This window comes from Teichococcus wenyumeiae (assembly GCF_003696345.1).
Taxonomy (GTDB): Bacteria; Pseudomonadota; Alphaproteobacteria; order Acetobacterales; family Acetobacteraceae; genus Pseudoroseomonas; species Pseudoroseomonas wenyumeiae.
Window position 1 is genome coordinate 278,569 of sequence record NZ_RFLX01000002.1, and the last position, 55,081, is coordinate 333,649.

At 70.6% G+C, this 55,081-nt stretch carries 54 protein-coding genes and 2 tRNA genes (2 of these 56 running past the window's edge); 23 read left to right on the plus strand and 33 right to left on the minus strand.

Annotated features, from left to right (window positions below; all coding sequences use genetic code 11):
* The 3 genes from EBE87_RS04275 to EBE87_RS04285 all read right to left on the minus strand — a co-directional run.
* Positions 1 to 473, minus strand: the 5' portion of a protein-coding gene (locus EBE87_RS04275; RefSeq protein ID WP_122139896.1) for a DUF2059 domain-containing protein. It extends 40 nt beyond the left edge of the window; only the first 473 of its 513 coding nucleotides appear in the window; the start codon lies at positions 471 to 473; the stop codon falls past the left edge of the window.
* Positions 473 to 1,915, minus strand: a complete 1,443-nt coding sequence (locus tag EBE87_RS04280) for an NAD(P)-dependent oxidoreductase (protein WP_120639458.1) — start codon at positions 1,913 to 1,915, stop codon at positions 473 to 475. The genes EBE87_RS04275 and EBE87_RS04280 overlap by 1 nt, the downstream gene beginning before the upstream one ends.
* Positions 1,916 to 2,136: 221 nt before the next feature.
* Positions 2,137 to 3,105, minus strand: coding sequence for a complex I NDUFA9 subunit family protein (locus EBE87_RS04285; protein ID WP_120639459.1), 969 nt, complete (start codon positions 3,103 to 3,105; stop codon positions 2,137 to 2,139).
* Positions 3,106 to 3,285: 180 nt separating this feature from the next.
* Here EBE87_RS04285 and EBE87_RS04290 point away from each other — a divergent pair, with 180 nt between their 5' ends.
* Positions 3,286 to 3,858 (plus strand): DUF1013 domain-containing protein, encoded by a 573-nt coding sequence (locus EBE87_RS04290; RefSeq protein WP_120639460.1) that lies wholly within the window; start codon positions 3,286 to 3,288, stop codon positions 3,856 to 3,858.
* Positions 3,859 to 3,929: 71 nt separating this feature from the next.
* Here the strand turns inward: EBE87_RS04290 and EBE87_RS04295 are convergent, their stop codons facing one another.
* Positions 3,930 to 4,106: a YdcH family protein gene (locus EBE87_RS04295; protein ID WP_408887695.1), complete on the minus strand. Its 177-nt coding sequence runs from the start codon at positions 4,104 to 4,106 to the stop codon at positions 3,930 to 3,932.
* A gap of 225 nt (positions 4,107 to 4,331) precedes the next feature.
* On the opposite strand from EBE87_RS04295, the gene EBE87_RS04300 reads away from it, so the two are divergent.
* From EBE87_RS04300 to EBE87_RS04315, 4 genes are all read left to right on the plus strand, one after another.
* Complete coding sequence (locus EBE87_RS04300; RefSeq protein WP_120639461.1) at positions 4,332 to 4,532, plus strand: YdcH family protein; 201 nt, start codon at positions 4,332 to 4,334, stop codon at positions 4,530 to 4,532.
* A 171-nt stretch (positions 4,533 to 4,703) separates the two neighbouring features.
* Positions 4,704 to 5,159 carry a 5-(carboxyamino)imidazole ribonucleotide mutase gene (gene purE, locus EBE87_RS04305; protein WP_120639470.1) on the plus strand — a complete coding sequence of 152 codons (456 nt, stop codon included), beginning with the start codon at positions 4,704 to 4,706 and terminating at the stop codon, positions 5,157 to 5,159.
* A complete protein-coding gene (locus EBE87_RS04310) occupies positions 5,156 to 6,277 on the plus strand; it encodes a 5-(carboxyamino)imidazole ribonucleotide synthase (RefSeq protein ID WP_120639462.1) in 1,122 nt (373 codons plus the stop codon). Before purE ends, EBE87_RS04310 begins: the two co-directional genes overlap by 4 nt.
* A gap of 169 nt (positions 6,278 to 6,446) precedes the next feature.
* Positions 6,447 to 7,571, plus strand: coding sequence for an OmpA family protein (locus EBE87_RS04315; protein WP_120639463.1), 1,125 nt, complete (start codon positions 6,447 to 6,449; stop codon positions 7,569 to 7,571).
* A 167-nt stretch (positions 7,572 to 7,738) separates the two neighbouring features.
* On the opposite strand, the gene EBE87_RS04320 is transcribed toward EBE87_RS04315, so the two are convergent.
* From EBE87_RS04320 to def, 3 genes are all read right to left on the minus strand, one after another.
* Positions 7,739 to 8,284 carry a hypothetical protein gene (locus EBE87_RS04320; protein ID WP_120639464.1) on the minus strand — a complete coding sequence of 182 codons (546 nt, stop codon included), beginning with the start codon at positions 8,282 to 8,284 and terminating at the stop codon, positions 7,739 to 7,741.
* Positions 8,285 to 8,437: 153 nt separating this feature from the next.
* Positions 8,438 to 9,022, minus strand: a complete 585-nt coding sequence (locus EBE87_RS04325) for a COQ9 family protein (protein WP_120639465.1) — start codon at positions 9,020 to 9,022, stop codon at positions 8,438 to 8,440.
* Positions 9,019 to 9,567 carry a peptide deformylase gene (def, locus tag EBE87_RS04330; RefSeq protein ID WP_120639466.1) on the minus strand — a complete coding sequence of 183 codons (549 nt, stop codon included), beginning with the start codon at positions 9,565 to 9,567 and terminating at the stop codon, positions 9,019 to 9,021. The genes EBE87_RS04325 and def overlap by 4 nt, the downstream gene beginning before the upstream one ends.
* 224 nt (positions 9,568 to 9,791) lie before the next feature.
* Between def and rpsU the strand changes: the two genes are divergently transcribed.
* From rpsU to EBE87_RS04345, 3 genes are all read left to right on the plus strand, one after another.
* Entirely contained in the window at positions 9,792 to 9,995 is a 204-nt protein-coding gene (gene rpsU / locus EBE87_RS04335; RefSeq protein ID WP_007006360.1) for a 30S ribosomal protein S21, read from the plus strand.
* Between the two features lie 218 nt (positions 9,996 to 10,213).
* A complete protein-coding gene (locus EBE87_RS04340) occupies positions 10,214 to 11,368 on the plus strand; it encodes an efflux RND transporter periplasmic adaptor subunit (RefSeq protein ID WP_120639467.1) in 1,155 nt (384 codons plus the stop codon).
* 12 nt (positions 11,369 to 11,380) lie between these two features.
* Positions 11,381 to 14,470 carry an efflux RND transporter permease subunit gene (locus EBE87_RS04345; protein ID WP_120639468.1) on the plus strand — a complete coding sequence of 1,030 codons (3,090 nt, stop codon included), beginning with the start codon at positions 11,381 to 11,383 and terminating at the stop codon, positions 14,468 to 14,470.
* Positions 14,471 to 14,619: 149 nt separating this feature from the next.
* Here the strand turns inward: EBE87_RS04345 and EBE87_RS04350 are convergent, their stop codons facing one another.
* Complete coding sequence (locus tag EBE87_RS04350; RefSeq protein ID WP_233553316.1) at positions 14,620 to 15,996, minus strand: MFS transporter; 1,377 nt, start codon at positions 15,994 to 15,996, stop codon at positions 14,620 to 14,622.
* A 120-nt stretch (positions 15,997 to 16,116) separates the two neighbouring features.
* Positions 16,117 to 17,526 (minus strand): AMP-binding protein, encoded by a 1,410-nt coding sequence (locus tag EBE87_RS04355; RefSeq protein WP_122139897.1) that lies wholly within the window; start codon positions 17,524 to 17,526, stop codon positions 16,117 to 16,119.
* Between the two features lie 239 nt (positions 17,527 to 17,765).
* On the opposite strand from EBE87_RS04355, the gene ggt reads away from it, so the two are divergent.
* On the plus strand, positions 17,766 to 19,454 hold the full coding sequence (ggt, locus tag EBE87_RS04360; RefSeq protein ID WP_120641070.1) for a gamma-glutamyltransferase: 1,689 nt from the start codon (positions 17,766 to 17,768) through the stop codon (positions 19,452 to 19,454).
* Between the two features lie 76 nt (positions 19,455 to 19,530).
* Here the strand turns inward: ggt and EBE87_RS04365 are convergent, their stop codons facing one another.
* The 12 genes from EBE87_RS04365 to EBE87_RS04420 form a co-directional block, all read right to left on the minus strand.
* Positions 19,531 to 19,770: a hypothetical protein gene (locus EBE87_RS04365; protein WP_120641068.1), complete on the minus strand. Its 240-nt coding sequence runs from the start codon at positions 19,768 to 19,770 to the stop codon at positions 19,531 to 19,533.
* A gap of 107 nt (positions 19,771 to 19,877) precedes the next feature.
* A complete protein-coding gene (locus tag EBE87_RS04370; RefSeq protein WP_120641069.1) occupies positions 19,878 to 20,291 on the minus strand; it encodes a flagellar biosynthesis repressor FlbT in 414 nt (137 codons plus the stop codon).
* 210 nt (positions 20,292 to 20,501) lie between these two features.
* Positions 20,502 to 21,698 (minus strand): tetratricopeptide repeat protein, encoded by a 1,197-nt coding sequence (locus EBE87_RS04375; RefSeq protein ID WP_122139898.1) that lies wholly within the window; start codon positions 21,696 to 21,698, stop codon positions 20,502 to 20,504.
* A gap of 6 nt (positions 21,699 to 21,704) precedes the next feature.
* Positions 21,705 to 23,375 carry a formate--tetrahydrofolate ligase gene (locus EBE87_RS04380; RefSeq protein WP_120640831.1) on the minus strand — a complete coding sequence of 557 codons (1,671 nt, stop codon included), beginning with the start codon at positions 23,373 to 23,375 and terminating at the stop codon, positions 21,705 to 21,707.
* Positions 23,376 to 23,445: 70 nt separating this feature from the next.
* Positions 23,446 to 24,060: a hypothetical protein gene (locus EBE87_RS04385; RefSeq protein WP_120640832.1), complete on the minus strand. Its 615-nt coding sequence runs from the start codon at positions 24,058 to 24,060 to the stop codon at positions 23,446 to 23,448.
* Positions 24,061 to 24,207: 147 nt separating this feature from the next.
* On the minus strand, positions 24,208 to 24,834 hold the full coding sequence (locus EBE87_RS04390; RefSeq protein ID WP_120640833.1) for an ABC-type transport auxiliary lipoprotein family protein: 627 nt from the start codon (positions 24,832 to 24,834) through the stop codon (positions 24,208 to 24,210).
* A gap of 16 nt (positions 24,835 to 24,850) precedes the next feature.
* Complete coding sequence (locus EBE87_RS04395) at positions 24,851 to 25,870, minus strand: MlaD family protein (protein WP_120640834.1); 1,020 nt, start codon at positions 25,868 to 25,870, stop codon at positions 24,851 to 24,853.
* A 4-nt stretch (positions 25,871 to 25,874) separates the two neighbouring features.
* A complete protein-coding gene (locus EBE87_RS04400) occupies positions 25,875 to 26,666 on the minus strand; it encodes an ABC transporter ATP-binding protein (protein WP_120640835.1) in 792 nt (263 codons plus the stop codon).
* On the minus strand, positions 26,666 to 27,757 hold the full coding sequence (locus EBE87_RS04405) for an ABC transporter permease (RefSeq protein ID WP_122139899.1): 1,092 nt from the start codon (positions 27,755 to 27,757) through the stop codon (positions 26,666 to 26,668). Before EBE87_RS04405 ends, EBE87_RS04400 begins: the two co-directional genes overlap by 1 nt.
* A complete protein-coding gene (locus EBE87_RS04410) occupies positions 27,747 to 29,114 on the minus strand; it encodes a flavin monoamine oxidase family protein (RefSeq protein ID WP_122139900.1) in 1,368 nt (455 codons plus the stop codon). Before EBE87_RS04410 ends, EBE87_RS04405 begins: the two co-directional genes overlap by 11 nt.
* 2 nt (positions 29,115 to 29,116) lie before the next feature.
* Positions 29,117 to 29,575, minus strand: a complete 459-nt coding sequence (locus tag EBE87_RS04415) for a YccF domain-containing protein (protein WP_120640263.1) — start codon at positions 29,573 to 29,575, stop codon at positions 29,117 to 29,119.
* Positions 29,576 to 29,695: 120 nt separating this feature from the next.
* A complete protein-coding gene (locus EBE87_RS04420) occupies positions 29,696 to 30,865 on the minus strand; it encodes a patatin-like phospholipase family protein (protein WP_120640264.1) in 1,170 nt (389 codons plus the stop codon).
* 206 nt (positions 30,866 to 31,071) lie between these two features.
* Between EBE87_RS04420 and EBE87_RS04425 the strand changes: the two genes are divergently transcribed.
* The 5 genes from EBE87_RS04425 (at position 31,072) to EBE87_RS04445 (ending at position 36,850) form a co-directional block, all read left to right on the plus strand.
* Positions 31,072 to 31,662 (plus strand): biliverdin-producing heme oxygenase, encoded by a 591-nt coding sequence (locus EBE87_RS04425; RefSeq protein WP_120640265.1) that lies wholly within the window; start codon positions 31,072 to 31,074, stop codon positions 31,660 to 31,662.
* Positions 31,655 to 34,231, plus strand: coding sequence for an HWE histidine kinase domain-containing protein (locus EBE87_RS04430; protein ID WP_120640266.1), 2,577 nt, complete (start codon positions 31,655 to 31,657; stop codon positions 34,229 to 34,231). Before EBE87_RS04425 ends, EBE87_RS04430 begins: the two co-directional genes overlap by 8 nt.
* Before the next feature lie 118 nt (positions 34,232 to 34,349).
* Positions 34,350 to 35,351 (plus strand): Tim44 domain-containing protein, encoded by a 1,002-nt coding sequence (locus tag EBE87_RS04435; RefSeq protein WP_120640267.1) that lies wholly within the window; start codon positions 34,350 to 34,352, stop codon positions 35,349 to 35,351.
* Between the two features lie 144 nt (positions 35,352 to 35,495).
* On the plus strand, positions 35,496 to 35,879 hold the full coding sequence (locus EBE87_RS04440) for a hypothetical protein (RefSeq protein WP_147426179.1): 384 nt from the start codon (positions 35,496 to 35,498) through the stop codon (positions 35,877 to 35,879).
* Between the two features lie 11 nt (positions 35,880 to 35,890).
* A complete protein-coding gene (locus tag EBE87_RS04445) occupies positions 35,891 to 36,850 on the plus strand; it encodes a diacylglycerol/lipid kinase family protein (RefSeq protein ID WP_120640269.1) in 960 nt (319 codons plus the stop codon).
* Position 36,851: 1 nt separating this feature from the next.
* Here EBE87_RS04445 and EBE87_RS04450 read toward each other — a convergent pair whose 3' ends face one another.
* From EBE87_RS04450 to EBE87_RS04485, 8 genes are all read right to left on the minus strand, one after another.
* On the minus strand, positions 36,852 to 37,295 hold the full coding sequence (locus EBE87_RS04450; RefSeq protein ID WP_120640270.1) for a DUF1810 domain-containing protein: 444 nt from the start codon (positions 37,293 to 37,295) through the stop codon (positions 36,852 to 36,854).
* Positions 37,296 to 37,297: 2 nt separating this feature from the next.
* The gene (locus EBE87_RS04455; protein WP_120640271.1) at positions 37,298 to 37,492 is read right to left on the minus strand and encodes a hypothetical protein; all 195 of its coding nucleotides are present in this window, start codon (positions 37,490 to 37,492) and stop codon (positions 37,298 to 37,300) included.
* 53 nt (positions 37,493 to 37,545) lie between these two features.
* On the minus strand, positions 37,546 to 38,886 hold the full coding sequence (gene glcF / locus EBE87_RS04460) for a glycolate oxidase subunit GlcF (RefSeq protein ID WP_120640272.1): 1,341 nt from the start codon (positions 38,884 to 38,886) through the stop codon (positions 37,546 to 37,548).
* Between the two features lie 242 nt (positions 38,887 to 39,128).
* Complete coding sequence (locus EBE87_RS04465) at positions 39,129 to 40,331, minus strand: FAD-binding protein (RefSeq protein WP_233560030.1); 1,203 nt, start codon at positions 40,329 to 40,331, stop codon at positions 39,129 to 39,131.
* A complete protein-coding gene (locus EBE87_RS04470; RefSeq protein WP_120639960.1) occupies positions 40,328 to 41,779 on the minus strand; it encodes an FAD-linked oxidase C-terminal domain-containing protein in 1,452 nt (483 codons plus the stop codon). The genes EBE87_RS04465 and EBE87_RS04470 overlap by 4 nt, the downstream gene beginning before the upstream one ends.
* A gap of 147 nt (positions 41,780 to 41,926) precedes the next feature.
* Positions 41,927 to 42,052 carry a type B 50S ribosomal protein L36 gene (gene ykgO, locus EBE87_RS04475; RefSeq protein ID WP_120639961.1) on the minus strand — a complete coding sequence of 42 codons (126 nt, stop codon included), beginning with the start codon at positions 42,050 to 42,052 and terminating at the stop codon, positions 41,927 to 41,929.
* 28 nt (positions 42,053 to 42,080) lie between these two features.
* On the minus strand, positions 42,081 to 42,344 hold the full coding sequence (locus EBE87_RS04480; protein WP_120639962.1) for a hypothetical protein: 264 nt from the start codon (positions 42,342 to 42,344) through the stop codon (positions 42,081 to 42,083).
* A gap of 48 nt (positions 42,345 to 42,392) precedes the next feature.
* Entirely contained in the window at positions 42,393 to 43,343 is a 951-nt protein-coding gene (locus tag EBE87_RS04485; RefSeq protein ID WP_120639963.1) for a hydrogen peroxide-inducible genes activator, read from the minus strand.
* 132 nt (positions 43,344 to 43,475) lie between these two features.
* On the opposite strand from EBE87_RS04485, the gene EBE87_RS04490 reads away from it, so the two are divergent.
* Positions 43,476 to 44,048 (plus strand): peroxiredoxin, encoded by a 573-nt coding sequence (locus EBE87_RS04490; RefSeq protein ID WP_120639964.1) that lies wholly within the window; start codon positions 43,476 to 43,478, stop codon positions 44,046 to 44,048.
* A gap of 255 nt (positions 44,049 to 44,303) precedes the next feature.
* Positions 44,304 to 44,834 (plus strand): carboxymuconolactone decarboxylase family protein, encoded by a 531-nt coding sequence (locus EBE87_RS04495; protein ID WP_120639965.1) that lies wholly within the window; start codon positions 44,304 to 44,306, stop codon positions 44,832 to 44,834.
* Positions 44,835 to 45,143: 309 nt separating this feature from the next.
* On the opposite strand, the gene EBE87_RS04500 is transcribed toward EBE87_RS04495, so the two are convergent.
* Both EBE87_RS04500 and EBE87_RS04505 read right to left on the minus strand, forming a co-directional pair.
* The gene (locus EBE87_RS04500) at positions 45,144 to 45,713 is read right to left on the minus strand and encodes a DinB family protein (RefSeq protein ID WP_120639966.1); all 570 of its coding nucleotides are present in this window, start codon (positions 45,711 to 45,713) and stop codon (positions 45,144 to 45,146) included.
* 28 nt (positions 45,714 to 45,741) lie between these two features.
* Positions 45,742 to 46,632, minus strand: coding sequence for an N-formylglutamate amidohydrolase (locus tag EBE87_RS04505; protein ID WP_233553360.1), 891 nt, complete (start codon positions 46,630 to 46,632; stop codon positions 45,742 to 45,744).
* Positions 46,633 to 46,740: 108 nt separating this feature from the next.
* Between EBE87_RS04505 and EBE87_RS04510 the strand changes: the two genes are divergently transcribed.
* Positions 46,741 to 46,815 (plus strand) — tRNA-Val (locus tag EBE87_RS04510).
* Between the two features lie 72 nt (positions 46,816 to 46,887).
* On the opposite strand, the gene EBE87_RS04515 is transcribed toward EBE87_RS04510, so the two are convergent.
* A complete protein-coding gene (locus tag EBE87_RS04515) occupies positions 46,888 to 47,940 on the minus strand; it encodes an Ldh family oxidoreductase (protein ID WP_233553361.1) in 1,053 nt (350 codons plus the stop codon).
* Between the two features lie 77 nt (positions 47,941 to 48,017).
* Positions 48,018 to 48,707 (minus strand): lipoyl(octanoyl) transferase LipB, encoded by a 690-nt coding sequence (gene lipB / locus EBE87_RS04520; RefSeq protein WP_120639968.1) that lies wholly within the window; start codon positions 48,705 to 48,707, stop codon positions 48,018 to 48,020.
* A gap of 71 nt (positions 48,708 to 48,778) precedes the next feature.
* Between lipB and EBE87_RS04525 the strand changes: the two genes are divergently transcribed.
* The 6 genes from EBE87_RS04525 to EBE87_RS04550 form a co-directional block, all read left to right on the plus strand.
* A tRNA-Leu gene (locus EBE87_RS04525) sits at positions 48,779 to 48,861 on the plus strand.
* Positions 48,862 to 48,922: 61 nt separating this feature from the next.
* Positions 48,923 to 51,202 carry an NADP-dependent malic enzyme gene (locus EBE87_RS04530; protein WP_120639969.1) on the plus strand — a complete coding sequence of 760 codons (2,280 nt, stop codon included), beginning with the start codon at positions 48,923 to 48,925 and terminating at the stop codon, positions 51,200 to 51,202.
* Positions 51,203 to 51,335: 133 nt separating this feature from the next.
* Positions 51,336 to 52,049 carry a vWA domain-containing protein gene (locus tag EBE87_RS04535; RefSeq protein ID WP_122139901.1) on the plus strand — a complete coding sequence of 238 codons (714 nt, stop codon included), beginning with the start codon at positions 51,336 to 51,338 and terminating at the stop codon, positions 52,047 to 52,049.
* Complete coding sequence (locus tag EBE87_RS04540; RefSeq protein WP_120640091.1) at positions 52,046 to 52,726, plus strand: J domain-containing protein; 681 nt, start codon at positions 52,046 to 52,048, stop codon at positions 52,724 to 52,726. The genes EBE87_RS04535 and EBE87_RS04540 overlap by 4 nt, the downstream gene beginning before the upstream one ends.
* A 178-nt stretch (positions 52,727 to 52,904) precedes the next feature.
* Positions 52,905 to 53,774, plus strand: a complete 870-nt coding sequence (gene galU, locus EBE87_RS04545; protein ID WP_120640090.1) for a UTP--glucose-1-phosphate uridylyltransferase GalU — start codon at positions 52,905 to 52,907, stop codon at positions 53,772 to 53,774.
* Positions 53,775 to 53,786: 12 nt separating this feature from the next.
* Positions 53,787 to 55,081: the 5' portion of a UDP-glucose dehydrogenase family protein gene (locus tag EBE87_RS04550; protein WP_120640089.1), read on the plus strand. Its footprint extends 10 nt past the window's final position; the window shows 1,295 of its 1,305 coding nt (coding positions 1–1,295); it begins with the start codon at positions 53,787 to 53,789; its stop codon lies beyond the right edge, outside the window.

Here is a 55,081-nt window from a genome sequence, read left to right on the forward strand (position 1 = left end):
TTGGCAAGCGCGCTCATGCCGACATCCTGGCCCCATTTCATGCCAAAGGCGGCGGCACCGGCGGCCACCGCCGGCGTCACGGCCTGCAGGCGCCGGCCAAGCGGCGTCTCGTAGAAGGCCTTCAGCTCGCGCAGCTCCGCCGCCGTCATCTGGCTGGCCCAGAGCTCGGTCGTGAAATCGGTCATCTCGGGCAGGCGGGCGCGGAACTCGGGCATCAGCACCTCGTCCACGATCTGCTGCACCTCGGCGGCGGGCTTGCCGCTGGCCTGCGCCAGCGCCGCCACGATCTGCTGCGAGACCATGCTCATGACCTGCTCGGCCTGCTTGGCGGAATCCAGCGCCACCAGCAGGTCCCGCGCGGCGGCGCGGCTCTCGGCCGTGGCGCCCGGCGCGGCGGGCGGGGCCTGCTGCGCCAGCACAGGCGCGGCGGCCAGCAGCGAGGCGCCCAGCAGGGCGATGCGAAGCGCGCGCATCACTCGGCCGCCAGGGCCGGCGTCACCGCCTTGGCCAGCACGTATTTCTCGATCTGGTCGGCGGCATCGCGGCCGTCGCGGATGCCCCAGACCACCAGGGAGGCGCCGCGCACGATGTCGCCGGCAGCGAAGACGCCGGGCAGCTTGGTCATCATGCTGCGGCGGTCCACCTGCACCGTGCCCCAGCGGGAGACCGCGAGCTCCGGCGCACCAAACATCGCGGGCAGGTCCTCAGGGTCGAAGCCCAGGGCCTTGATCACCAGGTCGGCGGGCTCGGTGAACTCGCTGCCGGCGATCCGCTCCACCTGCTGGCGGCCGGTGGCATCGGGCAGGCCCAGATGCATCTTCACCGCGCGCACGCCGGTGACGGCGCCGTTCTCGCCCACGAAGCCCTCGGGCGCGGAGAGCCAGGAGAAGGTCACGCCCTCCTCCTCCGCGTTCTTCACCTCGCGCATCGAGCCGGGCATGTTGGCCTTGTCGCGGCGGTAGAGGCAGGTGACGCTGGCCGCGCCCTGGCGGATGGCGGTGCGCACGCAGTCCATGGCGGTGTCGCCGCCGCCGATCACGACCACCCGCTTGCCCGCCGCGTTCAGCGCGCCGCTGGCGAAGTCCGGCACATCGTCGCCCAGGCCCTCGCGGTTGGAGGCGGTGAGGTATTCCAGCGCCGGCACGATGCCGGAGAGATCGGCCCCCTCGCCGCCGATGTCGCGCGCCTTGTAGACGCCGGTGGCGATCAGCACGGCGTCGTGCTTCGCGCGCAGCTCATCGAGCGTGACGTCGCGGCCGATGGCGCAGTTGAGCACGAAGTTGATACCGCCGGCGGCGAACTGCTCGGCGCGGCGGAGCACCACTTCCTTCTCCAGCTTGAAGTTGGGGATGCCGTAGATCATCAGCCCGCCGACGCGGTCATAACGGTCATAGACCGTGACCTGCCAGCCGCGCTTGCGCAGCTGCTCCGCCGCCGCCAGGCCCGCGGGCCCCGCGCCGATGATGCCGACGGAATGCGCCAGCTCCCGCGAGGGCGTCGGCGGCTTGACCCAGCCCATCTCCCAGGCGGTGTCGTTGATGTAGCGCTCCACCGCGCCGATGGTGACGCTCTCGAAGCCCTTCTCGATCACGCAATTGCCTTCACAGAGCCGGTCCTGCGGGCAGACGCGGCCGCAGATCTCGGGGAAGGTATTGGTGGCGGCGTTGACCTCATGCGCTTCCTGCAGCCGGCCCTCGGCCGTCAGCTTCAGCCAGTCCGGGATGTTCTGGTTCAGCGGGCAATGCACGGAGCAGAAGGGCACGCCGCACTGGGAGCAGCGGCTGGCCTGCTCGCTGGCGCGCTCCGCGCTGAAGCGCTGGTAGATCTCGCCGAAATCGGTGCGTCGCTCGGCCGCGTCGCGCTTGTCCGGCGTCTGTTGGGACAGGCGCACGAATTGCAGCATGCGTTCGGCCATGGCGAAGGGCTCCCCGGGCAGGAAGAAAAAAACAGGCGTGTTGTTTAATCAGGCGCCGGGTGAGCTTGGCTGGCAGGCCGCGCAGGCACCGGCGGGCGGGCGTTCACCGTCCTGAGAGCAGGATAAGCACGCCCGCACAGCAGGTGCCAGCACATTTTGGCCATTTAGACAGTCATGCTGACCTAAAAAATCCGTTGCCGTGCAAGGTTACGCAGAAGGCGTCACCTGATCTTACGATAAATGTCCGAAGCGGACTTAAGGTCCATGCCCTGGTGCTGTCCCCCGTGCCGGAAGCGGGACAGATATTCGGGCACCACCGATTCCATCGCCTTGGGCGTGATGCCCAGCGCCGCCAGCCCATCCGCGCCGGGGGATACCACATTGTCGCGCCCGAGCTGCGCCAGCTGGTCCGCCGTCAGCGGCCCGCCGGGCAGATGTGCCAGCAGCCGTGCCAGCGCGTCCGGGATCTCGACCAGCCGCCTGCGCCGGCCGGTGGCGTCCAGCACCAGCGCCATCAATTCCCGGAAGCTGGCGACGCGCGGCCCGCCCAGCTCATAGACACGGCCCTCGGTATCGTCGCGCGTCAGGCTGGCCAGCACCGCATCCGCCACGTCGCCCACATAAACCGGCTGGAATTTCGTGCCGCCCCGGATCACCGGCAGCACCGGCATCAGCCGCGCCATGGCGCCGAAGCGGTTGAAGAAGCTGTCATCCGGCCCGAAGACGATGGAAGGGCGCAGGATGGTGGCGCGCGGAAAGGCCGCCCGCAGTGCCGCCTCCCCCGCCGCCTTGCTGCGGGCGTAATCGCTGGGGCCGCTGCTATCGGCGCCGATGGCCGAGACATGCACCAGCCGCCCTACCCGGGCCATGGCCGCCACCTGGCCGATCCGCCCCGGCAGTTCCCCGTGCAGGCGCTGGAAATCGCCGCGCTTCCCCTCGGCCAGGATGCCTACGAGGTTGACCACCCAGTCGGCCTCGGCCACCGCGCGGGCCAGGGCGGCGTCCTGCCGCAGGTCGGCGGCCAGGGGCACCACCTGGCCCACCTGCCCCGCCGTCATGAGCGGCCGCATCGCCTCCGGGTTGCGGCCGACCACACGCACCACATAGTCCAGCCGCGCCAGCCGCTGCACCACCTGCCGCCCGATGAAGCCGGCCCCGCCGAACACCGTGGCGACCTTGCGTGTGATCATGCTCTGCCTCTCCTGCTGCCTTCCCAACCGTGGATATGGCGCTCAGGATTGAACGCGCCAGCCGCCCAGGCGCTGCCGAACCTTTGACCCTCCCTTCCGTGCTCTCTATATGCAGGTCCAACGTAACGTGCTTCGGGGGCGGTTCGCGCACCCGCCCACCCCGACCCGATAAGGTTTCCGATGACCCTGCCGCTGATGCCGAAGGCCACCGCCGTGTGGCTCATCGAGAAGACATCCCTGTCCTTCGAACAGATCGCCGACTTCGTCGGCATGCACCCGCTCGAGGTGCAGGCGATCGCGGATGGCGAGGTGGCACAGGGCATCGTGGGTTACGACCCCGTGCAGAACAGCCAGCTCACCCGGGAAGAGATCCAGCGCTGCGAGGCGGACAAGAACGCCCGGCTGCGGCTGATGCCCTCCGCCGTGCCGCAGCCCAAGGGCCGGGGCAAGGGCGCCCGCTATACCCCGGTGTCCAAGCGCAACGACCGCCCGGATGCCATCGCCTTCCTGCTGCGCAACTTCCCGCAGCTGACGGAAGCGCAGATCGGCAAGCTGCTGGGCACCACCAAGGACACCATCGCCAAGGTGCGGGACCGCACGCACTGGAACAGCGCCAATATCAAGCCGCGTGACCCGGTGATCCTGGGCCTCTGCTCGCAATCCGACCTGAATGCCGCCGTGATCGCCGCCGGCGGCAACCCCGCCGCCCCGCCGCCGCCCGCGCCCGAGGAGGGCGAGGAAGCCTCCTTCTGAGCCCGCGGTAGCCGGGCACAAAAAACCCCGCGGCGCCAATGGCACCGCGGGGCGTGAGGATCTTGTACGCCTTAGCGTGCGGCGCGCAGCCGCTCCATCTCCTCTTTCAGGCGCAGTTTCTCACGTTTGAGGCGCGTGATGGTCCCGGCGTCCGGGGCCGGGCGCTGCCCTTCCTGGGCAAGCTGCCGGTCCAGGCTCGCATGACGGTCCTGCAGGCTGTTGAGGCGGGGCTGGTGCGTTATGCTCACGCTTTATCCTCCACGCTGGTGATACCACTCCGCGGGGGTCTCTCCCCGCCGCCATTCTGGCAGCCGCGGGAACCAGAGGCCCCAGGGAGACGCGGCGGCGCCGCAACCCTGACCCGCGCGGGGAATCAGCCCCGCCCGCGACAGTGCGCTGTGCGACCGCGCGCCAGCATGATATGGCCTTTCCTTCCTCCGATGCGACTCCTAACCGCCGAGTAATGACGCCTGATGCTGGCCGACCGAGACAGCCTTCTCCGCCGTCTGCACGAGCTTCGCAGCGAGCATCGCGACCTGGATACCGTGGTTGCGCGGCTGGAAGACGGCCCTGTGGACCTGCTTCAGCTGCAAAGGCTGAAGAAACGTAAATTGAAGTTGAAGGACGAGATCGCCTGGCTGGAAAGCCGCCTCGTGCCCGACATCATCGCCTGAGGGTCCGACTCCGGCACGGCACGGCCGCCCCGGGGCTTATTCCCGCTGGACAATCCGGCCCGGGCGCGGCACAGCCGCCGCCCAGGCGCGGCCCGCCGCGCACCCCCTGCTGCAGGATGCCGCGTGACCGACAGCCCCACCCCCGACTCCGCGCCGCTGGTCGGCATCATCATGGGCAGCCGCTCCGACTGGGAAACCATGCGCCATGCCTCGGAGACCCTGGCCAAGCTGGGCGTCCCGCATGAATGCAAGGTGGTCTCGGCCCACCGCACGCCGCAGCGCATGTTCGACTACGCGCAGGCCGCCGCCGGTCGAGGCCTGCGCGCCATCATCGCCGGCGCCGGCGGCGCCGCCCACCTGCCGGGCATGGTCGCCGCCCTGACGCGCCTGCCGGTGCTGGGCGTGCCGGTGGAGAGCCACGCGCTGAAGGGTATGGACAGCCTGCTCTCCATCGCCCAGATGCCGGCCGGCGTGCCGGTGGGCACGCTGGCCATCGGCCGCGCCGGCGCCGTCAATGCCGCGCTGCTGGCCACCGCCATGCTGGCCACCACCGACGCCGCGCTGGCCATCCGGCTGGAGCGCTTCCGTGACGAGCAGACGGAATCCGTGGCGGAGACACCGGAATGAGCACGCCCCTCCCCCCCAACAGCACCATCGGCATCCTGGGCGGCGGCCAGCTCGGCCGCATGTCGGCGCTGGCGGCGGCCGAGCTGGGCTACCGCTGCCACATCTACGCGCCCACGAATGACGAGCCGGGCATGCTGGTCTCCGCCGCGCGCACCGTGGCGGATTACGAGGACGAGGCCGCCCTGGCCGCCTTCGCCGCCACCGTGGACGTGGTGACCTTCGAATTCGAGAATGTGCCGGCCCGGACGCTGGAGGTGCTCTCCCCCCTGGTGCCCTGCCGCCCCGGCCCCAAGGCCCTGGCGGTCTGCCAGGACCGCCTGCTGGAAAAGACCTTCTTCAGGTCGGCCGGCGTGCCGGTGGCGCCCTGGGCCGCCGTGACCACCGAGTCGGAGCTGCATGAGGCCGTGGCCCGCATCGGCCTGCCGGCGGTGCTGAAGACGACCCGCCTGGGCTATGACGGGCGCGGCCAGGCGGTGCTGCGCACGCCCGAGGACCTCGCCCCGGCCTGGGAGCGGCTGTCCCCCAAGCCGCTGATCCTGGAAGCCTTCGTGCCCTTCACCCAGGAACTCTCGGCGGTGGCCGCCCGTGGCCTGGACGGCAGCACGGCGGTCTATGACGCGGTGGAGAACCAGCACCGCCACCACATCCTCGACCTGTCCTTCGCCCCCGCCCGTGTGCCGGCCACGGTAGCCGAGGCCGCCCGCGCCCATGCCGCCCATGTCGCTTCGGCGCTGGACCTCGTGGGCGTGCTGGCCGTTGAGTTCTTCCTGCTGCCCGATGGCGGCCTGCTGGGCAACGAGATCGCCCCGCGTCCGCATAATTCCGGGCACTGGACGCAGGACGCCTGCCAGTTCAGCCAGTTCCATCAACATATCCGCGCCGTGGCCGGCCTGCCGCTGGGCGCCGTGACGCGCCATTCGGATGCCGTGATGCGCAACCTGGTGGGGCCGGAGGGCATGGCACGGCTGCCGCATCTGCATGCCGAAGGCGATGTTTCGGTGCACCTCTACGGCAAGGCGGCGGCCCGTCCGGGGCGCAAAATGGGCCATGCAAACCGCCTGTTCCCCCTGGGAACACTGGCCCGGGAAGCGGAAGCGGAGCTTCTCTCAAAGCTGTGACCAAAATGCCCCACACAGCCTGTGTCTTTCCCGCCACATCGCCTGGGAAACAGTGTGGGGCATACTGCGGCGCTTTAGAATGAATGCTAACTCTTCGTCCACGCCGCGCCGGTTCCATTCGGAAGGCTGAGCGCTGCGAACGCCTCTGGTGGATCGAGGAGAAAATACGATGAACTTCAAGAAGGCGCTTCTGGCTGCCACGGTGCTGGCTCTGCCGCTCGCCGCGCAGGCCCAGCCGATCACCGGCGTTTATGTCGGCGCCGGTGCTGGCTTCAACCAGAGCATGAACGCCGACGTCACGTCGGACCGCAACTTCGCCGCCGGCGTGACCGGCGCGCAGCGCAAGGCCAGCATCGAGTTCGATGCGGGCTTCGGCGGCGTCCTCAGCGTCGGTTACGGCTTCGGCAACGGCCTGCGCGCCGAGATCGAAGGCAACTATCGCCAGGGCGATGTGGACCAGATCAAGGCCGGCATCGGCGGCCGTCTGCCCGGCATCAGCGGCACCGTCCGCACCTACGGCGCGATGGCCAACGTCCTGTTCGACCTGCCGCTGGCCCTGCCCGTGCCCGTGACCCCGTATATCGGTGGTGGCGTCGGTTACGCCTGGACCGACTACGACAACGTCGGCAGCCGCTTCTACACCCCCGCGGGTGGCAACGGCCGCTCCTTCAACATCGACGACAAGGACGGCAACTTCGCCTTCCAGGGCATCGCCGGTGTGGCCTTCCCGATCACGGCCGTTCCCGGCCTGGCGGTGACCGCCGAATACCGCTTCTTCGGCACGCTGGACCCGAAGGTGACCGGTTCTTCCCGCGAGCTGAACGGCCCGGCGATCCGCCAGAAGTTCGAGACGGAGAACTACAACCACTCCGCCTTCGTCGGCCTGCGCTACGCCTTCAACGCGCCGCGTCCGGTTGCCCCGGCTCCGGTGGTTGAGGTCGCTCCGGCCGCCGCTCCGGCCCCGGCCCGCACCTACCTGGTGTTCTTCGACTTCGACCGCGCTGACCTGACGGACCGCGCCCGCCAGATCATCGCCGAGGCCGCCCAGAACGCCAACCGCGTGCAGGCGACGCGCATCGAAGTGGCCGGCCATGCCGACCGCTCGGGCTCGCCGCAGTACAACCAGCGCCTGTCGCAGCGCCGCGCCGACGCCGTCGCCGCCGAGCTGACCCGCCAGGGCATCCAGCGCTCCGCCATCACCGTGCAGGCCTTCGGCGAGAGCCGTCCGCTGGTCGCCACGGCCGACGGCGTGCGCGAGCCGCAGAACCGCCGCGTCGAGATCGTCCTGCGCTAATCCCGCAGGCCGATCAGCCGGGCGGTTCGCCGCCCGGCCGAGGCTGGGTTACGGAAGGGGTGCCGCAAGGCGCCCCTTTTCGTTTGGGCCCTCCGCCTAGCGCGGCATGGGCAAGAAAAAAGGGCGCCTCGCGGCGCCCTTGATCCTGGTCGGTGAAGCCGGTCCGCTCAGCGGCTGGCGGTACGCGCCCGGCTGGCGCGCCGGGCCGGAGCCGCCGCCTTGGTGCTGGCCGGCGCCGAGGCCGCCGTGGCACCGGAGCAGGTGTCCAGGCCGTAGGGGATCACCAGATTGCTCTGGGTGGAGAGCGAGGCCAGCGTCGTCAGGCTACCCTGCTGCGCCAGCGCCTGCTGGAACAGCGGCGCCACATTGGTGCAGAAGAAGGAGCCCTGGTCGATGCCGTCCTGGGACTGCGCATTGGCCAGCTGCGTGATGTAGATGTCGAGCTGCTTCTGGCCCTGCACATTGCCGTGGACGCGCTTGAAGTGCGAGGTCACGGACTTGTAGGCATCGCCCAGGTCGCGCTGATAGCGCGTCACGAAGGCATTGTACTGGTCGGTCTTGTTGCAGGCCAGGGCGGCCACCATCAGCTGGCTCTGCAGCGCGCGCACTTCCATGGCGGTGCGCTCGGTCGGCTGCAGGCAGCTATCGGCCAGCACGGGCGTGGCCACCACGGCGGCAGCGAAGCCAGCGGCCAGGATACGAACAAACTTCATCGCGACCGGAATCCCCCAAAGGTTGCGAGCGGAAGGCGGAAAGAACTCCCCCGCGCCGCTTCTACACCATCAGACCGGCTCTTGCGAAGACTTGCTGTAGCCTGCAAAGTTCCACGCACACAGTGACTTGCAGCCACTGGTCAAGATCAAGCTTCAACTTCGCGGGGCAGGCCGGCGCTGCAGGCGGGCCAGATCCGCCAGCCGCCGGTCCAGAAAGGCAAGGACCTCCTCCATGGGCGGCTCCGGCTGCCGCAGCCAGAAGGCCAGCGTCGCCACATGGATGCCCGCCAGCGTCAGCCGACGGGTATGGCGGGACAGGTCCGTGGAGGTATCGCCCGCCGCCCGCCACAGCGTATCGGCGGTGCGGCCGGCGACACGGGCGGCGATGCCGGCATTCCAGGGCAGCGCCAGCAGCCCCACGGCGCGGCGCTCGGCCTCCCGCCAGGGCTCCAGCCAGCGCAGCCGGGCGGCCAGCAGGGCGCGGATGCGTGGGCCGGTGCGCAGCGTCTCCAGCGCCCCGGCGGCCTCGATGGCCTCACGGTCCGCCAGGTCGCTGAAAGCCTCCACCATGCCGGTGGCACCGCGCGGGAAGAGCCATTCGGCCGCCTCCGCCGGTTCCCCGATATCCGCCAGCCCCGCCCGCATCGCGGCCCTGGTCCAACCCAGCGCCGGCACATGTGGCAGGGCGGCGCGCAGCGCGGCATCGCGCTCGGCGCTGCGTTCTAGCGTGGCGGTCATGTGGCGGCTTCCGGGCGGGGCTCCGCCGCGCGGCCGGTGCGGATGGCGGCCTCGCCGCCGGCGGCGCGGGCCAGTTCCTCATTGAAGCCGAAGAGGCTGAAGTCGTTCATGCGCATGGGATAGAGCACGCCGTTCAGGTGGTCGTATTCATGCTGCATCACGCGCGCCAGCATGCCCTCGGCCTCGCCTTCCACCATGTCGCCGTCCAGGTCCAGGCCCCGGAAGGACACGCGCTCGGCCCGCGGCACGGCGCCGCGCAAGCCGGGGATGGACAGGCATCCCTCCCAGCCCACGGCTTCGGCAGGGCCCAGAAGCGCGATTTCCGGATTGATCAGCGCGGCCACGTCGTCGCCGTTGCGCCAGACAAACAGGCGCAGCGGCACATAGACCTGCGGCGCCGCCAGCCCAAGCCCGCCGATATCGAGCATGGTCTCGGCCATGTCGGTGATCAGGCGGCGGATCTCCGGGTCATGCGGGTCCTTCACCTCATCCGCGCGGCGCAGCAGGACGGGGTGGCCCATGCGGGCGATCTTCAGGAGGGACATGGGGCACCATGGGGCTGAAAGGGCGGTTGCAACCTAAAGAATGGGTTTCGCTGGAATTGGTTGTGGCTGCAATGCGGGGAAGGGCTTTTCCTTCGGCCATGGCCCGTGCTAACACGGCGCGCTTGCACGGACCCGGCTTGCCCGGGCGCCCCGTGCTACGTGCATTCTTATTCATTCCGGCATTCATCGGCTGCCGGACTCAGGCAAAGAGGATACCGCACAGCGTGCAGGTCGTCGTTCGGGATAACAATATCGATCAGGCCCTGAAGGCCCTCAAGAAGAAGCTGCAGCGTGAAGGCGTCTTCCGTGAGATGAAGCTGCGCCGGCACTATGAGAAGCCGTCCGAGCGCCGCGCCCGTGAGGCCGCCGAGGCCGTCCGCCGCGCCCGCAAGGTTGAGCGCAAGCGCCTGGAGCGCGAGGGCTTCTAAGTCCCGCCGCCGGCTTGCCGGCGGAACTGACTGCCGATGACCGCGGGGCGGGCCCATGGCCCGCCAGCCGCGGTTTCGTCGCTTCTGCGTCACGTCTGTTGCGTTGGGCCCTGCTGAAGCTTCCGCTTCAGTGGGTTGCGTTTTATGCCGCCCGAAAATTGTAACACAACGTAACGTCCGCTATGCCACAACGCGAACGGGCCTTAATGCGCTAGTGCATGAAGGCACCGCGCGCGTTGTTTCCCATGCTGGCTGGCCTCGCTGCCGCTGGCCTTTTCCTGCACCCGCTTCCCCTGCTGGCCCAGCAGGGGGCACAGCAGGGCCTCCCGGTGGTCACCAGCCCCGCCCTGCGCGGCGCGGTGCCGCTGGAAATCACCGCGAATGGCAATGTGGTGGCCGAGGCCACCGTGGCGGTGCGCAGCCGTGTCGATGGCCAGATCCGCGAGGTGCATGTGCAGGAAGGCCAGCGCGTGACGCGCGGCCAGGTGCTTTTCACGCTCGATTCGCGCATGGCGGAGGCGCAGCTGGCGCAGCAGGAAGCGCAGCTGGCACGGGACCGTGCCCTGGCCACCCGCGCCCGCGCCGATGCCACCCGCTACGCCTCCCTGCGCGGCGAAGGCTTCGCCGCTACCCAGCGCTTCGAGCAGGCGGCGGCCGATGCCGCGGCCGCCGATGCCAACCTGAAGGCGACCGAGGCCCAGATGGCCCAGACGCGCCTGACCATCGACTACGCCACCATCCGCGCCGAGGCCGATGGCCGCCTGGGTGCCCTGCCGGTCGATGCGGGCAACCTGGTGCGTGGCAGCGAGGGCACGGTGCTGGCCACCATCACCCAGACCGACCCGATCCAGGTGCAGTTCTCGGTGCCCGAACGCTGGCTGCCCGAGATCATGGAAGCCATGGCCAGGGGCCAGCCCAGTGTCACCGCCCGCGCGCCGGGCGACCTCCACAAGCCGGCCGAGGGCAAGCTGGTCTTCGTGGACAGCCAGGTGGACACCACCTCCGGCACCGTTTCCCTCAAGGCGCGCTTCGCCAATCCGGAGAACCAGCTCTGGCCCGGGCAATACGTGAACGTGGTGCTGGTGCCGCGCGTGGAGGCCGATGCGCTGAGCGTGCCGGTGCAGGCGGTGCAGACCGGCGCCGATGGCCGCTTCGTTTATGTGGTGGATGCCGAGAACCATGCCCGCCGCAAGGCGGTTGAGTTGAAGCGCGTGGTGAATGGCCGCGCCGTGCTGGCCGCCGAGATCCAGGCTGGCGACAAGGTGGTGATCGAGGGGGCGCAGATCCTCTCGGACGGTGCCCGGGTCATGGAGCGCGGGCCCAACAATGCTCCCGGCGGCGGCCGTACCGCCGGAACGCGTCCGCAGAGCTGAGGCCCCCGCCCCATGCATCTCTCCGAACTCTGCATCCGCCGTCCGGTGATGACAGGGCTTCTGGCCATGGCCGCCGTGCTCGGCGGCATTGTCGCCTATTTCCAGATGCCGGTGGCGGCCATCCCTCGGGTGGATTTTCCGGTCATCTCCGTCTCCGCCACCTTTCCCGGTGCCAGTCCGGAGACCATGGCCAATTCGGTGGCGCTGCCGCTGGAGCGTGAATTCTCCACCATCGCCGGCATCGACCAGATGAGCTCGATCAGCGGCCAGGGCACCCTGCAGCTCACGCTGCAATTCGTGCTGGGCCGCAACATCGACGCGGCGGCGCTGGACGTGCAATCCGCCCTCTCCCGCGCCCAGCGGCGATTGCCATCGGAGATGACCAACCCGCCCTCCTTCCGCAAATCCAACCCGGCCGATGCGCCGGTGGTGCTGCTGAACCTGCGCGGCGGCGACGTGCCGCTCTACCGACTGAACGAGATTGCCTCGGTCATCATCTCCCCTGCCCTCTCGCGCATCCCGGGCGTGGCGCAGGTGCTGACCTTCGGTGAGCAGAAATACGCCGTGCGCGTGCAGTTGGACCCAGACCGGGTGGCCGCCATGGGCTTCGGCTTTGACGAGGCGCAGCGCGCTATCGCCGCCGCCAATGGCAATACGCCGGTCGGCACGCTGGGCGGCCCACGCCAGCAATTGACGCTGCGCGCAAACGACCAGCTCCAGGACGCCGCCGAATTCGGCAAGCTGGTGATCGGCGGCCGGCCCAATGCGCCCATCCGCGTGCAGGACGTGGCGAAGGTGGAAGACGGGGTGGAGGACAACCGCCGCGCCGCCTGGAACAACGGCTCCCGCGGCCTGACCCTGGCCGTGCAACGGCAGCCGGACGCCAATACGGTGGAGGTGGTGGATGGCGTGAAGAAGGCGCTCCCCGCCCTCGCCGCCGCCCTGCCGCCGGGCGCCGAGCTGACGGTGATGCTGGACCGCTCCGTCTCCATCCGCGACGCGGTGCATGACGTGCAGCACCACCTGATGATCGCCATCGGGCTGGTGGTGCTGGTGATCTTCCTGTTCCTGCGGAAGCTCTCGGCCACCATCATCCCCGGCATCGCGGTGCCCATCTCGCTGGCCGGCACCTTCGGCGTCATGTACGGGCTGGGCTACGGCATCGACAACATCACCATGCTGGGCCTGACCCTGGCCGTGGGCCTGGTGGTGGACGATGCCATCGTGATGCTGGAAGCCATCGTCCGGCACATGGAGGAAGGCATGAAGCCCTTCGCCGCCGCCATCCGCGGCGCGAAGGAAGTGGGCTTCACCATCATCTCCATCACCCTCTCGCTGATCGCGGTCTTCCTGCCGATCCTGCTGATGGGCGGCGTGGTGGGGCGCGTCTTCAATGCCTTCGCGGCCACGGTGTCGCTGGCCGTCATCTGCTCCTGCGTCGTCTCCCTCACCCTGACGCCGCTGATGGCCAGCCGCCTGCCCGCTCATAGCAAGCCCAGCCGCTTCGACGCCTTCCTGGAGCGCGGCTTCCGCGCGGTGGAGGGCGGCTATGGCCGGATGCTGGACCTGTCGCTGCGCTTCCGCGCGGTGGTCTGGCTGGCCTTCTTCGCCTCGGTCGGCCTGTCGGTCTGGCTGGCCGTGATCATTCCCAAGGGCTTCTTCCCGATCGAGGATACCGGCCTCATCAGCGTCTCCACCGAAGGGCCGCAGGATACCTCCTTCGAGGATATGGGCGTCCGGCAGGCGCGCGTGGCCGAGATCCTCAACCGCCATCCGGCGGTGGAGATGGTGAATTCATCGCTCGGCGTCGGCGGCGGCACACAGGCCATCAACCAGGGCCGCATGTTCGTGCAGCTCAAGCCACGCGCCGAGCGCGGGCCGGTGGTGGAAGTGCTGCAGGAACTGCGCCGGCAGACCGCCGGGCAACCGGGCATGCGCGTCTTCCTCAACCCGATCCAGAACCTGAACTTCGGCGCCCGCCAGTCCCGCACCCTGTACCAGTACACGCTGCAAGGGCTGCGGCAGGACGAGCTCTACGACTGGTCCCAGCGGCTGGAAGGCGCGCTGCGCAAGCTGCCGCAGCTTCAGGACGTGAACACCGACCTGCAGCTCCATGCGCCCATCATGTCCGTGAACGTGGACCGCGACCGCGCGGCCTCGCTCGGCGTCTCGGTGGATCAGGTGCGGCAGGCGCTCTACTCGGCCTTCGGCGCGCGGCAGATCTCCACCATCTTCGGCGCTTCGGACAGCTATTCCGTTATCCTGGAAGCCCTGCCGCGCGACCAGCAGGATGAGAGCGGGCTGTCCAAGATCTATCTCCGCTCCAATACCGGGCGGCTGGTGCCGCTGGCAGGCATCGCGACGCTTTCCCGCACCGTGGGGCCGCTGACGGTGGCGCATCAGGGCCAGCTTCCGGCGGTGACCATCGGCTTCAACACCGCCCCCGGCGTGGCGCTGGGCGATGCCACCAATGCCATTGCCGCGATGGAGAAGGAGATGGGCCTGCCGCCCACCATCGTCTCCGGCTATGCCGGCACGGCGCAGATCTTCCAGCAGGCCCTGGCCGGCCAGGGCGCGCTGCTGATCGCGGCCATCCTGATCATGTATGTGGTGCTGGGCGTGCTCTACGAATCGCTGGTGCATCCGCTCACCATCCTCTCCGGCCTGCCGGCGGCGGCGGTGGGGGCGCTGGCCACGCTCTGGCTCTTCGACCTCGACCTTTCGGTGATCGCCGTCATCGGTGTGCTGCTGCTGATCGGGCTGGTGAAAAAGAACGCCATCATGGTGGTGGACGTGGCGATCGAGCGGATGAAGGCGGGCGACGACCCGCGCACCGCCGTCCACTATGCCTCCATTGTCCGCTTCCGCCCGATCATGATGACGACACTGGCCGCCGCCGCCGGCATCGTGCCCATCGCCGCCGGCTGGGGCACGGCGGCCGAGTTGCGCCAGCCGCTGGGCCTGGCGGTGCTGGGCGGCCTCGCGGTGTCCCAGGCGCTGACGCTCTTCGTCACGCCGGTGCTCTTCCTGTTCTTCGAGGGCCTGTCCCGCCGCTTCACCCGCCGCAGCCCGGCGGAGGAGGCGATGGCGCCGGCCGAGTAATCTCCCGATACGGGCGGAGGCTCTCGCCCCGCCTCCTGGCCACGCGATATCGGGGCTGCCTGCTGAAGCGGGCAGCCCCGGATGCGTCAGGGGAACTGCTTTCGGCCTGCCCTCATGGCCCCTGGCGGCGCGGCGGCCGTGCCGACTGGTCAGCTACGCCGGCGGCCGGCCACCACGCCCTCGCCCGCCTCGGGCGGCAGGCGCATGGACATGGGGCCGGAGATCAGCATCAGCAGCCCGCCCAGCAGGAAGCCCACGGAGAAATCCGCCATGGTGACGGCCGGGCGCCCGGCCACGGCCACGCTGACCTGCAGTGCCGCCGCCGCCAGCGCCACGCCCACCGCGCCGGGCAGTTGCTGCGCCGTGCCGTAGAAGCTGGTGGCCGCGGAAAGCTTGGGCTGCGGCACGTCGGCATAGGCCAGCGTATTGGTGGTGGTGAAATGCAGGGAGCGGAACAGCCCGCCCACCAGCAGCACGCTGAAGATCACCGGGATGGGCCAGCCCGGCCGGAAGGCGGCGCAGGCCATCACCATCAGGCCGGCGATCACCGCGTTCCAGACCAGCACGTTGCGGAAGCCGACCCAGCGCAGCGCCGTCTGCGCCATCGGCTTCATCGCGAAGGCGCCGAGCGCGGTGGCGAAGCTGATCATGCCGCTCTGCGCCGCGCTGGCGCCGAAGCCCAGTTGCAGCGACAGCGGCACCAGAAAGGGCACCATGCTGGCGCCGACGCGGAACACCGTGCCGGCGATCACGGTGACGCTGAAGGCCGGGATGGCGAACAGGGAGAAATCCAGCGCCGGGTTGCGCACTCGCAGGCAATGCCGCACCGCCAGCGTCGTCAGCACCACGCCCAGCCCCAGCATGCCCAGCGCCACCCAGTTGGGCACCAGCCCGCGCCCCAACGTCTCGAAAGCGAACATCAGGGCGGCCAGGGCGCCGCCCACCAGGGCCAGCCCCGGCACATCTGGCGGCGGCGGGATGATGCGGGGCAGCGGCGGAATGATGCGCCAGACCAGCAGCAGCCCCAGCATCCCCACCGGCACGTTGATCCAGAAGACGGCGCGCCAGGAGACCAGATCGGTCAGCAAGCCTCCCACCGGCGGGCCCATCACCGGCCCCAGCAGGGCGGGCATGGAAAGCCAGGTGGTGACGGTGAGCAATTCGTCCTTCTTGATCCGGCGCAGCAGCAGCAGCCGGCCCACCGGCACCATCATGGCGCCGCCCAGCCCCTGCAGCACCCGCGACGCCACCATTTCCGCCAACCCCTGGGACAGGCCGCAGAAGACCGAGGCGGTGGTGAAGGTGGCGATGGCCGCCATGAAGACCTGCTTGGCCCCGAAGCGGTCCGCCATCCAGCCCGAGAGCGGGATGAAGACCGTCAGCGCCACCAGGTAGGAGGTGATGGCGACGCCCATCACCAGCGGGTCCTCGTGCAGGTCGCGCGCCATGGCCGGCAGGGCGGTGGCCACCACCGTGCTGTCCAGGTTCTGCATGAAGAGCGCGCTGGCCACGATGGCCGCGACCAAGCGGGGATCGGGATTCCGGGCCGGAGGCACGACGGATTCGGGAGGCGAAGTTTCCTGCGACACGTCCAAAAGGTTACGCCGCTGCCCGGTGGCTGACCATGGGCGGCAGGGACGCCCCCCTCATGCGCCGAGCAGCGCGGTGGCCGCCGCCGCCGGGTCTGCCGGCAGTTCCGCGACCACTTCGATGCGGGCGGGCTGGCCGGATACTGCCAGGGCCTCGCGGCAGGCTTCCAGCAATGCCGCAGCATCCGGCGCGGCATCGGGCAGCGGGCGGATGAAGCCCACCAGCGCGCCATCCGGCCCGGCGCCCACCGCCGCTTCCTCCACGCCGGGCTGGCGGGCCAGGAAGCGGACCAGCGCCGCCGGTGTCACCACCAGGCCGTCGCGGTGGAAGCAGCCGTCCGGGCGCGGGCCGCTGGGGATGAAGGCTTCCCCCGCCAGCCCGGCGGGCTGGCCGGTGCGCAGGAAGCCATCGGGCGTCAGTGCCTCGGCTTCCCCGCAATAGCCGGAGAGCAGGCTGGGAGCCTGGATTTCCAGCACGTCCCCTTCCAGCCGCAGGCTGGCGGGATGGACGGGGCGGAAGCCGGTTCCATCATGCAGGGCAAAGAGGCCCTGGGTCTCGGCGATGCCCCAGGTTTCGCGCAGCGGCAGGCCGGGGGCCTCGGCGGCGCCGGGGCTGCCGGCGAAGCGCAGCGCGGCATAAGGGCGCCGCGCCGCCTGGGCGGACAGCGCCGCCAGATCGGCGGGCGCCGCCAGCAGATGCGTGGCGCCATGGGCACGGGCCAGGGCATCGGCGGCGGCCGGGCCTGCCTCCTCCTGGCACAACAGGCGGCCGCCGGCGGAAAGCGCGGCCAGGGCCAGCGCCAGCCCGTCCGGGCAGGCCAGCGGCAGGGCCGGCAGCACGGCGGAATCCTCGCCCAGCTCCAGCGCCCGCGCCACCGCCGCGGCATGGTTGAGCACGGAACCCTGGGCATGCAGCGCCAGCCGCGCCTCGCCGGCCGGCAGGGCCAGGATCACCGAATCGGCGGTGGCCAGCACCGCCTCATGCTCCGGCATGGCGTCCAGCGCCTTCCAGGGCAGCACGGGCAGGCCGTCCAGCCGGTCCACGCCGCCGGCATCCAGCCCGATCACGCAGCGCAGCGGAGCGCGCGCCAAGGCCAGCGCCGCCTGCAGGCGCCGCGGCAGCGCGCCATCGCCGCCCCAGCCCACCGCCACGGCCACCGCGCGGGCGCGGGAGAGCAGGGTCGCGATCTCCTCCACCCCCAGGCGGGGGTCCAGCGGCACGGCGGTGGCGCCGAGCCGCGCCAGGGCCAGCAGCAGCACCAGGAATTCCGGGCGGTTGGGCAGCAGCAGCGCCACGCGGTCGCCCGGCCCGACACCCTGCCGCGCCAGCCCTTCCGCCACGCGGCGGGCCTGGGCAGCGAAGGCGGCGCGGCCCAGCGGCGGGCGGCTCAGCGAGACCAGCGCGGCGGCATCCGGCCGCGCGGCGGCCAGCCCTTCCAGCAGCGCGGGCAAGGTGCCGGCGCTCATCGTGCCTGGCCCCGGGACACGGGCGCGGAAACCGGATGCCGATGGATGATGCCGCTGCCCTGCCGCACGTGAACTCGCCCCCGAAAAATCATGTGGCCCTGTCTCTGCCGCAGTTGCGCGCCGAATGCCAGCCGGGCCGGGCCGGTTTTCGCCACCGGCCTTTCAGCTTCCTGTGCGGCTGGACAATCCCGCCGCATCGCAGGAACGTGCCGCACCCGATAACAGTGAGGATGCACCGCATGACCGCCTGGACCGACCGCGCCGGCAGCCCCTTTACCTGCGAGAAGCAGCCGGCCCAGGGCAGCAAGGGCATGGTGGTGACCAATCATCCGGTGGCCTCGGCGGCGGGGGCGGAGATGCTGCTGGCCGGCGGCAATGCCATCGATGCCGCGATCGCCGCGCTGTTCACGCTCACGGTGGTGGAGCCAATGATGGTGGGGCCGCTGGGCGGCGGCGTGGCGCATCTCCGGCTGGCCGATGGCCGCCACCTGGTGCTGGACGGGCTTTCCACCGCCCCTGGCGCCGCGCGCGGCGACATGTACCGCACCGTCAGCGACACCCTGCCCGACTATCAGGAGACGGTGGACCGCGAGAACAATATCGGCCCGCTGGCCATGGCCGTGCCCGGCGCCCTGGCCGGCTGGTGCAAGGCCCTGGCCGAGCACGGCACCATGCCACTCGAAGAAGTGCTGCGCCCCGCCATCCGCGCCGCCGCCGAGGGCTTCCGCGTCACCGACTACCTGGCCGGCGCCATTGCCGATGGCGCGAAGGAGCTGGCGCAGGACCCCGGCCTCGCCGCCACCTTCCTGCCGGGCGGCGACATCCCGGCGGTGGGCAGCCGGCTGCGCCAGCCGGCGCTGGCCGAGTCCCTGAAGCTGATCGCGGCGGAAGGCCCCAAGGCGCTCTATGGCGGCGAGATCGGCCGGGCGCTGGCGGCGCATATGGCGGCCTCCGGCGGCCTGATCACCATGGCCGACCTGGAAGCCTTCGAGGTGATCGAACGCCAGCCGATCCGCGGCAGCTACCGCGGCTTCGAGGTGCTGGCGCCGCCGCCGCCGGCTTCCTCCGGCGTGCACATGACGCAGATGCTGAATGTGCTGGAGGGCTTCGACATCGCCCGCCTCGGCTCCGGCTCGGCCGAGACCATCCACCTGCTGGCCGAGGCCCTGAAGCTGGCCTTCGCCGACCGCGCCGTCGCCACCGCCGACCCGGCCTTCATCAATGTCCCGGTCGAGAAACTGATTTCCAAGGATTACGCCGAGGAACGCCGCGCCCTGCTGCGGCTGGACCGGGCGCAGGACTGGGCGCCGGGCATCCCGCCCGCCGAGTCGGCCAATACCACCCATGTCACCGTGGCGGATTCGCTGGGCAACATCGTCGCCACCACCCAGACCATCAACAGCCTGTTCGGCGCACGCTTCTCCATCCCCGGCACCGGGCTGATCGCCAACAACTACATGTTCAACTTCGACCCGCACCCGAACAAGGCGCTCTCCGTGGAGCCGGGCAAGCGGGTCTTCACCTCCATGGCGCCATCCATCGTGCTGAAGGATGGCAGGCCGGCCTTCGCGCTGGGGCTGCCGGGGGGCCTGCGCATCTTCGGCTCCGCCATGCAGGCTATCATCAACCTGATCGACCACGGCATGTCGCTGCAGGAAGCGGTGGAAGCGCCGCGCATCTGGACCCAGGGCCATACGCTGGAACTGGAGCCGGCGATCTCGGCCGAGGCCGAGGCCGGGCTGGTGGCGCGCGGCCATATGGTGGCGCGGCCGAAGCATATCGGCGGCGGCATGGGCGCCATCCGCTTCCTGGCCGATGGCCTGCTGGAAGGCGCCGCCTGCTGGCGCGCGGATGGCACGCCGGTAGGCATCGCGGGCGGGCTGGCGCGGCCCGGCATCCGCTTCAATCCCGAGGTCGGGCGCCGCTGAGGCGCCCTTTCCCCTCAAAGCGAAAAGGCCGCTCCCCCGGGGAGCGGCCTTTTTCACAGGGTGCTGGCAGCAGCCCTCAGGGGCATTCGCAGCCATTGGTCGGGCTGGTCTCGCCACGCACCAGATGATGATCGATCCATTCGGAGACCAACCGGCGCGCCTCATTCACCGAGGCCTCCGGATGATGGATGCGGTACAACGCCGTGCAGGCCCGGAAGGACGAGAGATCGTCATTCCCGGTTTCGCGCAACTCGCGGTAGGCCGTCACCACTGCCCGCTCGCACCGGCGCGTGATGTGGCTGAAGTCGTTGCCCATCCAGTATTCTCCTGCGTTGCGAGTCAGATGAGAATCTGTCGCAACTCGTCCCGTCGTTTTTATAGGCTCATCTGAATGGGCGTTCAAGTTTCGATTGGCCGGCGGGCTTACAAGGCGTCCATCAGCACCAGCGCCGAAGGATTGGCATCCTCCTGCTGCATCACGCGCCGCACCAGCTTCAAGGCCTGATAGCTGTCATCGGCTTCCGCGAAGCTCATCGCTTTTTGAATCAGGGCCTTGGCGGCCTCGCTCGCATCCGAGCCCAGGAAATCCTCCACCAGCCCGCGCGCCAGTTCCATGCCGCCGGCACGCTCGGGCTCCGGCCCGACATAGGCGGTCTGCAAGGCGAAATAGATGCGCCGCGCCGGGGTGGTGGCGGCCTCGGCGGTCAGGATCTGCTTGCCGAAAAGGAAGCGGGCGCGGCCCGCCAGCTCGATACGGGCACGGTTGCGGAAGCGGATGGGGGCGCCGTTGACGATCAGCAGATCGCCTTGGCGCATTTCAAGGACAAGAGTGGTCATGATGCGGTTCGGGCCTTCCGGCGGCGGCACGGGGCCGGCCGCCCTTCATGCGGGGTCGATGGTGCTCTCCGTCTGCGGTTCGAGTCGGGCTCCGGCTGGGCTTCCCCCGGCGGGCGATGCGGCCCGGGCGCTGCCGCGCGATGCGGCCTGCCCGCAATCTGGCCGGTTGGTGTTAATGGATGATGACGAAGCGGGGCGCGCCCGCCGCCCTCAGCCCCGGCGCAGCAGCCAGAGCAGCCCGGCCACCGGCGCGCCCTTCTCCTGGCGCAGCCCGGCCTCCCGCTCCGCCACGATCTTCAGCCCGGCGGTGGCGGCCAGGGCGCGCAGATGGCCAGGATGGTGGCGGTAGCGCAGGTCGGGGCCCAGGGCGCAGGGGGCTTCCTCGCCCTTCTCCAGGCTGAAGGCGGCCAGCCCGCCCTGCGTAAGCGCCGCCGCCATGGCGGGCAGCACGGCGGAAAGGTCGCCCAGGTAGTTCAGCACATCCGCCGCCGCCACGAGGCCCCAGTGGCCGGGGCGGGCCGGCAGCACATCCAGCAGGTCGGCCTCGTGCAGCGCGTCGTAGATGCCCCGCGCCCGCGCCGCCACCAGCATGCGCGGCGAAAGGTCCACGCCCTCCAGCAGCCGCGCGAAGGGGCGCAGCGCCTCCCCCGAGAGGCCGGTGCCGCAGCCGAGGTCCAGCACCGCGCGGCTGGCATCCGCGGCCACGCCCGCCTCCCGCAGCATCTCCGCCAGCATGGCGGGGGTGCGGTAGCCCAGGCGGCCGGTCAGGTCGGCATCGAAGCGCGGCGCGTATTGGTCGAACAGGTCGCGCACATAGCCGGCGGGGGCGCGGTCCGGCGGCGGCGCGGCACCCAGCGCGGCCTGCAGGAAGCGCGCCTGTTCCGCGATGGCGGGGTCGGCGGCGGCGCGGGCGGCGTGGGCGGCGGCTTCCTCGCGCAGCCCGGCCTCGCGGCAGGCATGGGCCAGGGCGAGATGCGCGGGGCCGGAAGCCGGCAGCAAGGCCACCGCCTGCCGCAGCGGCGCCAGCGCCTCCCCCACCCGGCCCTGGCTGCTCAGCACCTGCCCCAGGTTGCGCAGGCTGACGGCATCCCCCGGCCGGGCGGCGAGTGCGGCGCGCAGGGCGGCCTCGGCCTCCGGCAATTGCCCGGCCTCGGCCAGGGCGGCGCCATGGGCGGCCAGGAAGACCGGCGCCCCGGGGTTGCGCGCCACCGCCTGCCCGATCAGCCGCAGGGCTTCCGGCAGGTCGCCCCGCGCGCGGGCGATCTGCCCCAGCAGGTTCAGCGCATTGCCGTCATCCGGCCGCAGCGCCAGCACCTGCCGGTAGAGGCGTTCGGCGCCCGGCAGGTCGCCGGACTGGTGGCGGGCCAGCCCCTGCCGCAGCAGCGCACCGGGGTCCAGCGCCACCATGGCGGCTCAGAACAGCCCTTCGATGCGGCCTTCGGCATCCAGCCCGATGCCCTCCGCCGCCGGGCGGCGCGGCAGGCCAGGCATGGTCATGATCTCGCCCGCGATGGCCACCACGAAGCCGGCGCCGGCGGAAAGCCGCACGTCGCGCAGCGGCAGCACATGCCCTTCCGGCGCGCCCAGCAGCGTGGGGTCGGCGGAGAAGGAATACTGCGTCTTGGCGATGCAGACCGGCACGTCGCCGAAGCCCGCATCCTCGAAGCGCTTCAGCTTGGCGGCCACCGGCGGCGGGATGGAGACGGAGGCGGCGTGGTAGATCTCCCGCGCCACCGTCTCGATCTTGCCGGCCAGGGAGACATGGCTCTGGTAGAGCGGCTCGAAGCTGGCGGTGCCGCCCTCGATCAGCTCCAGCACCGCGCGGGCGAGGTCGGCGGTACCCGCCGCGCCATCGGCCCAATGGGTGCAGAGGATGACCTTGGTGCCCAGCGGGCGCATCGCCTCCCGCACCGCCGCGATCTCGGCCTCGGTATCGCCGGTGAACTTGTTCAGCGCCACCACCACGGGCAGGCCGAATTTCTGCATGTTCTGCACATGGCGGCGCAGGTTGCTGATGCCGCGGGTGACGGCCGCCACATCCTCGGTGCCCAGCGCCGATTTGGCCACGCCGCCATGCAGCTTCAGGGCGCGGGTGGTCGCCACCACCACGCAGGCCTTGGGCGCCAGCCCCGCCGCGCGGCACTTGATGTCCAGGAACTTCTCGGCACCGAGATCCGCGCCGAAGCCCGCTTCCGTCACCACCACATCGGCCAGCTTCAGCGCCAGCTTCGTCGCGATCACGCTGTTGCAGCCATGGGCGATATTCGCGAAGGGCCCGCCATGCACCAGGGCGGGGGAGCCTTCCAGCGTCTGCACCAGGTTAGGCGCCAGCGCGTCCCGCAGCAGCGCCGCCATGGCGCCATCCGCCTTCAGGTCCCGCGCCGTGATGGCGCGGCCATCCCGCGTATAGCCGACGATGATGCGCCCCAGCCGGGCCTGCAGGTCCGCCAGGTCCTTGGCCAGGCAGAAGACCGCCATGACCTCGGAGGCCACGGTGATGTCAAAGCCGTCCTCACGCGGGAAGCCATTGGGCACGCCGCCCAGCGCCGCGTTGATGGAACGCAGCGCGCGGTCGTTCATGTCCACGGCGCGGCGCCAGACGATGCGGCGGGCATCCAGCCCCAGCTCGTTGCCCCAGTAGAGGTGGTTGTCCACCATGGCGGCCAGCAGGTTGTTGGCGCTGGTGATGGCGTGGAAGTCGCCGGTGAAATGGAGGTTGATCTCCTCCATCGGCAGCACCTGGGCATGGCCGCCGCCCGTGGCGCCGCCCTTCACGCCGAAGCAGGGGCCGAGCGAGGGCTCGCGCAGCGCGATCATGGCACGGGTGCCGAGGCTGTTCAGCGCATCGCCCAGGCCCACCGTGGTGGTGGTCTTGCCCTCGCCGGCGGCGGTGGGGTTGATGCCGGTCACCAGCACCAGGGCACCATCCGGGCGACCCTTCTGGGCATTCACGAAATCCAGCGAGACCTTGGCCTTGTAGCGGCCATAGGGTTCCAGCGCGTCCTCCGGGATTCCGGCCTTCTCGGCGATCTCGCGGATCGGGCGCAGTGTCGCCGCGCGTGCGATCTCCAGGTCGGTCGCCATGCCCTCGGATATCCCCTGCTATGTCGGAGCCGGATTATCGCCCAAGGGCGCCGCCGGCAAGCCGGGGCGATCAGCCGGGCGGCCGCGCCAGGGGCAAGGCGGCCTGAAGCCCCAGGGGCGCGGCACCCGCTGGCCGCAGCAGCTCCGCCTTTGCCGCCCGCCAGCTCTGCCCGGTCCAGACCAGTTCGAGGCGGAAGCCGCCCGCCCCCTCCCGCAGCGCCAGTTCCACCACCGTGCCGCCCCATCCCACCAGTTGCAGCGGCGGCGCGCCGTGGGCCAGCAGCACCTGCTCCAGGGCAGCGGGCCGCACCAGGGCGGCGGCCATGTCCTCAGCCATGCCAGCGAGCAGCCGTTCCGCGCCATTGGCGGCGGGCCCCCGCAGCCCAGCATGCATCCGCAGTTCTTCCCGCAGCCCATCGCCTGCCGCCGGGAGGTCCAGTTGCCGCAGCAGCGCCGGCACGTCCTGCCGCAGCACCAGCCCGTAGAGGTTCAGCACCGGCCAGGCGGAACCGGCGGCGCAGCCCAGGCCGAAGGCTGCTACTGCCAGCAGCGGCTTCAGCCAGCCATGCGGGCGCCTCGGCTCCGCCGTCTGCAAGGGCGGCAGTGAATTCACGGTGGGGGTGGCGGCCCGCCGTGCCTCGTAGGCGTCCCAGATCTCATCCCAGGGGTCGACGCTGGTCGTCATGGCCTCGCACCTTTGCCGCGTCCACCGCCGTCCCGATTTCCAGGCATCGACGGTTGTTTGTCTCTGTTTTTGAGACTAACGCGACAAAGGTAAGGGAGAGGTTAATGCTCTCCATCATCCGGGCAGGAATGCCGAAAAGCCGGACCTCTAACGCACCAGCGGGGCGATGTTCTGCTCCAGCTTACTCAAGGCGGCGATGAAAGCCTGGTTCATGGCGGCGGCCAGCACCTCCGGCGGCAGGGTGGCGTCCTTGCCCTCGGGCGCGGGCAGTGGCGCGGTGCCGGTGACGGACATTTGCCGCAGCACCTGCACATCGCCGTCCCGGTTGCGCAGCAGCACGCCGGATATCCCGGCCCGCGCCTCCCGCCGGCCAAGGTCGGCCACCAGTTCCGTCAGCTCGCATTCCAGCACGAAATCGGGCCGTGCCCGGCTGCCCTGCGACACCACGCCGCTGAACAGGCCGGAGCCGGACAGCCAGCGGCGCAGCCCTTCCTCCGCCAGCTCGGCCGGCGGTGCGATCCATTCGGCATAGTAATCGACGTTTTCCGTGCCATCGGGCCGCAGGGAGCGCAGCCCGCGCGCTTCCATCCCCGGCGCCGCGCGCATCAGCCGCACCTCCAGCACGCGGCGGCCGCGCCCGGATGTCCCCTGCGGCCGCGTCACGGTCAGGGGAAAGCGCTTCACCTCCACGTAAGGGCGGTCGGGCAACACGCTGCCACAGGCGGCCAGCGTCGCCGTCAGGGGGAATGCCAGCAGCAGGGCGCGTCGCTTCATCGGGGGGAAACCTCTCTCAACGGCGGGGCGGCGGCGGCGGGGCGCCGAGGATGGCGGCGCCGGGGGCCCGACGCAGCAATTCCGTGGTGTCGCGCAGGTTGCTGGCCACCGCGCGCAGGTCGCGCAGGATGGGCGCGAGGTCGGCATTGGTGTCCTGCGTCACGCCGCGGGCCGAGCGCGCGGTGCGCTCCAGGCTCTGGATGGCGGCGGGCAGCTGGGACGCGGCGGTGCGCAGCCCTTCGGCGGCGGCGGCGATGCTGGTCAGGGCGCGCTTGGCTTCCGGCCCGCCGGTGAGGTCGTTGAGGTTGGTGGCGACGCTGCGCACGTCGCGCATGGTGCCGGCGATATCGGCATCGGCCACCGCCTGGCGCAGCGCCGTCATGGTCTCGGCCGCCTCGTGCAGCGTGCGCGCCAGGTCGCCGTTGCTGGCCTGGCCGTTCAATGTCCCGGTCAGCGCGGCGATGTTGCTCAGGATCTCCTCGATCGGCGCGTTCTGGATGCGGGAAAGTACCTGCTCCGCCGCGTCCTGCACCTGCGCCACCGTGGAGGGCATGGAGGGGATCACGGGATAGGCCGGTGTCCAGGGCACCGTGCGCGGCGGGAAGCGCTCGGGGTCGACGAAATCCAACTCGATATAGGACACGCCGGTCAGGCCCTGGCTCGACAGGCGGGCGCGCAGCCCGTTCTGCACCGCGCGCTGCGCCGCCTCCGCATTCGACAACATGGTGCGCTTGGGGTCCAACGCCATGCGCACAAACACCAGCTGGAAGGCGGCCGCCGCCTGGGAGCGGTTGTCGAGGTCGTATGCGGCATTCACCAGCCCGATCTCCGTCACCTGCCCGATGCGCACGCCGCGGTAGCGCACCGGCGCGCCGGGCTCCAGGCCCGTGACGCTTTCGTCGAAATAGGTCTCGAAGATCTCGGCGGACTTGCCGACCTGGCCGGCGGTCAGGAAGAACAGGAAGCCGAGGCCCAGGGCGAGGCCGACCAGAAGCAAGGCGCCGACGCGCACATAGAGCCTGCGGGAACTAGGCATGGTGTCAGATCGCCTCCCGGCGGAAGAAGGCGCGCACCGTGGGGTGCGTCGCGTGGTCGCGCAATTCGCGCGGGTCGCCCTCGGCGATCATGCCCTTGGCTTCCTTGTCGAGCATGATGCAGCGGTCGCCGATGGCGAGGATGCTCTGCAATTCGTGCGTCACCACCACGAAGGTGGTGCCGAGGTCGCGGGCCAGGTCCTTGATCAGCTGGTCCAGCCCGGCGGAGGTGATGGGGTCGAGCCCGGCGGAAGGCTCGTCGAGGAACAGCACCGGCGGGTCCAGCGCCATGGCGCGGGCGATGCCGGCGCGCTTGGCCATGCCGCCGGAAATCTCGCCCGGCAGCCGGTCGGCGGCGTCCGAGAGGCCGACGAGGCCGAGCTTCACCCGCGCCACCTCCTCCCGCGCCTGCGGCGGCAGGGTGGTATGCTCTTCCAGCGGTAGCATGATATTCTCCAGCAGCGTCATGGAGCCGAAGAGCGCGCCGGACTGCCACATGACCCCCAGCTTCGCCAGCAGCGCCTGCCGCTTCCGCCCGGTGCTGGCTTGCAGGTTCTGGCCCAGGATGCGGCTTTGCCCGGCGGTAGGCTGGTAGAGGCCGATCAGCAGCTTCAGCAGCGTGGACTTGCCGCAGCCGGAGCCACCGAGGATCACGAAGACTTCGCCCCGCTCCACCTGGAAAGTGACGTCGCGGAAGAGCGTGTTGGTGCCGAAGGCCATGGCGATGCCCTCGGCCTCCACCACAGGCTCGCGCAGGCTGCGGGTCTGGAGGCCGAGGACCTCGGGATAATCCGCCATCACCAGGACATCCGGAAGAAGAGCACGGCGAAGATGCCGTCCAGCAGCACGGTGGCGACGATGCCGCCCACCACCGCCGCCGTTGCCGCGTCGCCCACCGCGCGCGGCCCGCGCCCGGCGGAAAGCCCGGCGCGGCAGCCGATACCGGCGATCACCAGCCCGAAGACGGCGGCCTTGAGCAGCCCGCCGCCCAGCGTGCCCAGCGTCACCCACTGCTGCAGCTGGGAAGTCACCAGCGGCACGGAATAGCCCAGCATGTTCATGATGATGCCCATGCCCACGAAGCCCGACAGGTTCATCACCAGCGTCAGCACCGGCATCACCAGCATGCCGGCGATCAGCCGCGGCAGCACCAGCATGGCCACCGGCTCCACGCCCATCACGCGCAGGGCGTCCACCTCCTCGTTCACCGTCATGGTGCCGAGTTCGGCGGCATAGGCGGAACCGGTGCGGCCCGCCAGGATCACGGCGGCGATCAGCGGCCCCAGCTCGCGCGCCATGATCACGCCCACCATGGCGGGAATATAGGACTGCGCACCGAAGGCGCTGAGAGAGGCCGAGGACTGGAAGGCCAGGATCACGCCGATCAGCGTGCCCAGCAGGATGGTCAGCGGAAAGGCGCGCAGCCCGGCCTCATCCACGTGGCGGAGCAGGTCGTTCAGGCGCAGCCGGCGCGGGTGGCGCAGCACGGCGAGGGAGAGCACCAGCGCCTCCCCCAGGAAGCCCAGCCCGTCGCGCAGCGTCCTGCCATGCCCGACGGTCCAGGCACCCAGCGACGCCACGAAGGGCAGCCGCCGCGCGGCTGGCCTGGGGCGCGGCGCGGCCAGGGCATCGCGGGCGCGTTCCAGCACCGCCGAGACGCCCTGCCCCGCCCCTTCCAGCCGCGCGGCCTCGCCACCGGCGGCCAGCACCAGGGCGGCGCCGCTGGTATCCAGCGCGGAAACGCGCGACAGGTCCACCACCGCCACGCCCCGCGCCGCCTTCAGCAGCGGGTTCCACAGGTCGCCGATCCGCTCGGTGGTCAGGGCGCCGTGCAGTGCCAGCCGGTTTCCATCGCGCGCGAAGCCCGGCGCCTCGGCGTCATCGCTCATCAGTCGTCCCGGTCAGTGGGGGTGCATCCGTTGCGGGGGCGGCATAGCGCCAAGCCAGGGCCGGTGTCAGCGGCTGTGGTTCTTTGTCACGCAGGGAACGGATGGCATGGGCGGCGGCGGCCTCGCCGGTTTCCCAGGCGCCGCCCAGGGTGGCGGCCAAGCTGGAGTGGCAGGCCTCGCCGGCGAAGCAGAGCCGCCCGCCCGCCAGCGGCGCCGCCAGGATGCCGCGCGCCGTGGCTCGCCCGGGCCGCGCATGGCTGTAGGCGCCGCGCGAGAAAGGGTCGCGCGCCCAGTCGCTGACCAGCGCGCCGTCCCGCCGCAGCGCCGCCGCGGCGCGGGCGCCGAAGTTCTTCGCCAGCTCGGCCAGGGCGAAGTCCACCGTGGCCTCCGGCCCCGCCCCGGCCAGTTCCCAGGCCGCCGGGCCACCCACGAAACCCATCAGGTGGTCATGGCCGAAGGGCCAGGCGATGGCGGTCAGCGCCGCTTCCTCTTCCCGCTCCACCCGGCGCTCGATGCCGGCGAAGGGCGGCAGGTCCAGCCGGTCCGCCCCGGCGGCACGCAGGCCGATCTTGGTCAGCAGCCCCAGCGGCAGGTCATGGATGGCCTGGGCGGTGTCCGGCGGCAGTTCGGGCGTGAAGCGGATCGCGCCTGCGGCCAGCACGGCGGTGGGCACAGTGACGATGGCCGCCGCCGCCTCCAGCCGGCCGAAGGGGCCTTCCGCCACCACGCGGGGGCCGGACCAGTCCAGCCGCTCCACCACCGCGCCACAGGCAATGGGCAGGCCCTGGGCCAGCCGCGCCAGCAGGGTGCCGGCGCCTTCCGGCAGCAGGAGGTCGGGCCGTTCCAGCAGGGTATCGAGGTAGTCCCGCGCATCCATCCCGGCCAGGGGCGTGGCGCAGATCACCGGGCCTTCCCAGTGCATCACGGTGGCGTCCCAGCGGCCGGGGCCGAAGCCGGCGCGGGCGGCCAGGGCGGCGGCGCTTTCCCCCGGCTGGGGCGTCAGGGCGGCCAGCCGGGCATGGAAGCCTTCCCAGGTGGCGTCATAGGCCGCCATGTCCTCCGGCCCGACGCGGCGGCCGGCATCGAAGCAGACGGATTCACGGGCGCTGCCATGGTCGAAGGGCGCCATGCCCAGCGCCTCGGCCAGCGGGCGCAGGGGGTTGCGGCCGGCCGCGTGCAGCCAGGTGGCGCCGAGGTCGAAGGGCGCGCCCAGCGTGGCGGTGTCGGTGGCGGCGCGGCCGCCGGGGCGGGCGCGCGCCTCCAGCACCTGGCAGCGCAGCCCGGCCTGCCCCAGCGCGCGGGCGGCCGCGATGCCCGCGGCGCCGGCGCCCACCACCAGCACATCGGTCTCGCGCATGGTCAGCCCCGTGTCCGGTCCAGCCCCGCCTGCCCACGGCTGCGGGCAATGGCGTCGCCCACCTCATTGGGCACCACGCGCTTGCCCACCGGCGCCAGCGAGGCCGCCGCCAGCTTCAGATGCGCCCAGGCGAAAGGCAGGCCGATGATGGTGACCGCCGCCGCCGCCGCCAGGGTCAGATGCGCGATGCAGAGCCAGATGCCGGCCAGCAGGAACCACAGGATATTGGCCAGCCAGCCTAGCGGCCCGTTGCTGAGGGTGGGGCGGCCGGTCAGTTCCTCGGCGGTGACGATGGTGTTGCCGAAGGGCAGCAGGCTGTAGCCGGCCAGCATCAGGCAGGCGCGCGCCCAGGGCAGGCCGATGATGGTCAGCGCCATCACCAGCGCGGCGGCCAGCCACATCAGCGCCGGGATGAAGCCCAGGCCAGGGATGTTCCACAGGATGTTCAGCAGCAGGGCCATAGGGTGTCCAGAAGGATGGTGCGGCCGGCAGAGCGAAGCCGCGAAAAAGAAGCCGCCACGGAAGTGGAATGCTGGCCCCGGCGGGGCGGTTGCCGCAGGGCCGCCATGCGTCCCGGCCCCTCAGGGCCGGTGGAGGTCATGCACCTGGATGCCGCTGCCGGGCGGCGGCATGGCCAGCCAGTGGCCGTGCCGCAGCGTCGCGCGGGTATCCTCCAGCCCGGCGCGCCAGTGCTCGCGCATCGCGCCGGTGGAGAATTCATAGTCCTTCGCCTGCCCCTCATGCGCCTGCTGGCGGTAGATCAGGTGCAGGATCACCACCTCCGGCAGCCGCTCCAGCCGCTGCCTCAGGGCCCGTTGGCCCTCGTCCAGCCGCTCCTCCGGCACCAGGGCCAGGGCGCGGCGCAGTTCCAGCTCCAGCGCGCGGATGCGGCGATAGGCATCGGTCACCAGCCGGGTGCGGCTGCTGTACTGGATGTCCTTCTGCCGGGACAGCACCCCGGGCATGGCGCGCGGCACGGCGCCGCGCGCGCTGAAGAGGTCCACCTGGAAGGCCAGGGTGTTCCGCTCCCCCAGATTCTCCAGCAGATGCGCCAGCGGCGTGTTGGAGACCAGCCCGCCATCCCAGTAGTGCTGCCCGCCCACCCGCACCATGGGCAGCGCCGGCGGCAGGGCGCCGGAGGCCATCACATGCTCCGCCCCGATGCGCGTGGTGGCCGTGTCGAAATAGGCGAAATTGCCGCTGCCCACATTCACCGCGCCCACCGAGAAGCGGATGTCGCCGTTGTTCAGCCGCCCCCAGTCCACCAGCCGCCGCAGCGTCTCCCGCAAAGGCGCGCTGTCGTAGAAGGCCGTGGCGGTCCGGGAGCCGGGGGCGGAGAGCCAGGGGTTCGGCACATTGGGCGTGAAGAAGCCGGGCTGGCCCTGCAGCATGGTCAGCGCCGCCGAGGCCTCGTGCCGCCATTGCCGCATCCAGTCCCCGGCATCCAGCACCTCCGGCAGGTCCAGCCCATAGGGCCAGAGCCGCTCCGTGGTGATGGTGTCCCAGAACTCGTGCAGGGCGGCGAGGCGCCGCTCCGGCGGGTTGCCGGCGATCAGCGCGCCATTCGCCGCGCCGATCGAGACGCCGGCGATCCAGTCCAGCCCGATCCCGGCCTCCTGCAGCCCCTCGAAGACCCCGGCCTGGAAGGCGCCCAGCGCGCCGCCGCCCTGCAACACCAGGGCGACGCGCCGGCAGCCTTCCGGGCGCCAGTCGGGCGCCGGGGGGCGGGCCTGCGTGTGGGGTTGGTCCATGGCGGAAGTCCTGTGGGGCAAAGGAACGGCTCGGCCACAGATTGTGCGCCGGGCCGCCGCTTGCCAGGGCCGCCCCGCCTGTGCCCCCCGCCGCGCGCAAGAATTGAAGGTCGTACGTGTTCGGCTTTCTCCCCTTTTGGCATAAGTGGAGGCTGGGCCGCGCCACCGCCGCCCGCACCACAAGTGTTCACGGGGCGTAGCGATTGATGCAGCAGCAGGACGGCAAGCAGCAACAGGGCATCCGCTGGCATCTGCGCCAGGCCACGGCTGCGCGGCACGAGGCCGTGGATGCGCTGGGCAGCGCCTTCCCGCTGGAAACGCCGCAGGGCTACCGCCGCTTCCTGCGCGCCCATGCCCGCGCCCTGCCGGCGGTGGAACAGGGGCTGGAGGCCGCCGGCATCGCCAGCCTGCTGCCGGACTGGCCGGGACGCGCCCGCCGCGCCGCCCTGGAGGCCGACCTCACGGTGCTGGGCATCGCCGTGCCCTCTGCCCTGCACTTCGCTCCGCCGGCCGGCCCGGCGGCGGTGCTGGGGGCGGCCTATGTGCTGGAAGGCTCCCGCTTCGGCAACGGCATGCTGCTGCGGCAGGTGCAGGCGGCGGGCGACACTTGCGCCTCAGCCGCCACCGCCTATCTCGGCCATAAGGCCTCCTGGCCCGCCTTCCTGGCACAGTTGGAACAGCAGCTCGCCGACCCTGCCCTCTGGCACGGGGCGGTGGAAGGTGCGCTGGCCGCCTTTGCCTGCTTCCACGCCGCCCTGGCCGCTGAGCAGGCCGAGGAACCACTGCTGCATGCCTGACGCTTCCACCCTGCTGCCGGATTCCTCTCCCGGCGAGGCCTTCGACCTCACCAATTGCGACCGCGAGCCGATCCACCTGCTGGGTGCCATCCAGCCCATCGGCTTCCTGATCGCCACCTCCCCCGATTGGCGCATCCAGCGCGTTTCGGCGAATGTGGCGCAGTATCTCGGCCGCCCGCCCGAGGCGCTGCTGGGCACGCTGCTCCCCGACCTCTTCACGCGTGAGGTGCTGCACGAGATCGGCGGCCGCCTGCACCTGCTGCGCGGCCCCAATGCGCTGGAGCGGCTCTTCGGCCTGCCGCTGCGCGAGGGCGGCGCGCCCTTCGACCTCGCCGTGCACATGGCCGGGGAACAGATCGTCATCGAGGCCGAGCCCTCGGACCTGGAAGACGCGCTGGAAGCCGCCACCACCGTGCGCTCCATGATCACCCGCCTGCAGCAGGCGGAGGGCTTCGAGGCGCTGTGCAAGGAAGCGGTGCGGCAGATCCGGGGCCTCACCGGCTTCTCCCGCGTCATGCTCTACCGCTTCCACCATGACGGCACCGGCGAGGTGATCGCGGAATCGGCCGCCTCCTTTGTCGATTCCTTCATGGGGCTGCGCTTCCCGGCCTCCGACATCCCGAAGCAGGCCCGGCTGCTCTATGAGCGCAACTGGCTGCGGCTGATCGGCGACACGGGGGCCGAGCCGGTGGCCATCCTGCCGCAGCGCGACGCGGGCGGGCAGCCGCTGGACCTCTCGCTCAGCGTGCTGCGCTCGGTCTCGCCCACCCATGTCGAATACCTGCGCAACATGGGGGTGGCCGCCTCCATGTCGATCTCGGTGCTGCGCAAGGGCAAGCTCTGGGGCCTGATCGCCTGCCACCATACCGAGCCGCTGCGCGTGCCCTTCGAGCGCCGGACCGCCGCCGAGCTCTTCGCCCAGGTGCTCTCCCTGCAACTGGAGAGCCGGGAGCGGGAGATGGACCAGGCGCGGGAGACCGCGGCCAACAAGGTGCACAACCGGCTGATGGCCTCGCTCGGCGCCATGCGCCCGGGCAGCCGCAGCCTGGCCGATTTCCTGGAGATGCTGGCCGAGGTGCTGCCCTGCGACGGCGTCGGCCTCTGGTCCGCCCATGGCACGGCGCTGCGCGGCAGCACGCCGGGCACCGAGGATTTCGCCGCCCTGGTGCGCTTCCTCAACCGCGCCGCCTCCGGCACCATCTATGCCACCCACCGGCTGGGCGAGGTCTTCGAGCCCGCCCGCGCCTTCGCCGACCGCGCGGCGGGGCTGCTGGCCATCCCGCTCTCGCGCGGGCCGCGCGACTACCTCGTCTTCTTCCGCCGGCAGGTCTCCCATGCCGTGACCTGGGCGGGCGACCCCAACAAGCCGGTCACGATGGGCCCGGACGGCGTCCGGATCGCCCCGCGCAAGAGCTTCGCCGCCTGGCGGGAGATGGTGGACGGCCACAGCGCCCCCTGGACCGAGACCGACATGCAGACCGCCGAGCGGCTGCGCGTGACGCTGCTGGAAGTGGTGCTGCAGCTCTCGGACCTGGCGGAGCGGGAGCGGCGCGTGGCGCAGGAGCGGCAGGAGATCCTGATCGCCGAGCTGAACCACCGCGTGCGCAACATCCTGGGCCTGATCCGCGGCCTGGTGAAGCAGAGCCAGGGCAATGCCTCCTCGGTGGAGGATTTCGCCACCATGATCGGCGGCCGCATCCAGGCCCTGGCCCGCGCGCATGACCAGATCACCGCCGACAAGTGGCAGCCGGCGCCGCTGGCCGACCTCGTGCTGGCCGAGGCGGCGGCCTATCTGGAGCACCGCGCCGACCGCGTCATCCTCTCCGGCCCGCCGGTACTGCTGGAGCCCAATGCCCATACCACCATGGCGCTGGTCATCCATGAGATGATGACCAATGCCGTGAAATACGGCGCGCTCTGCGACCGGCACGGCACCGTCCGCATCGGCTGGCACCGGCTGGAGGGGGGCGACCTGGAGATCCTCTGGAACGAGGAAGGCGGCCCGCCGGTGCAGGCGCCCAGCCGCAAGGGCTTCGGCACCACCATCATCGAGCGCGCGGTGCCGCATGACCTCGGTGGCGAGGCCGAGCTGCGCTACGCGCTCGGCGGCCTCCAGGCGCGCTTCGTGCTGCCCGCCGCCCAGGTGCATGACGCCGCCGCCCCGCGCCAGGACGAGCCGCTCCCCGCCCCGCGCCCGGCCGAGGAGGAAGCCGGCCCGCTGGGCCGCCGCGTCATGCTGGTCGAGGACAACCTGCTGATCGCCATGGATGCCGAGGACCAGCTCCGCCGCCTGGGCGCGGCGGAGGTGGATGTCGCCTCCTCCGTGCAGGCGGCCTTGCAGATCATCGCCCGCACCCCGCCCGATGTGGCACTGCTGGACATGAACCTGGGGCGGGAAACCAGCTTCCCGGTTGCCGATGCGCTGAGCGCGCGCGGCATCCCCTATGTCTTCGCCACCGGCTATGGCGAGGCCAGCGCCTTTCCCGAGCGGTTCCAACGCTCCGCCGTGGTGAAGAAGCCCTATACCCAGGCCGATATCCGCGCTGCCCTGCTCGGCTGCCTGGGCTGAGGGCGCAACAAAGCGGCTCCGGCGGCATTCATGAACAGGAAGGGCCCCGTTCTGCATTGGCGGCGGGGTTCAGGCCACCTATATTCCTGTCCAAATGATGACACGCAGGAGAGAAACGATGCAACGTTCCGCCAGGTACCTGGCCGCCCTGGCCGTTCTGGCCCTCGCGCTGGGTCCCGCCCTGGCGGAGGCACGGCCAGGCGGTGGCTTCAGCTCGGGCAGCCGCGGCTCGCGGTCCTACAGCCCGCCGCCCGCCACGCGCACGATTCCGAACAGCACCGCACGGCCCTTCGACCGCACCACGACGCCGGAAACCCGGCCCGCCACCCCGGCCAGCCCCGGCATGGCCGGCGCGGCCGGCGCGGCGCGCCCCGGTGGCTTCTTCGGCGGCGGCTTCATGGCCGGCATGATGGGCGGCCTGATCGGCGTCGGCCTGGGCGGGCTGCTCTTCGGCAATGGCCTGTTCGGCGGCATCCACGGCATCGGCGGCATCCTGGGGCTGATCCTGCAGGTGGTGCTGGTGGTCTGGCTGGTGCGCTTCGTGATGCGCAAGCTGCGCGGCCGCACCCAGCACGCCATGGCCGGCGGCCCGCGCCCTGGCGCCGTTCCCGGTGCCAAGCCGGCGGCAGCGGCGGCTGGCTCCTATGCGCGGCAGATGCAGGACATGCGCGGCCCCGGCGGCATGGGCGGCGGCCGTGCGCCCACCGGCACCCCGGTGCAGGTCGGCCAGGCCGATTTCCAGGCCTTCGAGCGCCTGCTGCGCGAGGTGAACGAGGCCTGGTCCCGTCGGGACGAGGCTGCCCTTTCCCGCCTCACCACGCCGGAGATGGCCGGCTACTTCGCCGGCGACCTGCGCGACCTCGCGGCCCGCAACTGGGCCAATGAGACGCGTGACGTGCGGCTGGAGCAGGGGGACCTTTCCGAGGCCTGGCGCGAGGGCAACACCGAATACGCCACCGTCGCCATGCGCTTCTCGCTGATCGACGTGACGCGCGACCTCGGCACCGGCCAGGTGGTGGAAGGCGACCCGCAGCAGCGCCAGACGGTGGCCGAGCTCTGGACCTTCGCCCGCCAGGGCGGCGGCGCCTGGAGGCTCTCGGCGATCCAGCAGCCGAACTGAACCGGCGGCAAGAATACCGTAATGAAAGGGGGTATGGGCCTCGTGGTCCATGCCCCTTTTTCTTGGCTCCGCAATTCTCGGGGTGTGCTGGCGGGCAGCATCGTCTATGCAGTCAGCTACAAACCGTGCCCGGAGACTTCCGCCATGTCCGGCTTGTCGGCCCATGACGAATACCAGTTCCATGATCGTCGCGAGGCTGGCCACCGCTGGCTCTGGCTGGTGCTGCGTGGCCTTGGCGTCGCCTTCTGGGGTCTCGTCACCTTCGGCCTGACCTTTGTCGAGCTGGTGGCCGAGGTGGTGGCGCCGCTGCTGCTGATGCTGGGCGGCCTCTGGTGGGCGCTGGGGCAGGTCGTCGCCGCCCTGCCCATCCCGCCCGAGATCCAGCCCATGGTGCAGTCCTTCCCCAAGCAACTGGTGGCCAGCGGGTATGTGCTGACACCTTCCGGCCTGATCGTGCAGGGGCTGTGGCTGCTGGCGGTGGTGGCCGCCTGCCGCACGCTCAACGGGATCATCGCGAAGCAGACCTGAACACTCTGTCCGTGGAGAATCCGCCGCTGCGGCTTTGCGTGCTGGTGAATGCCGGTGGTGGCTCCGTATTGGGCCGCGACCTGGAGCCGGAGCTGCGAGAAGCCTTCGAAAGCCACGGGCTGGAAGCCGATATCCGGCTGCTGCCCGGCGATGCGCTGGAGGCCGCGGCGCGGCAGGCGCTGGAGCGCACCGGCCCCGGCCGGCACTACGATGCCGTGGTGGCGGGCGGCGGCGATGGCACCATCGGGCTGATGGCCGGCGTCATGGCCGGCAGCGGCCGCGCCTTCGGGGTGCTGCCGCTGGGCACGCTGAACCATTTCGCCAAGGACCTGGGCCTGCCGCAGGACATCCCAGGCGCGGTGGGCGTCATTGCCGCCCGGCAGCTGCGCACGGTGGATGTGGCCGAGGTCAATGGGCGCGTCTTCGTCAACAATTCCTCCATCGGCCTTTACGCCTCGATGGTGGCGGACCGGGACCGGCAGCGCCGCCGCGCCGGCTGGGGCAAATGGCCGGCCATGTCCCTGGCCTTCTGCCGGGTGGTGCTGCGCTACCCGCTGCGCCGCGTGCAGGTGGTGGCCGAGGGCGAGAACGGGCGCTGGGTGCGGCGCTACCGCACGCCGCTGCTGTTCATCGGCAACAATGCCTATGAGGTCAGCCTGCCGCGGCCCGGCACCCGGGCGGTGCTGGACGATGGCAAGCTCAGCATGTTCATTGTGCGGAACCGCCGCCCCTGGGGCCTGCTGAAGGTGGCCGCCCATGCCATGCTGGGCCAGTTGCGGCACGAGCGGGATTTCGAGAGCCATATCGTGACGGCAGTGGAGATCCGCTCCCGCTCCGCCTGGATGCGCGTCTCGGTGGATGGGGAAGTGGTGCCAATGCGCCCGCCGCTGCGCTACGCCATCCGCCCCGGCGCGCTACGCGTCTTCGCGCCCTTGCGGGAGCGCGTGGGCGAGGAAGCCGGCGCTTCCTGACCTAGCCGCCGCAGAGGGCGATCAACGTCGCGTGGTCCGGCGTGCCGGCATAGAAGCGGTCCAGCGCCTGGCGGAAGAGGCGCTCCCGCGGCCGCGCCAGGGCGAAGAGCGTCATGGAGGACTGGAACTTCATGTCGTCCGGGCTGCCGAAGAGCTCATAGGCGCTGCGGCCCTGCACGTCATTGGCCAGGGCGGTGCATTCCAGCAGCCGCGCGCCCAGCACCGGATGGTTCAGATAGGCGCGCGCTTCCTCCAGCGAGCCGATGGCGTAGCGGCGCGACATCTCGCTCTGGCCCAGGCCGGCGAGCTGCGGAAAGACGAACCACATCCAGTGGCTGCGCTTCCTTCCCTGCCGCAACTCCCGCCGCACCGCCGCCATCACCGGCTCCTGTGCCAGGACGAAGCGGTCGAGGTCATAGGTCTCGAGGGTGAGTGTTTCGAGCATGGCTAATGCCCCGCCGAATCGAGTTCAGCCAGCCAGATCTCGGCCGCATCGGCGGCCGCCTCGTCTGGCGCGGTGATGCGAAGCTTGCCGGCATCCTCTGGCGCTGGCGCGATGGCAACGCCCGGTGCCTTGTATTCGCCCAGGATCTCCTGGTCGGCGCTGATGAACACAGGGCGGACGACGGTGCGTGTGACCATGGCAGGGTCCCGACAATGCGACACCACAACGCGTCATCCGCTGTTTCGTTGCATCATCCCGCCATCGATTCCACGATTTTTTGCTCCGGTGCCGAGGGCAATGCCTCTGGCCGCGGCCCGCCGGCCATCCAGTCCAGCAATTCCACCGTGTGCACCACCGGCATGCCACCAGCGCCGCCCAGTTGCGTCAGGCAACCGATATTGCCGCTGGCCACCACGGTGGCGCCGGTGCGGCGCAGGTTCTCCAGCTTCCGTTCCCGCAACTGGCCGGCGATGGCGGGCTGCATCAGGTTGTAGGTGCCGGCGGAGCCGCAGCAGAGATGCCCCTCCGCCGGTTCCCGCAGCGTGAAGCCGGCGCGGGAGAGCAGTTGCTTCGGCACGCCCGTGATCTTCTGGCCATGCTGCAGGCTGCAGGCGGCGTGATAGGCGACGGTGATGCCCGGCGCCTCCCGCGCCGGCTCATAGCCGAATTGCAGCAGCACTTCCGAGACATCGCGCGCCAGCCCCGCCACCGCCGCCGCCTGGGCGGCGCGCGGCGTCTCGCGGAACATGAAGCCATAGTCCTTCACCGTGGTGCCGCAGCCGGAGGCATTGACCACGATGGCATCCAGCCCCTCCCCCGCCATCTCGCGCGTCCAGGCGTCGATATTGGCGGCGGCCAGGGCCATGGCGGGGTCGTGCTGGCCCATGTGGTGGTTCAGCGCGCCGCAGCAGCCCTGCCCCTCCGCCACCACCACTTCCACGCCCATGCGGGTCAGCAGGCGGATGGTGGCGGCGTTGATGGAAGGCGCCAGCACCGTCTGGGCGCAGCCGGTCAGCAGCGCCACGCGGCCGCGCCGGGCGCCTTCCGCCCGGTGCACCTTTGGCGCCGGGGCATGGCCGGCATCGGGCAGCGCGGCGGGGGCCAGGGAGAGCATGGCGCGCAGCCGCTGCGCCAGCATCGATTCACCCGGCACCAGCCCGCGCAAAGGCCGCGCCAGCATGGCGGCGCGCAGCGCCAGCCGGAAGCGCCCCGGATAGGGCAGCAGCAGGCCCAGCGCCCGGCGCAGCATCCGCTCCGGCCAGGGGCGGGTATAGGTCTGCTCGATATAGGTCCGCGCGTGGTCCACCAGGTGCATGTAGTTCACGCCCGAGGGACAGGTGGTCATGCAGGAAAGGCAGGAGAGGCAGCGGTCCACATGCTTCACCACCTCGGGTGTGGCAGGCTTGCCACCCTCCAGCATGTCCTTGATCAGGTAGATGCGCCCCCGGGGGCTATCCAGCTCATCGCCCAGCAGCACGAAGGTGGGGCAGGTGGCGGTGCAGAAGCCGCAATGCACGCAGGTGCGCAGGATGGTGTTGGACTCCCGCGTATCGGGGTCCTTGAGCTGCTCGGGGCTGAAGCTGGTCTGCATCCCTGTTCTCTCCCTGTGCCGACAGCCTGCGGGGCGGCCAGCGCCGATGCAAGCCCATGCCGGCGGCCGGCGATGCCGCCATGATCCCGCCTGTTTCCCGCCCTGCCGGTGCCCCGGCACCCTCGCAGGCTGCACCGCGCCGCGGCAGCGCGGCAGGCACCCCGCCGGTCCGGCCCCCGCCCCGCCTCCCCCCAGAAGCCGGGCGGCGGCATGAAGCCGGCGGGGCTGCCGTGTTCCGCCGCTCAGGCCCCGGCGCGCATCCGGCCTGGGTTCAGCACGCCGGCGGGGTCCATCGCTGCCTTGACCCGCGCGGCGATGGCGGCCAGCGGCGCCGGTTCCTCCGGCAGCACGGCCACACTGGCGCGCAGCGCATCGGGCGCGCGAAAGAGCGTGAAGGTACCGTGCGCCTCCCGCGCCGCGCGCATCACCGCCTCATGCGCCGCAGCGGTCGCCGGGCCGGCGGTCCAGACCAGCCCGCCGCCCCAGTCCAGCAGCAGCCGGGCGCCGAAGGCATCCCGCAGCGCCGCCGCCACCGCCGGCCCGGCCTGCGGGCGGACGGAAAGGCGCCAGACCGCCTCCTCCTCCCCAACCGGCCCCAGCGGCGCGGCGTCCCGCACCGCGCGCCACAGCGCCGCCGAGGCCTCCGCTTCCAGCACCCTCAGCGTGCCGAAGCGCTCCAGCAGGGCGCGCAGGGCGCTGCTCCGGTGCGGCAGAAACTCGAAGAAATCCTCCAGCCGCAGCAGGGCGGTGGGGCCGGACAGGCCGTGTTCCGCATCGCCTTCCGGCAGCAGCGCCGCGCCGGTGACGCCGAAGGGGCTGCCCAGCCCGGCGGAAAGCACCGCCACGCCCTGCGCCAGCGAATCGACGGCAATGGCCAGGGTGGCCTGCGTCTCGGCGCGGGGCAGCACCTTCAGGGTGATCTCGGTCAGGATGCCCAGGGTGCCATGGCTGCCGGCCAGCAGCTTGCGCAGGTCCAGCCCCGTGACGTCCTTGTGGACCCGGCCGCCGGAGCGCACCACCTCGGCATGGCCGGTCACGGCGCGCACGCCCAGCACGTGGTCCCGCGTGGCGCCACTCGCAAAGATGCGGCGCGGGCCGGTGAGATTGGCGCCGACGATGCCGCCCAGGGTCGCGGGGGCCGTGGTGCCCATCAGCGCGGAGAAATCCGGCGGCTCGCCGATCAGCATCTGGCCGCGCTCGGCCAGGGCGGCCTCGATCTCCGGGATCGGCGTGCCGGCGCGGGCGCTGAGCACCATCTCCTGCGGCTTGTAGAGCGTGATGCCGGCCAGCGCGCGGGTGGAAAGCCCCCGCGCCGCCTGCACCGGCCGCAGGCTGGCGCGCTTGGTGCCATTGCCTTCCACCGCCAGCGGCGCGCGATCGGCCGACGCCGCGCGCACCGCCTCCACCACGCCCGCCTCATCGGCCGGGCAGAGCAGCCCGCTCAACGGGACAGCGCCGGGTTGCCGGCCAGCGGAAACACCTTGGCCGGGTTCAGCAGCCAGCCAGGGTCGAAGGCGGATTTGATGCGGCGCTGCTGGTCCAGCTCCTGTTCGGTGAACTGCACCGGCATCAGGTCGCGCTTCTCGACGCCCACGCCATGCTCGCCGGTCAGGCAGCCGCCGACCTCGACGCAGAGCTTCAGGATATCGGCGCCGAAGGCCTCGGCCTTGCGGAAGCTTTCCGGGTCATTGGCGTCGAACATGATCAGCGGGTGCAGATTGCCATCGCCCGCATGGAAGATATTGGCCACCTTCAGCCCATAGCTGTCCGACATCTCACCCATCCGGCGCAGCACATTCGGCAATTCCCCGGTGGGGATGGTGCCGTCCATGCAGAGGTAATCCGGGCTGATCCGCCCCACCGCGCCGAAGGCACCCTTGCGGCCCTTCCAGATGGCCAGCGATTCCTCCGCCGTCTCCGCCACGCGCAGCGAGATCGGGTCGAAGCGCGCGCAGATCTCCTTCAGCTTGCCGAGCAGGAAGTCCTGCTCGGCGGCATTGCCCTCGACCTCGATGATCAGCATGGCCTCGGCATCCAGCGGGTAGCCGGCGTGCGCAAAAGCCTCGCAGGCATGGATGGCGGGCCGGTCCATGAATTCCAGCGCCACGGGAATGATGCCGCTGGCGATGATGGCATCCACCACCTGCCCCGCCACCTCGTTGGAGCGGAAGGCGCCCAGCATGGCCCGCGCGCCCTCGGCCGCGCGCAGGATGCGCACCGTGACCTCGGTGACGATGCCGAGCTGCCCCTCGCTGCCGGTGATCAGCCCCAGCCAGTCATAGCCGGCGGAATCGAGATGGGTGCCGCCGATGTCGATCACCTCGCCCTCGATCGTCACCAGCTTCACGCCCAGCAGGTTGTTGGCGGTGACGCCGTATTTCAGGCAATGCGCCCCGCCCGAATTCATCATGACATTGCCGCCGATCATGCAGGCGAGCTGCGAGGACGGGTCCGGCGCATAGAAGAAATTCTCGCCCGCCACCGCCTGGGTGATGCCGATATTCGTCACCCCCGCCTGCACCACGGCGAAACGGTCGGCGTAATCCACCTCCAGGATGCGGTTCATGCGCATCAGGCCGATCACCACGCCATCCTCCAGCGGCAGGGCGCCGCCGGAGAGGCTGGTGCCGGCGCCGCGCGGCACGATGCGGATGTTGTTCTGGTAGCAATAGCGCAGCACCGCCGCCACCTGCTCCGTGGTCTCGGGCAGCACCACGGCGAGCGGCGGCTGGCGATAGGCGGAAAGCCCGTCCGTCTCATAGGGCTTCAGGCGGATGGGGTCGCCGATCACCCCTTCCCCGCGCGCGCCGCCGGGCACGATGGTGCGCAGCGCCGCCAGGATCTCGCCCCGGCGGGCAAGCACGGCCGGGTCCGGTACGGGCAATGCGATCATGGCGTTCCATCCTGCGTCTTTGGATGGAAGGATGGCGCCGCGCCCCGGCGCAGACAAGCGCGCACGCAAAAAGGGCGCCGCGGGGAAACCCCATGGCGCCGCTTTTCTGCCGAAGACCTCCGCCCGCGAGGGGCGGAGGGCCCGCAATCAGCCCTGGCGGACCTTCATGCGGGGGTTCTTCTTGTTCAGCACGTACAAGCGACCGCGGCGGCGGACCACCACGCAGTTCTTGTCGCGCGTCTTGGCGGACTTCAAGCTGTTACGGATTTTCATGGCCAACCTCGTCGCGAGGGGGCGGGCTTTAGGGGCCGCAGCGGCGAGAGTCAACCATTGAAGGCCATTCTCCCGCCATGCCGCCGCGACTCAGCCGCGCGGACGGGGTGGCGGGGGGGGGCGCCGAGGGTCCCTGCCGGCGGCGCCAGGCATCGCCGGCCATCCTGCCGACCACCCGCAGCAGGTCGCCCTTCCAGCCGCCCAGGCCAGCGCGATGCATCGCCCGGTATTTCTGCCGCGCCACCGCGCCATTCACCAGGGCCCGCGCGATGCGGCCGATGCCACCTGCCATGCTGCTTCTCCATTCCTGTATGCCGGATGGAAAACGCGGCGGCGCCGCTCAGGTTACCATCTTGTCATGACGGTCCTGCATCAGGCAGGCCGCCACGGCCTCGCTGATCACCGGCGCCAGGCTGCGGAACTCCGCCGCGCGGGGGGAGCGGGCGCGCCAAGCCAGCCCCAGGCTGCGGCCCGTCACCTGCCCCGGCGGCGCCTCGACCGGCCGCAGCACCACGGAGGTGCCGGCCAGCACCCCGCCCGCCACCGCCAGCCGGGGCAGCAGCGTCACGCCCAGCCCGCCGGCCACCATCTGCACCAGGGTATGCAGGCTGGTGGCGGCAAAGGCGCCATCCACCCCCGCCCCCGGCAGGCCGCAGGCGGACAACGCCTGGTCCCGCAGGCAATGGCCGTCCTCCAGCAGCAGCATCCGCTCGCCCCCCATGGCGGAAAGCGGGATCCGCGCTTGCTGCAACAGGCGGTGCTGCTGCGGCAGGGCCGCCAGGAAGGGGTCCTCGGCGATCCGCAGGGTTTCCAGGTCCGGCAACGCGGCGGGCAGCGCCAGCAGCAGCAGATCCAGCCGGCCGCCCTGCAGGTCCTCGGCCAGCCGCGCGGTCAGGTCCTCCCGCAGCCAGAGGCGCAGGCGGGGAAAGGCGCGGCGCAGCGCCGGCATCAGCCGCGGCAGCAGAAAGGGCCCGATGGTGGGGATGATGCCGAGTCGCAGCGGCCCGGTCAGCGGGTCCCGCGCCGCCGAGGCGGTTTCCGCCACCGCCGAGAGCGCCGCCAGCGCCGCCCGCGCCCGCCCCACCAGTTCCAGCCCCAGCGGGGTGAAGACCGGGCGCTTGGCCGGCCCGCGCTCCAGGATCGCGGCGTCCAACTGGCGTTCCAGCGCGATGATGCCGGCGGAGAGGGTCGATTGCGTCACCGCGCAGGCCACCGCCGCGCGGCCGAAATGACCGAGATCGGCCAGGGCCACCAGATAACGGAGCTGTTGCGGGCTGGGCAGCGGAGTCATCGATTGAGCCAATCGTTTTGTCGAAAACAATTCATTGGCACAGGTGTGCACTGCACACCATAACTAGGCCGCCGGCGGAAGCAGCTTGAGCTGGGCCGCCGTTCCTGAGCCATCAGAACTAGGGATCACCGCATGCTGACCGTTGGCGACAAGTTTCCGTCCTTTAAGCTGACCGCCGTGAAGGGTGGCCCCGAGGGCCTGGAAGGCCCGGGCAAGTCCTTCACCGAGATCACCAACGAGTCCGACGCCGGCAAGTGGAAGATCGTCTTCTTCTGGCCCAAGGACTTCACCTTCATCTGCCCGACCGAGATCGCGGCCTTCGGCAAGCTGAAGGGCGAGTTCGAGGACCGTGACGCGGTGCTCTACGGCGCCTCCACGGACAGCGAGTTCGTGCACCTGAACTGGCGCGTCCACAACAACGACATCCGCGACCTGCCGATCGCCATGCTGGCGGACACCAAGCGCGAGCTCTCCTCCGCGCTCGGCATCCTCGACAAGAACGAGGGCGTGGCTCTGCGCGCCACCTTCATCGTCGACCCCGAGGGCACGATCCAGTGGGCTTCGGTGAACGGCCTGAACGTCGGCCGCAACCCGCAGGAAGTGGTGCGCGTGCTGGACGCGCTGCAGACCGACGAGCTCTGCCCCTGCAACTGGAACAAGGGCACCGACACCCTGAAGCCGCAGGAACTGTTCCAGGCCGCCTGATCCCGGCAGCCTGAAACGCAACGCCGGCGGGGTTTTCTCCTCCCCGCCGGCGTCAGTATCGCGCCCCATGAGCCCATCGTCCCAATGGGTGGGGCGCGGTGCGCCGAACCGGCCGTCCCCCCCCCCCCCCCCCCCCCCCCCCCCCCCCCCCCCCCCCCCCCCCCCCCCCCCCCCCCCCCCCCCCCCCCCCCCCGCACGGCCGGCTCCGCCCACCGCAACAACCTGAAGTCCCCCGAGACCGGAGAAGATCTTCGCATGTCGCTGGAAGCCCTGCGCAACCGCCTGCCTGAATATGCCAAGGACCTGAAGCTCAACCTGGGCAGCCTGTCCACCGAGCCGGTGCTGGACCAGCAGAAGCTCGCCGGCACCTTCGTGGCCAGCGCCATCGCCAGCCGCAATGCCGAGGTGATCAAGGCCATGGTCGCCGAGTTCGGCCCGAAGCTGTCGCCCGAGGCGCTGACCGCCGCCAAGGCCGCCGCGGCCATCATGGGCATGAACAATGTCTATTACCGCTTCGTGCACCTGGTGGGCGGCGACTACGCCACCCTGCCCGCCAAGCTGCGCATGAACGTGATCGGCAAGCCGGGCGTCGAAAAGGTCGATTTCGAGTTGTGGTCCCTGGCGGTCTCCGCGATCAATGGCTGCGGCATGTGCATGGAAAGCCACGAGAAGGTGGTGAAGCACGGCGGCGTGTCCACGGAGCAGGTCCAGGCCGCCGTCCGCATCGCCTCCGTGGTGCATGCGGTGGCCGGCGTGCTGGAAGCCGAGGACGCCCTGGCGGCCTGAAGACCCTGCGGCATTGGCCGCACTGATCTGTGAAGGCAAAAAATACACAAGGCCCGCATCGTGCGGGCCTTGTTTGCGTTCAACCCCTGGAACACGCGAATTGGTATGCACAATCCGCATCCAGCCTTGCGTTCCACGCATCGGGATTTTGTGTTGCAGCGCGATAAACCACTTGCACACGAACGACCTGACGCGTAAGTTCCTTCTCGCAGCAACGCACTGCGTTGTTGTCTTTCTTGGACGTTTCCTCCCTAAACTCGGCGGTGCTTCGGCACCGCCTTTTTTTTGCCCATGCGCCTGGGTGTTGCCTCAGCGGCCCCAGATCCCTGCCTCGGTCCAGCCGAGTTCCACGAACTCCGCGGCCCGCAGCGGCGCCTCACCTTCCGGGAAAAATTCATCGAGTTGCGGCGGCTTCACCGAGGTGCCGCTCAGCATGACATGCGCCTGGCCCCGGTGATGCACCTGGTGCTGGAACAGATGCAGCAGCAGCCGGTCCGCCCTTTCCCGCTGCACATAGCTGCCGCGATGCACCGCGACGATTCGCGCCGCCCCTTCCTCTCCCAGCGCCTCGCAGAAGGCGATCAGCCGGCGGTCCACCGCCGCCTGGGCCGGGCGCAGTTCCGCCAGGGTGCGACAGGGAACCGGCTGCGTGAAAGCGGCGGGGCCGAGCGTGCCACCTTCCATGGCATCCACATAGAAGCGGTCCACGATCAGGATGTGGTTCAGCGTGGCCTGGATGGAGGGAAAGAACCCCACCCGCTCCGCCTCGAATTCCGCCTGGCTCAGCCCGGCGCAGGCTGTCAGCAGGCGGTGGTTGGCCCAGGCATTGTTGAAGGCCATGGACCGCAGGGCCAGTGCCAGGGAAGGCGGTGCCGTCATGCCCTTCTCTCCGCCTGGAGGGGAAGTCTCAGCCGCGCAGGATGCTCCAGTCGGTGCCCGCGAGGCGCGCGATCAGCAGCGTCAAATCCTCCCGCAGCCGCGCCATTTCGGGCAGGCGCTCGATGGTGGCCTCGTTCATGTAGAGGCCGCGCGCCAGCTCGATCTGCAGCACATGCACCCGCTCCCGCGGGCGGCCGTAGTGGCGGGTGACATAGCCGCCGGCATAGGGGTCGTTGCGCTTCACCCGGTAGCCGAGGGCGCCCAGCGTTTCCTCCACCAGCCGCACGGCGCGGGGGGCGCAGGCGGTGCCATGCGCATCGCCCAGCACCATGTCCGGCGCGCTGATCCCGTGCAGCGGGTGGGTCGGCATGGAATGGCAGTCGATCACCAGGCAGCAGCCAAAGCGCTCCTTGGTTTCGGCGATCAGCCGGCTCAGCGCCGCGTGATAAGGGTGCCAGCAGCGCTGGATGCGCGCCTCGACGGCCGGAAAGGACAGGCGGTGCCGGTACACCGGCTCCCCCGAGGCGACGATGCGCGCCACGGTGCCCAGCCCGGCGCCCACGCGTGGGCTGGCGGTGTTCACCCAGGGCGGCAGCGGCCCGTCGAACATGGCCGGGTCCAGCTCCCAGGCCTCGCGGTTGGCATCGCAATAGACACGCGGGAAGGTGGCGGCCAGCAGCGGCGCGCCATGCTCGGGCGCCGCGCTGAACAGCTCCTCCACGAAGCTGTCCTCGGAACGGCGGACGGAGAGCGGGTCCAGCCGGCTCTCGGCCAGGAATTCGGGCGGGTAGAAGCGGCCGGAATGCGGTGAGGCAAAGACCAGCGGCGCCGTCTGGCGGGACGGGCGGGAAAGCAGAACAGGGCCGGGGCGGTCTTCCTCGGCAATGACCGAAAGCGGGAGGTCCATCGTGCTGGACATATCAAGCCATAGCCTTCCGTCGCTGTCACCGGCCCGGCATGACGATTCCTGCCGATCCCCCCCTTGCCACCCCATCACAGTCGGGCTAGAGACGGCGCCCTACCGGATGGGCGCGTAGCTCAGCGGGAGAGCGTCCCCCTGACACGGGGAAGGTCACAGGTTCAATCCCTGTCGCGCCCACCATCCGGTTCTCTCCATCAAAATTCGCACGATCCCCGGGCCCACCGCCTTTCGGCAGCGGGCCCTTGTCGCGTTTCAGCCCAGCGGCTGCGGCAGGGTCAGGCCGTATTGCGCGCCCAGTTCCTGCAAGGGGCCGGTGATGCGCGCGGCCAGCGGCACGCCCTTCGCCTGCGCCTCGCGCTTCAGCGCCAGCCCCTTCTGGCCCGGCACCCGCACCGGCGGCATGCCCGGGCGTGGTGCCGCGGCGCGGCAGAGCGCGGCGGTATGGCCGGTCTGGCGGCGGAAGGCATCCAGCCCGGCGAAGGCCGAGGGGTCCAGCACCTGGATGAAGAGCGCGGCGCGCATGCCCACCGTGCCCTCGATGCGGCCATGGCCGGACAGGCCCTGGGTCAGCGCCTCGGTCATCAGCGCCTGCGCATAGCCCTTCTGGCCATGGTCCATGCCGCCGGTGGGCAGGATGGTGCCGCCCTCGGTCAGCACCGCCGGGTCGTTGGACGGGTTGCCCTCGGCATCCATCAGCCAGTTATGCGGGAACTTGGCGCCTTCCTTGGCCATGCGCTGGCTGAGGTTGGCGGTGGTGATGGAGGCGCTGATATCCAGCACCACCGGGTCGCCGCTGGTGGGCCAGCCGGCCGAGACCGGGTCGGGCGAGAGCACGCCCTGCTTGGCGCCGAAGGGCGCGACGGAAGCATTGTTGGGCGCGCTGCTGTGCACGATGGCCATCAGCCCGCGCTCGGCGGCGCGCAGCGGATACACGGCGAGGCAGCCGATATGGTGGCTTTCCGCGATGGCGACCGAGACGGTGCCGTATTGCGCGACCCGCTCGAAGGCCAGGTCCAGCGCCTTGAACACCAGCCAGCCGCCGGGCAGCCCGCGGCCGTTCCAGGCCAGGCTGGCGCCACGGTCGGAGAGCACCTCCGGCTCGCCATCCTTGGCCAGGAAGCCCTTGGCGACATCGTCGAGATATTTCGGCACCAGCGCCAGGCCATGGGTGACATGGCCGAGCAGGTCGGCCTCCACCAGCACTTCCGCCACCGTGGCGGCCTTGTCCGGCGCCAGGCCGGCAGCGGCGAAGAGATCGGTGGCGAAGCCGCGCATCGCGGCGGCGTCGTAGCGGGAGTCGCTCATCCTGTGTCCCGGACCTTTCATGGGTTTCCTGCCGGCAGGATGCACGGCCCCTGCCCGGCGGGCAAACCCGCCCGGCCTCAGCCGGCGCCGAAGACTTCCTCCCAGCAGGCGCGCAGCGCGGCATCCACCTCCTCCATGGTGGCGGTGATGCCGAGGTCCCAGAGGCTGGTGACGCCATGCTCGCGGATGCCGCAGGGCACGATGCCGCCGAAGTGGGAGAGGTCCGGCTCCACGTTCAGCGCGATGCCGTGCCAGCTCACCCAGCGCGTGACGCGCACGCCGATGGCGCCGATCTTGGATTCGCCACCGCGCTTCGGGTCCGCCACCCAGATGCCGACGCGCCCGTCCCGCCGCTCGCCGCGCACATTGAAGCGCTCCAGCGTGCGGATCATCCATTCCTCCAGCGCCTGCACATAGGCGCGGATGTCGCGGGCCGGCACGCTGCCGTGCGGGCGCGTCAGGTCCAGCATGACATAGGCCGTGCGCTGGCCGGGGCCGTGATAGGTCCATTGCCCGCCGCGCCCGGCATGGAAGGTAGGGAAGCGCGCCTCGGTCAGCCCTTCCGGCGTGGCGGAGGTGCCGGCGGTATAGGTGGGCGGGTGCTCCACCAGCCAGACGCGCTCGGCGGCCTCGCCGGCACGGATGGCGGCGATGCGCGATTCCATCTCCGCCAGCGCCACGGGGTAGTCGGTCAGCCCTTCCTCGACACGCCATTCCAGCGGTTTGGCGGCATTTGAGGGGGCTGGTGCAAGAATATCGTCGGTCATGCTCGGTCGGGTTGTTGATGCGGGAGGAAAGCTGGGGTATAGCCCGCCGCCTACCGATGACTAACCCGTATGCGGCCATGGCGGAATGGTAGACGCGTCAGCTTGAGGTGCTGGTGGGGGCAACCCCGTGGAAGTTCGAATCTTCTTGGCCGCATTTTCCCTGCTTTAGTTAGCCCCGCTACGATCCCGGTTCCGGGGCCCCAGAAGGTGCCCCGATGGACGAAGACTTCCGAAAAGCCGCGCTCGACTATCACCGGCTGCCGCGGCCCGGGAAGCTCAGCATCGAGCCCACCAAGCGTATGGCTACCCAGCGCGATCTCGCGTTGGCCTATTCCCCCGGCGTCGCCGCCGCCTGCGAGGCCATCTCCGCCGATCCCGCCGCCGCCTATGAGATGACAACGCGCGGCAACATGGTCGCGGTTATCACCAATGGCACCGCCGTGCTCGGCCTCGGCGCCATCGGCGCGCTGGCTTCCAAGCCGGTGATGGAAGGCAAGGCCGTCCTCTTCAAGAAGTTCGCCGGCATCGACTCGATCGACCTGGAGGTCGAGGAGCGCGACCCGCAGAAGTTCATTGAGGCCGTGGCGGTGCTGGAGCCTTCCTTCGGCGCCATCAACCTGGAAGACATCAAGGCCCCCGAGTGCTTCGAGATCGAGCGCACGCTGCGGGAGCGGATGAAGATCCCGGTCTTCCATGACGACCAGCACGGCACCGCCATCATCGTGGCCAGCGCGGTGCGCAACGGGCTGCTGGTGCAGGGCAAGCGGCTGGAGGACGTGAAGATCGTCACCTCTGGCGGCGGCGCGGCGGCCCTGGCCTGCCTCGACCTGCTGGTGGCGATGGGCGCGAAGCGCGAGAACATCACGGTCACCGACATCAAGGGCGTCGTCCATATCGGCCGCAACGAGCTGATGGACCCCTACAAGGATCGCTATGCGCGGGAGACCGAGGCCCGCACCCTGCAGGACGTGCTGCCCGGCGCCGATGTCTTCCTGGGCCTTTCCGCCCCGCGCGTGCTGAAGCCGGAATGGCTGCCGCTGCTGGCCGAGCGCCCGCTGGTGCTGGCGCTCGCCAATCCCGAGCCCGAGATCCTGCCCGAGGCGGTGCGCGCCGTGCGCCCGGATGCCATCGTGGCCACCGGGCGCAGCGACTATCCCAACCAGGTCAACAACGTCCTCTGCTTCCCCTTCATCTTCCGTGGCGCGCTGGATGCCGGCGCCACCACGATCAACGAGGAGATGAAGGTGGCGGCGGTGGAGGCCATCGCCCGCCTCGCCCGCATTGAGGCCAGCGAGGTGGTGGCGGCGGCCTATGGCGGCGCCGCGCCGACCTTCGGCCCCGACTACATCATCCCCAAGCCCTTCGACCCGCGCCTGATCCTGGAGATCGCCCCCGCCGTGGCCCGCGCCGCGATGGAATCCGGCGTCGCCACCCGGCCGATCGCGGATTTCGCCGCTTACAAGGAGGTGCTGGAGCGCTTCGTCTACCGCTCCGGCGACCTGATGCGCCCGGTGGTCTTCGCCGCCAAGAAGCAGCCGCGCCGCGTGGTCTATTCCGAGGGCGAGGACGAGCGCGTGCTGCGCGCCGTGCAGACCGTGCTGGACGACGAGATTGCCGAGCCGGTGCTGGTCGGCCGGCGCGAGGTGATCGCCGCCAAGGTGCGCGCGATGGGCCTGCGGATGGATCTCGAAGAATCCGTGAAGGTGGTCGATCCCGCCCACGACACGGAGGTGATCGGGCCGTTGATCGAGGTCTTCCGCCGCAAGGTGGCCCGGCGCGGCGTGCCGGTGGACAGCTGTGAGCGCTGGGTGCGCACCCGCCCCTCCACCGCCGCCGCCCTGCTGCTGGAGACCGGCCAGGTGGATGCCGCGCTGACCGGCGGCCTCGGCGAATGGATGCGCCAGTGGCACCAGGCCTATAGCGTCATCGGCAAGCGGGAGGACGTGGACCGCGTCTATGCCATGACGGGCGTGATCCTGCCCGCCGGCACGCTGTTCTTTGTCGATACCCATCTGCTGGTGGAGCCCACGGCCGAGCAGATCGCGGAGATGACGATCCTGGCCGCCGAGCAGGTCCGTGCCTTCGGCATGCACCCCAAGGCGGCGCTGCTGTCGCATTCCAACTTCGGCGCCAGCCAGGCGCCTTCCGCCCGCAAGATGCGGGAGGCGCTGCGCCTGATCCGCGCCCAGGCGCCGGATCTGGAAGTGGATGGCGAGATGCATGCCGATGCCGCCCTGGTGCAGGCGGTGCGGGAGAAGGCGGTGCATGACAGCCCGCTGACCGAGGGTGCCAACCTGCTGGTCTTCCCGAACCTGGATGCCGCCAACATCGCCTACAGCCTGGTGAAGGCCACGGGCGACGGCTTGCAGATCGGCCCGGTGCTGCTGGGCATGCGCAAGCCGATCCATGTGCTGGTGCCCAGCGTCACCGCGCGCGGCATCGCCAACCTGACGGCCCTGGCCGTGACCCAGGCCGCCAACAGCCAGGGCAACTGAGGCGTGGCCTGGAGGGCACCGTGCCCTCCAGGCCCAGCTGGCAGAAAAAAGAAGGGGGTCCGGGGGAATTCATTCCTCCGGCCTTCCGCCCCGGCCCCTGGAAGCCGCCGCCCCCGCAGGCCATCTTGCTTCCATGGCCCAGCTTCCGACCCGCCCAGCCTCGGCCGCCGTTGCCGCCTTCCTGGACAAGGCAGCCACCGTGCCGGCGCTGCGCCCCGCCGTGCATCGCCCGGGCCGGCTGATCTTCGCCGTGGATGCCACCGCCAGTCGCCAGCCGGGCTGGGACATGGCCTGCCACTTGCAGACCGAGATGTTCCAGGCCGCCGCCGCGCATGGCGGGCTGGAGGTCAGCCTCGCCTATTACCGCGGCTTCGGCGAATTCGCCGCCACCCCCTTCCTGGCCGACAGCGCCGCGCTGGCGGAGCGAATGGCGCGCGTGCAGTGCCTCGGCGGCCAGACGCAGATCGGCAAGGTGCTGGACCATGCGCTGCGGGAGGCGGCGCGGGAGCGGCTGCATGCCCTGGTCTTCGTCGGCGATGCGGTGGAGGAGCCGCCAGACCCGCTCTGCCATCAGGCCGGGCAGCTCGGCCTGCGCGGCACCCCGGCCTTCGTGTTCCAGGAAGGGCATGACAGCCGCGCCGCCAGCACCCTGAAGCAATTGGCCAAGCTTTCCGGCGGCGCCTATGCGCCCTTCGATGCCGGCAGCGCCGCCGCGCTGCGGAGCCTGCTGCGGGCCGTGGGCGCCTATGCCTCCGGCGGCGCGGAGGCGCTGGCGCGGCTCGGCAGCCCCGCCGCCCGCGCGCTGATGGCGCAGCTGCCGCCCCCCGTGGCCAAGCCCGGCCGATGATCTGGCTGGCCGGCGCCATTGGCGTCCTGCTGCTGGGATGGGTGCTGCTGCGGGCCCTCGCCACGGCCAGCGTGGCGCAGGTGAAGCGGGGCGCCCTGTGGTTCCTGATTGGGATGCTGCTGGCCGGCGTGGCGCTGCTGCTGCTGACCCGCAGGCTGCCCCAGGCCCTGGGGCTGATGCTGCCGCTGATGCCGCTCCTGCTGCCGGCGGTGCGGCGCTGGCTGGGCCGCCGCCGCTTCGGTGCCGCGCCGCCGGACCAGGGCGTGTCCACCCTGGAGACCCCCACCCTGGCGATGCGGCTGGACCAGGCCAGCGGCACCCTCTCCGGCCGTGTCCGCACCGGCCCCTTCGCGGGGCGGGAACTGGGGGAGATGCCGCTGGAGGATTGCCTCGCCCTGCTGGCCCAGTGCCATGTCGAGGACCCTGAGAGCGTGCCGCTGCTGGAAGCCTGGCTGGACCGTGCCGCCCCCGGCTGGCGCCAGGCCTCGCCCGGCGCCGGCATGGATCGCGCCGAGGCCCTGGCGGTGCTGGAACTGCCGGAAGGCGCCACGCCCGCGCAGATCCGGGCCGCGCACCGCCGGCTGATGCGGCAGGCGCATCCGGACCATGGCGGCGATGCGTGGCGGGCCGCGCGGCTGAATCAGGCGCGTGATCTGCTGCTGAAGCCGCGCCCATGATGCGAAGCACAGGCTCCGCGCTTTTTCTCGAAAATTTCTCTACATTAGCGTGTTACCGGCCGGGGTCCGGCAATTGCCGCTTCCCCGCCCCCATGGCAATGCTGCGCCAAGGCCACGATTCCGCCATCCAGACGCGCTATATCGGCGACGCGACAGTGAAGAAGAGGAACTTGCACCGGTGTTGAAACCGCTGAAGAAGGCTGTATTGCCCGTTGCCGGCCTTGGCACTCGCTTCCTGCCCGCCACCAAGGCCCTGGCCAAGGAGATGCTGCCGGTCGTCGACAAGCCGCTGATCCAGTATGCCGTGGACGAGGCGCGCGAGGCGGGCATCGAGCAGTTCTGCTTCGTCACCGGCCGCGGCAAGACCGCCATCGTCGAGCATTTCGACGTGGCCTACGAGCTTGAGCGCACCCTGCTGGAACGCGGCAAGCAGAAGGAGCTGGACGCGCTGCGGGACCAGTCCGTGCAGCCCGGCTCCATCACCACCGTGCGCCAGCAGGTGCCGATGGGCCTGGGCCATGCCATCTGGTGCGCCCGCTCCTTCATCGGCGACGATCCCTTCGCCATCCTGCTGCCGGACGACCTGATGCAGTGCAAGGTGAGCTGCACCAAGCAGCTGGCCGATGCCTACATGGAAACCGGCGGCAACGTGGTGGCCGTCGAGGAAGTGCCGATGGAGCGCGTCAACAAGTATGGCGTGCTGGACATCCAGGAGGACAAGGGCCGCCTGGTGTCCGTGAAGGGCCTGGTGGAGAAGCCGCCGATCGACAAGGCGCCCTCCAACCTCACCGTCATCGGCCGCTACGTGCTGATGCCCGAGGTCGTGCCCTTCCTGGCGCTGATGGAAAAGGGCGCGGGCGGCGAGGTGCAGCTGACCGATGCCATGGCCAAGCTGATCCCGACCCAGCCCTTCCACGGGCTGCGCTACGAGGGCCGCCGCTTCGATTGCGGCGACAAGACCGGCTATCTGGAAGCCCAGATTGCCTTCGCGCTGGATCGCCCAGATCTGGCCGATGCCGTGCGTGCCTTCCTGCCACGCTACGTCTGAGACGGATCACACATGCGCGTTGCCATGATCGGGGCCGGTTACGTCGGCCTCGTCTCCGGTGCCTGCTTCGCCGAATTCGGCGTGGATGTCTGTGTCGTTGACACGGAACCCAGCAAGATCGAGGCCCTGAAGGCCGGTCGCATCCCCATCTACGAGCCGGGCCTGGACCGGCTGGTGGCGGAGAATGCGGCCGACGGGCGCCTGACCTTCACCACTGACCTGAAGGAAGCCATCCGCGGTGCCGATGCCGTCTTCCTGGCGGTGGGCACCCCCACTCGGCGTGGCGATGGCCATGCCGACCTGAGCTATGTCTTCGCCGCCGCCGAGCAGGTGGCGAAGGCCGCCGAGGGGCCGCTGGTGCTGGTCACCAAGTCCACCGTGCCGGTCGGCACCGGTGCGAAGGTGAAGGAGATCGTCCGCCGGGTGCGCCCGGAACTGGAGATCGAGGTCGCCTCCAACCCCGAGTTCCTGCGCGAGGGCAATGCGATCGGCGACTTCATGCGGCCCGACCGCGTGGTGATCGGCGTCGATTCCGAGCGCGCCTCCAAGGTGCTGAAGCGGCTCTACCGCCCGCTCTACCTGATCGAGACCCCGGTGGTGCAGACCAGCATCGAGACCGCCGAGCTGATCAAATATGCCGCCAATGCCTTCCTGGCGGTGAAGATCACCTTCATCAACCAGATGGCCGACCTGTGCGAGAAGGCCGGCGCCAACGTCCATGACGTAGCGCGCGGCATGGGGCTCGATGGCCGCATCGGCCGCAAGTTCCTGCATGCCGGCCCGGGCTATGGCGGCTCCTGCTTCCCCAAGGACACGCTGGCGCTGGCCCGCACGGCGCAGGAACTCGGCGCCCCGGCCACCATTGTCGAGCAGACCATCGCCGCCAACGAGGCGCGCAAGGAACAGATGGCGCAGCGCGTCATTGATGCCTGCGGCGGCAGCGTCGAGGGCAAGACCGTCGCCGTGCTGGGCCTGACCTTCAAGCCCGAGACGGACGACATGCGCGACGCGCCCTCGCTGGTGATCGTGCCGGCGCTGGCCGCGGCCGGCGCCACCATCCGCGCCTATGACCCGCAATCCGGCCATGCGAAGCAGATGCTGCCCGAGGGCGTGCAGTACGCGAAGAACGCGCTGGATGCGGCCAAGGGCGCGGATGCGCTGGTGCTGATCACGGAATGGAACGAGTTCCGTGCCATCGCCCCGGCCAAGCTGAAGAAGGCGATGCGCGGCGACGTGGTCTGCGACCTGCGCAACGTGTGGGACCCGGTGCAGATGCGGGAATGTGGCCTCGCCTATTCCTCCATCGG

Bases quoted from the DNA above. Each gene is read 5' to 3' on its own strand.
- EBE87_RS04280 (WP_120639458.1), bottom strand. From the start codon at position 1,915: ATGGCCGAACGCATGCTGCAATTCGTGCGCCTGTCCCAACAGACGCCG.
- EBE87_RS04285 (WP_120639459.1), bottom strand. From the start codon at position 3,105: ATGATCACACGCAAGGTCGCCACGGTGTTCGGCGGGGCCGGCTTCATC.
- EBE87_RS04290 (WP_120639460.1), top strand. From the start codon at position 3,286: ATGACCCTGCCGCTGATGCCGAAGGCCACCGCCGTGTGGCTCATCGAG.
- EBE87_RS04300 (WP_120639461.1), top strand. From the start codon at position 4,332: ATGCTGGCCGACCGAGACAGCCTTCTCCGCCGTCTGCACGAGCTTCGC.
- purE (WP_120639470.1), top strand. From the start codon at position 4,704: ATGGGCAGCCGCTCCGACTGGGAAACCATGCGCCATGCCTCGGAGACC.
- EBE87_RS04310 (WP_120639462.1), top strand. From the start codon at position 5,156: ATGAGCACGCCCCTCCCCCCCAACAGCACCATCGGCATCCTGGGCGGC.
- EBE87_RS04315 (WP_120639463.1), top strand. From the start codon at position 6,447: ATGAACTTCAAGAAGGCGCTTCTGGCTGCCACGGTGCTGGCTCTGCCG.
- EBE87_RS04320 (WP_120639464.1), bottom strand. From the start codon at position 8,284: ATGAAGTTTGTTCGTATCCTGGCCGCTGGCTTCGCTGCCGCCGTGGTG.
- EBE87_RS04325 (WP_120639465.1), bottom strand. From the start codon at position 9,022: ATGACCGCCACGCTAGAACGCAGCGCCGAGCGCGATGCCGCGCTGCGC.
- def (WP_120639466.1), bottom strand. From the start codon at position 9,567: ATGTCCCTCCTGAAGATCGCCCGCATGGGCCACCCCGTCCTGCTGCGC.
- EBE87_RS04340 (WP_120639467.1), top strand. From the start codon at position 10,214: ATGAAGGCACCGCGCGCGTTGTTTCCCATGCTGGCTGGCCTCGCTGCC.
- EBE87_RS04345 (WP_120639468.1), top strand. From the start codon at position 11,381: ATGCATCTCTCCGAACTCTGCATCCGCCGTCCGGTGATGACAGGGCTT.
- EBE87_RS04355 (WP_122139897.1), bottom strand. From the start codon at position 17,526: ATGAGCGCCGGCACCTTGCCCGCGCTGCTGGAAGGGCTGGCCGCCGCG.
- ggt (WP_120641070.1), top strand. From the start codon at position 17,766: ATGACCGCCTGGACCGACCGCGCCGGCAGCCCCTTTACCTGCGAGAAG.
- EBE87_RS04365 (WP_120641068.1), bottom strand. From the start codon at position 19,770: ATGGGCAACGACTTCAGCCACATCACGCGCCGGTGCGAGCGGGCAGTG.
- EBE87_RS04370 (WP_120641069.1), bottom strand. From the start codon at position 20,291: ATGACCACTCTTGTCCTTGAAATGCGCCAAGGCGATCTGCTGATCGTC.
- EBE87_RS04375 (WP_122139898.1), bottom strand. From the start codon at position 21,698: ATGGTGGCGCTGGACCCCGGTGCGCTGCTGCGGCAGGGGCTGGCCCGC.
- EBE87_RS04380 (WP_120640831.1), bottom strand. From the start codon at position 23,375: ATGGCGACCGACCTGGAGATCGCACGCGCGGCGACACTGCGCCCGATC.
- EBE87_RS04385 (WP_120640832.1), bottom strand. From the start codon at position 24,060: ATGACGACCAGCGTCGACCCCTGGGATGAGATCTGGGACGCCTACGAG.
- EBE87_RS04390 (WP_120640833.1), bottom strand. From the start codon at position 24,834: ATGAAGCGACGCGCCCTGCTGCTGGCATTCCCCCTGACGGCGACGCTG.
- EBE87_RS04395 (WP_120640834.1), bottom strand. From the start codon at position 25,870: ATGCCTAGTTCCCGCAGGCTCTATGTGCGCGTCGGCGCCTTGCTTCTG.
- EBE87_RS04400 (WP_120640835.1), bottom strand. From the start codon at position 26,666: ATGGCGGATTATCCCGAGGTCCTCGGCCTCCAGACCCGCAGCCTGCGC.
- EBE87_RS04405 (WP_122139899.1), bottom strand. From the start codon at position 27,757: ATGAGCGATGACGCCGAGGCGCCGGGCTTCGCGCGCGATGGAAACCGG.
- EBE87_RS04410 (WP_122139900.1), bottom strand. From the start codon at position 29,114: ATGCGCGAGACCGATGTGCTGGTGGTGGGCGCCGGCGCCGCGGGCATC.
- EBE87_RS04415 (WP_120640263.1), bottom strand. From the start codon at position 29,575: ATGGCCCTGCTGCTGAACATCCTGTGGAACATCCCTGGCCTGGGCTTC.
- EBE87_RS04420 (WP_120640264.1), bottom strand. From the start codon at position 30,865: ATGGACCAACCCCACACGCAGGCCCGCCCCCCGGCGCCCGACTGGCGC.
- EBE87_RS04425 (WP_120640265.1), top strand. From the start codon at position 31,072: ATGCAGCAGCAGGACGGCAAGCAGCAACAGGGCATCCGCTGGCATCTG.
- EBE87_RS04430 (WP_120640266.1), top strand. From the start codon at position 31,655: ATGCCTGACGCTTCCACCCTGCTGCCGGATTCCTCTCCCGGCGAGGCC.
- EBE87_RS04435 (WP_120640267.1), top strand. From the start codon at position 34,350: ATGCAACGTTCCGCCAGGTACCTGGCCGCCCTGGCCGTTCTGGCCCTC.
- EBE87_RS04440 (WP_147426179.1), top strand. From the start codon at position 35,496: ATGTCCGGCTTGTCGGCCCATGACGAATACCAGTTCCATGATCGTCGC.
- EBE87_RS04450 (WP_120640270.1), bottom strand. From the start codon at position 37,295: ATGCTCGAAACACTCACCCTCGAGACCTATGACCTCGACCGCTTCGTC.
- EBE87_RS04455 (WP_120640271.1), bottom strand. From the start codon at position 37,492: ATGGTCACACGCACCGTCGTCCGCCCTGTGTTCATCAGCGCCGACCAG.
- glcF (WP_120640272.1), bottom strand. From the start codon at position 38,886: ATGCAGACCAGCTTCAGCCCCGAGCAGCTCAAGGACCCCGATACGCGG.
- EBE87_RS04470 (WP_120639960.1), bottom strand. From the start codon at position 41,779: ATGATCGCATTGCCCGTACCGGACCCGGCCGTGCTTGCCCGCCGGGGC.
- ykgO (WP_120639961.1), bottom strand. From the start codon at position 42,052: ATGAAAATCCGTAACAGCTTGAAGTCCGCCAAGACGCGCGACAAGAAC.
- EBE87_RS04480 (WP_120639962.1), bottom strand. From the start codon at position 42,344: ATGGCAGGTGGCATCGGCCGCATCGCGCGGGCCCTGGTGAATGGCGCG.
- EBE87_RS04485 (WP_120639963.1), bottom strand. From the start codon at position 43,343: ATGACTCCGCTGCCCAGCCCGCAACAGCTCCGTTATCTGGTGGCCCTG.
- EBE87_RS04490 (WP_120639964.1), top strand. From the start codon at position 43,476: ATGCTGACCGTTGGCGACAAGTTTCCGTCCTTTAAGCTGACCGCCGTG.
- EBE87_RS04495 (WP_120639965.1), top strand. From the start codon at position 44,304: ATGTCGCTGGAAGCCCTGCGCAACCGCCTGCCTGAATATGCCAAGGAC.
- EBE87_RS04500 (WP_120639966.1), bottom strand. From the start codon at position 45,713: ATGACGGCACCGCCTTCCCTGGCACTGGCCCTGCGGTCCATGGCCTTC.
- EBE87_RS04505 (WP_233553360.1), bottom strand. From the start codon at position 46,632: ATGTCCAGCACGATGGACCTCCCGCTTTCGGTCATTGCCGAGGAAGAC.
- EBE87_RS04515 (WP_233553361.1), bottom strand. From the start codon at position 47,940: ATGAGCGACTCCCGCTACGACGCCGCCGCGATGCGCGGCTTCGCCACC.
- lipB (WP_120639968.1), bottom strand. From the start codon at position 48,707: ATGACCGACGATATTCTTGCACCAGCCCCCTCAAATGCCGCCAAACCG.
- EBE87_RS04530 (WP_120639969.1), top strand. From the start codon at position 48,923: ATGGACGAAGACTTCCGAAAAGCCGCGCTCGACTATCACCGGCTGCCG.
- EBE87_RS04535 (WP_122139901.1), top strand. From the start codon at position 51,336: ATGGCCCAGCTTCCGACCCGCCCAGCCTCGGCCGCCGTTGCCGCCTTC.
- EBE87_RS04540 (WP_120640091.1), top strand. From the start codon at position 52,046: ATGATCTGGCTGGCCGGCGCCATTGGCGTCCTGCTGCTGGGATGGGTG.